Consider the following 57,671-nt stretch of genomic DNA (forward strand, 5'->3'; position numbering starts at 1 on the left):
GTCGGTTCCGCGGGACGGGTTGATCGTCGGTTCCGCGGGACGGGTCGCCGAGGGGCGTCCGCCGGGGGAGGTGCTGGCGGGCGCCCCTCGGGCACGGTCAGTGGGTGCCTTCGGCGAGGTCGTCGACGCCGAGCTCGGCCAGCAGACGGGAGCGCAGCGCGGCGAACGCCGGGTCGGCGCGCAGCCGCGGCGACGCGACGTCGACCGGCAGATCGAGCGACAGCCGGCCGTCGGTGAGGACCAGCACGCGGTCAGCCAGCAGGATCGCCTCGTCGACGTCGTGGGTGACGAACAGGACGGCGGGGCGGTGACGGCGGCACAGCTCCCGCAGCAGAGAGTGCATCCGGATGCGGGTCAGGGCGTCCAGCGCGCCGAACGGCTCGTCGAGCAGAACCAGGTCCGGCTCGCGCACCAGCGCCCTGGCGAGCGCGACCCGCTGTGCCTCGCCGCCGGACAGCGTCACCGGCCAGGCCTGTTCGCGACCCGCGAGGCCCACCTCGGCGAGCGCCGCCCGGCCGCGCGCCGCGACGTCCCTGCCGGGCAGGCCGAGGGTGACGTTGCCGAGCGCCCGGGTCCAGGGCAGCAGCCGCGCCTCCTGGAAGACCACGGAGCGCCGCGTCGCCGCGAGTACGTCGCCCTCGATGCCGGTGTCAAACCCGCCGAGGACGCGCAGCAGCGTGCTCTTGCCCGAGCCGCTGCGCCCGAGCAGGGCGACGAACTCGCCGGCGGCGACCGTCAGGTCCAGGCCGTCGAGCACGACGCGCTCGCCGAACGCCCGGCGCAGGCCGCGCACCCGCACCGCGGCGCCGCCGGAGCCTTCCGCGGCGACTCGGGCTGTCCCAGCTGTCCTGGCTGTCCCGGCCGCCCCAGCCGTCCCGGCGGCCCGGACGACGCCGGCGGTCTCCGCGGTCCGGGCGGTCCCGGGGGCCCGGGCGGCGTCCACGGCCTCGTCCCGCGTGCGGGTCAGCGTCGTTGTGTTCAGGTTCCGGTGAAGCCGCGTCGCCATGACAACAGGCTCCTTTCCAGTACGCGGACGATGCCGTCGCAGAGCAGGCCGAGAATGCCGTAGATCACCAGGCAGAGAATGATGATGTCGGTGCGGTTCCAGCCCTGGGCGCTGGTGAGGAGGTATCCGACTCCGCGGTCGGTGTTGACCTGCTCGGCGAAGACCAGCAGCAGCCAGGCGACGCCGAGGGACCAGCGCAGGCCGATGAGGAACCCAGGCAACGCGCCGGGAATGATGACCCGGCGGATCAGTCCCAGTCGGCCCAGCCCGAACGTCCGGCCGGCCTCCACGAGCTTGACGTCGACGCCGCGGATGCCCGCGAACGTGTTCATGTAGACCGGGAAGACTACGCCGGCCGCGATCAGGAAGATCTTGGCTGACTCGCCGATGCCGATCCAGACGATGATCAGCGGCAACAGGGCGATGATGGGAATGGTCCGCAGGAAGTTCATCGAGGAGTCGACGATGTGCTCGCCGGCGCGGAAGAAGCCGGCGAGGACCGCGAGGACCAGACCGACGGCGACCCCGAACAGCACGCCCCAGCCGACCCGGACGAGCGAGATCGAGAGGTTGTCCCACAGCTCCCCGTCGCCAGCCAGATCCCCGAAGACGCGGGCGACCGCGAGCGGCGAGGCGAGTACCCGGCCGCCGACGAGGCCGGTGCCGGTGATCGCCCACCACACCGCGAACAGCGCCGCCGGGCCCGTGAGCCGGCGGACCCAGCCGGGAACCGACAGCCGGCTGCCATGCGAACGCCGCCCGCCGGTCGGGTCCGCGAGCTGGAGGGTGGTCGCCGCGGCCGGACCGGCGTTCCCAGGGCTGGCGTCCACCAAGGTGACATCAGCCGGGCCCAGCTGGGTGGTTGTCATACCGTCAGCCCGGCGCCGGTGAACTTCCCGGCGAGTTCGGTGTTGAAGGCCGCGTCGATCTCGTCGCTGATCTTCAGGGTCTTCGGAAGCTGGCCGGCGCCGATCAGCAGGTCGGCCTGCTTCTGCTGGAACTGCGTGAAGTCGTCGGTGACCGGCGCGTACTGGGTGGCCGGCAGGCCGTCGAAGTACTTCCGGCTGGTGGTCGGGTCCTGCTTGAGCAGCTGGACGTAGTACGCCTGGACCCAGGCGTCCGGGTGCGCCTTCGGCCAGGTCGACGCGCGGGAGAGCCGGACGAGGAAGTCCTCGATCGCCGCCCGCCTCGTCGGGTCCTTCAGCGCGGACTTCGCGGCGAGGATGACGGAGTACTGCGGCAGTGGCGTCGTCCTGATCTCACCGGGCCCCGGTGCCGGTGAGCGCGCCGCCGTACTGAGTGACGTAGACGACGGCGTCCACCTGGCCGGAGGAGAACGTCGACACGAGGCTCGCGACGGGGACGTTCACCAGCGTGACGTCCTTCTCGGTGAGCCCGGCCGCGTCGAGCTGCTGGAGCAGGTAGCCGTGCAGCGACGTGCCGACGGTGACGGCGATCTTCTTGCCCCTGAGGTCGGCGGGCGCCTGGATGCCGGAGTCCTTGCGCGCGTAGATCGTCTGCGTGTTGGTTGGCGACTTGGCGATGGCCACCGCCGTGACGTCCGCGGAGGATGCGTTCGCGAACAGCGTGGGCGTGTCACCCATGAAACCGACGTCGAGCCGGTTCGCGCTGAACGCCGCGTTCATGTGTGGCCCGTCGGCGAAGGTGTTGAAACCGAGGCCGTACGGCGTTCCCTTGTTCTGCCCGGACAGGGTGAGCTGCAGTTCCAGGGTCTTTCCCTGGTCGCCGATCCGCAGCGTGGTCCTGTCGCCGGACGAAGAATCGGGCGAGGATTCCCCACCACCGCAGGCGGCGACGCCCACCGCCAGCAGGGCCGCGACGGCGGCGAGAGAGAACAGCCGTCCACGCGGCCGTCGGTGCTGCATCGGATTCTCCATCCAGAGAAGGACTGACGCCGTCGGGCGTCAGCGTCGGGCGTCAGCGGATCGGCGCGCGGCGGCACCGCGCGCGTCCGGGGCGTGGACGCGCGCGGCGCCGCCATGCTCCGGAACGGGCCACGGCCAGTTCCGGAGGCGCGGTTCGGGGAAGGTGCTACCGGGGTCGCTCAGCCGGCGAGGAACGGCTGGCCGGCGACGAGCTCGGACGGGCGGCCGTCGACGCCCACCGGGACGTCGCCCTCGAGCGTGACCCGGTAGAGCACCCGGTCGAACTCGGTGATGTCCACGTCGGACGGGCCGAGATGCGCGGTCGCCCGGTTGTCCCAGAACGCGATGTCGCCCGGGCTCCACCGGAACCGGACGGTGTACTCCGGCCGGGAGATCTGCTCGTAGAACAGGTCCAGGATCGCGCGGCTCTGGCGCGGCCCGAAGTCGATGATCTCGTTGTCGCGGCTGGTGAAGCTCGGGCTGACGAACAGCGCGCGCTCGCCCGTCTCGGGGTGCACCCGGACGACCGGGTGGATCGCCACCAGCGGGTTCGCCTTGACCTTCTTGCCGTACTCGCTGCCCTCGAAGATCGGCTGGCCGAAGCTGTGCTTCGCCCGCAGCCCGTCAGCCAGGCGCTGGAGCGGTTCCGGCAGCCCCTCGTAGGCGGCGACGAGGTTGGTCCACTGCGTGTCGCCACCGTAGGGTGGCACGATCTCGGCGCGCAGGATGGAGCCCGCCGGCGGGTTCACCAGCGCGGTGACGTCGGTGTGCCAGCCGTTGTCGTAGGTGACCTTGAACTTCTTCTTGAGGTCCTTGACCTCCGCCTGGCCGAACAGCCTGTTGTAGCGGCGGCTGTCGATCGGCAGGATCTCCGGGAATCCCTCCGGTGGTGCGTCCTCGTGCGGGTGCGCCGGCGTGAGCTTGCCGAACCGCCGGCCGAACGCGATCTGCTGGGCGTGGTCGATGTGCTGGTCGCGGAAGAAGACCACCTTCCAGCGGTGCAGCGCCGCCCGGATCTCGGCCACGGCGGCGTCGTCGAGCTCCTCGCGCAGGTCGACGCCGTGGATCTCGGCGCCGATGTTCCCGGCCACCGGCCGGACGTCGATGCCCAGGTCGGTGGGCGCGCTCGTTGTCGGGCTTGTCATGTTCGGGTGTATCCCTTCGGAGGATGGAGCGCCGCCGGATGGCGGCACCGAGGGCGGCCGGCGGGAGATCCCGCGGGCCGGAGGACTCCAGATGGGGCGGCTCACCGGTGGGAGGGCTTTTCGGTCATGGCGCATCGCCCATGCCTTTCGCCGGGCGCGCGGCCGCGCAGGGGGCCGGCTGGTGAAAGGACATCGGCTGGGTGAAAGGGCGTCGGCCCACGGGGGAACGGCCGCGAGAAGAATCCGCGCGCGAGCGCCGGGCCGGGAGGTCAGGGCCGGTGAGAAACGGCGGCGTTGTTCGCGGCAGGTCCCGGGCTCGGAGAGCCGGGCGCGTGTATGTCGCCGTCCCTCAGCGTGGCCGGCGGTTGCGGCCGCGCGCCACGGCCGGAAATGGCGTGGTGTTCCGGCCTGTGTCTCTCAGGCCGCGAACGTCCTGGGACGAAATCGCGAGGACCGCGCGGCGGGCCCACATGCCCGCGGCCTGGTCACCAGACGGTGGACCGATTCATCCCAAAGGCTGGCCATGATATCCACCGCCTTTCTTGAATTCCGTCCGGAGTGTCGTCGCCGTGGTGTCCGGCGGATTTATCGTCCCGCGCCCCGCGAGCGGGGTCAACGGTTTCCGACTTGATGGAAGTAATACCGCCGGCCCGTCCGTCGTGTTTGTCCGTCACCGGCCGGCCGCGGTCGCCGGCAGCGCGCCCCGCGACGGTCGGGGAGCGATGGCGCGGCCCGGGCCGGCGCCCGTGCCCTGGGCCGGAAGCGTTCGTGCCAGCGGCGCGCGGACGCTGCGCGGGCTGCGGTGCACCGCGGCGAGGATGCCGGCGGCGGCGGCGACGGCGAGCACGCCCGGCCCGAAGCTGCTCGGCCGCACCACCCGCTCCGGCGCCGAGCGGGCTCGTGAGTGTGCCGCGACCTCGGCCTGCACCTCGGTGATCAGCTCGGGCAGCTGGAGCGTCGCGAGCTCCGTGACGACGAGAACCTCCGGGTCGATCATGTCGATCAGCAGCGCCGCGAGCCGGCCGACGAGGCGCAGCCGGGCGCGCAGCAGCGCCACGGCGGCGGGCTCGCGCGCGGCGACGGCCGCGGCCAGCAGGCGGATGTCGGGCCGGGGGATCACGCCCTCGGCGACGGCCCTCGCCAGCCACACGCCCTCGGACAGCGTGGCCTGGGCGCATCCCGTGCCGCCGCACGCGCACTGTTCGGTGGCACCGGGGATGCGCAGGTGCGCCACCCCGCCCGCCGCCGATCGCTGGCCGCGCAGCACAGTGCCCTCCAGGGCGATCGCGGCGTCGACCACATGGCCCGCGAACAGGTGCACGAGGCCGCGGCGCGCCCGCGGGTCGCCGAAGAGGATCTCCGCCTGGGCGAGCGCGCGGGCGTGCCCCTCGACGTGCACCGGCAGGCCGGTCGCCGCCCGCAGCGGTGCCGCCACCGGCACGTCACGCCAGCCGAGCGGCGCGTGCTCGAGAATGATCCCACCGCGCGCGTCGACCAGGCCGCCGCTGACCACCCCCACCCCCAGCAGGCCGCCTTCCGGCAGCGTCGCGTCGCGGCCGCCGCCATCGCCGCCGTCGCCAAGGTGGCGGCCGAGGCTCAGCTGGGCGCGCTGGTGGCGGTGGACGAAGTCCGGCAGATGCCGGCCGATCAGCGCGAGCACCCGGGCCGGGTCGCCGTCGTGGTCGACCTCCTCCTGGGCCACGACCCGCCCGCGCAGGTCGACGAGGCCGAACGTCAGCATCGGCACCGCGATGTGCACGCCGCAGGCGAGGTGGCTCGCGGTGTCGACGTCGACGGGGACGTGTGGGCGTCCGGCCCTGGGGGCCGCCCGCTGGGCGTCGGGCAGCTCCCGGAGCAGGCCCAGCGAGATCAGGTCGGCGGTCTGCCGTGACACGGCGGCCGGGCTGAGCCCGGTCCACTGTCCGATGGCGGCGCGGGCGAGTGGGCCATGGTCGAGAGCGGCGCGCAGGACGGCCGCCGCCGAGCCGCCGGGGCGGGCCGGGTCAGCCTCGGCGAGGGCGGTGGCGTCCACCGCGGTGACCCGGACGGCCCGGCGGCCGAGATCGGGGGGATGCTGGCCCGCCACGAACGGGCGAGCCGGGGAATGCGTGGGCACGGGGGCCTCCTGTGCGGCGGGAGTCGCGGGTTCCGCGGTGGTCGCGCGATGTGGGCGGACCTCGGCCAGCGGAGGGGTGACACGGCGGGGTGCGGACGTGTCGAGGCGTTCTCGCCGTCGTGGCCGATGCGGGCTTGTCCGGAGAGGCGTCCGCGGGGTCGCGGCGCCAGGCGGTCAGCGGCCGGGCCGACACAGGGCGCTGGCGACGCGCCGGAGGTCGATGTGCGCGCGGCTCACCAGCAGCAGGAGGCGGGCACGCATGCAGGCGACGCTAAGGACCGCCACCAGTGATGTCAACTAAGCCGGTAGAGATAGGCGATTATTGTCGTGGCGTGACCTGGTAGCGACCTGGCCGTGACAGGGGAATGGCGTGGGTGTGGCTGTCGTCCCGAGCCCTTGCTCGTTCGGATTCCAGTGCACGGCTGGCGATCAAGGCCGGGCGTGGTGGTGCCGCCGGGCCAGCCGTCGCTGACGCGGTACTAGCCGGCGCTCGCCGCCGGGCCGGACGCGTCGAGGAGCTCGGTGCGCAGCTCGTGCGCGCCGTCGGGCCGGCTCGCCTCGTAGTAGATCCGGCTGGCGCCGCCGGGCAGGTCGACGACGCTGAGGTAGCGCAACGCGCCGTCGCCGTGGGGGGCGCTCGCGTGCGCCACCGTCCCGACCGCGTCGAACCGGGCGAAGCCGGCCTCCGCCGGGGCCGCGGTGGCGACGCCGGTGCGCTCACACCAGTTCTCGGCGGCGCTGGCGCGGCCGTCGTAGAGGGCGACCGGCGGGGTGTGGCCGGGGAGAACCGCGGTGATCCGCACGCCGCGGGCGTCCCAGTGACCGGACCGGGGCGCGAGGGCGACGCCGTGCCAGGTCCAGGTCACGCCGTCCGCGCTGGTCGCGTACCGGCTCTCCATCCGGTCGGTGGCGTCCGGGTCGTCGAGCAGGTGGCAGGAGGCCCACAGATGCCAGCGGCCGTCGTGCCAGAGCACCACCGGGTCCTTGACGGCGGTGTGCTCGTCGCCGGGCAGCACGGTACGCCGCTCCGCCGGGTCGAAGCTGGCCGGGTCGCCGGCCTCCAGCAGGTCGATCCACCAGTGCGGGCTGCCAGGGGTGGCGCAGCTGACGTAGAGGCGCCAGCGGCCCTCGGGCGTGTGGACGAGCGCGGGGCGCTCCAGCGACTCGGCGCCGAACGGCTCGCGGCCGATGCGCGCGATCTCGGTGAACCGCTCGCCGTCCGTCGACGAGGCGATCACGACGCCGAAGCCGCGACCCTCGCCCACCGGGCGACGCAGGCGGTAGGCCAGGTAGTAGGTRCCGTCCACGAGCAGCGCGCTGGGCGCGCCCACCCAGTTGCCCGGGCCGTCCCCCTCGGGGGCCACGACGGTGACCGCCGGCTCCCAGCGGGGAAGGGGGAGGAAGGACGTCTGATCGGGGACCGGTGAGGTGATCGGCACCCGTCGTACTCTACCGGCGCGCTACATCTTCATTACTTTCCCGGTCGGGAACGTGTATGGGTGGTTATTCTGCGGGTACACCGCATCTGTCCCGCCGGCAGCCGCCGCTCCGGTCCTGGGTGCGGCACACCGGTCGCCATCGCGTCCGCCGGCCGGGCTCTCCCATGACTGGCCGCCGCCCGGCCCCGCGTCAGGAGCGAGACCGACGATGCCTCTTCCCGACTTCCTCGTGATCGGCGTGCCCAAGGCCGGGACCACGGCGCTGCACGCGGCGCTGGCCCGGCACCCCGACCTGTTCCTGCCCGCGGTGAAGGAGCCGAAGTTCTTCCTCTCCGAGGGCCCGCCCCCGGCGCGCGGCGGGCCGGGGGACGCTCAGACCTACCAGGAGCACGTGTGGCGGCGCGCCGACTACGAGGCGCTGTTCGCCCCCGCGCCGGCGCACGCGCTGCTCGGCGAGGCGACGCCGTTCTACCTGTACGACCTGGACGCCCAGAACCGGATCAAGCGGCTGCTGCCGAAGGCTCGCCTGGTCGTGCTGCTGCGCAACCCGGTGGACCGGGCGCACTCGAACTGGACCCACCTGTGGGCCGCCGGCCTTGAGCCCGAACGCGACTTCGTCCGGGCCTGCGCGCTGGAGGAGCCCCGGCGCGAGGCCGGCTGGGCGCATTTCTGGCATTACGTCTCCCAGGGCCACTACGGCGCGCAGCTCGCCCACCTGTTCGGCCTGTTCTCCCGCGACCAGATCCTGCTGCTGCGCTACCGCGACCTGCGCGAGGACCCGGTCCCCACGCTGGACCGGGTCTGCGAGTTCCTCGGGGTACGGCCCGGCCTGCTCGACGTGGTGCCGTCGCAGAACGTCACCCCGTTCGTCGCCGACACCCAGGTGAACGCCGCGCTGCGAGCGGCGCTGCGCACCGGTGGACGGATCGGCCACCATTTCCCCGTGCCGGTCCGGCAGGTGTTCCGCGGCCCGCTGCTCACCGCGCTGCAACGGCGCAAGGGTGGGCGCCGACCGCTCAGCCCCGCCGAGCGCAAGGCGGTGCTGCCGTACTTCGTCGACGACATCGCGCTGCTCGAGGAGGTCACCGGGCTCTCCTACGACGACTGGCGCACCGCCGGCCTCGAACCGGACGTCATCGACGACGGCGGCTGACCGCCGCCCGCCGTCTACCGCCGCGGTGGAGCAGACTGGACAGGTGGACGTGGAGGACGGCACAGGTGTCCTGTCGGTCGAGCGGTTCGGGCCGGTGTGGAACCCGGGTCCGTTCGAGCTGGGTACCGACGGGCCGGGCACGGTCGTGGTCGGCGTCGACGGGTCGCGCACCGCGCTGCGGGCCGCCTCGTACGCGGCCGGGGTCGCCCGCCGCCAGCGGGCACGGCTGATCGTCGTCTACGTGACCATGGCACCCGGGTGGGAGTCGATGGCGCCGATGGCGGCCGGCGCCGTCCAGCAGGCCGCCGCCGACGTGGCCGCCGAGATCCGGGACGTCGTCGCCCACCGCGCGCAGGAGCTGGGGCTGTCGACCACCCTCGTCGTCCGCCTCGGTGATCCGCTCGACGCGCTGCGCCGCACCGCCGACGAGGTACACGCCGACATGGTCGTCGTCGGCGCCTCCGAAGGCGCCGGCCACCGCATCATCGGCTCCCTCGCCACCCGCCTCGTCCGCACCGGCCGCTGGCCGGTGACCGTCGTCCCCTGATCCGTAGTGATCAACCGGCGATGGCGTCGAACACGCTGCCGACCCTGGTGGTGCGGTCGGTGATGTCAGTTCCTCCCACCGGTGCTCCGGCTGGCGTTCCGTCCAAGGCGCAGCGCGGAGACGAGGAAGAAGACGCCGCCGAGCAGAGCGTAGCCGGCCAGGTTTTTGAGCGAGGCGTCCGAGGTGGCGGCCTGCGCGAAGAACGAGATCCCGGCGAGCGTGGAGATGGTGCCGCTGGCGATCATCGCCCACTGGCCTCCGAGCTTGCGTCGCCGCAGAGCGACGATGAGCTGGACCAGGCCCGCCACGACGGCCCAGACCCCCCATACCCGCAGGACCGCCGGAATGCCGGAGACGGCCGCGAAGACCAGTCCAACGGCTGCGATCGCACTGATCGCGATGTTGACGTGAAGGCCCCGTGCGGACCGGCTCGCTCGGGAGGAGCGGGCGTCGACGATGGCTGCGCCCGCGTCGAACAGGGGGTAGAGCACGAGCAGGGTCGCGCTCACCGGCCCGATGCTCGACGCGGTCGAGAAAAGCGCGACAGCCCAGATCAGAGCGAATCCGAAACGAACGAAGTAGAGCCGACGAAGCGTGGGCGCGACAGTGGCAGCGACAGGGGCGGTAGTCGTGGTCATGGCAGTTCCATTCCAAAGAAGGCCGTTGAATCTGGATCCCCCGGCGTTCGGCGAGTCCAGGCTGGCGGCTGCCTCGCCGTGCGGCGGGCCGTTCCCGCCGCCGGTTGGTCGTGTCTCGGCTCGGCACGCCGCCTCCAGGTAGAAAGACCGTTCTCTCTCTTGCGACAGCGCCGAGCCTGGCACACGGGGCCGACGGTTGCAAGACCGACCGTTCTTTCTGTTACCGTTGGCTCATGGCAGCGCCGACTCGCTCCGCGCCCGGCGGCCCGAACGGCGGCCCGGGGGGGCACGGGCGGTCCGAGGCCCGGGAACGACTGCTGGCCACGGCCAGCAAGCTGTTCTACGGCGAGGGAATCCGGGCGGTCGGGGTCGAGCGGATCCTCGCCGAGGCCCCGGCCACGCGAGCGACGTTCTACCGGCACTTCCCCTCGAAGGAAGACCTCGTGCTCGCCTACCTGCGCGGCGTCGACACCCAGATCCGCGCCGCCGTCGAAGCGGCCATCGAGACCGCGCCATCGCCGGCCGACGCGCTGCGCGCGGTCGGCACCGCCGTCGCCGACGACCTGGCCAGGCCGGAGTTCCGTGGGTGTGCTTTCCTCAAGGCCGCCGCCGAGTACCCCGACCCGGACGACCCGGTGCGCAAGGTGGTCCTCGATCACCGAGCCTGGTATGTGACCATGCTCGCCGAGCTGTTCACCCAGGTCTTCGAGACCTCACCGCGGCGCCCCGATCCACAGCACGCCGCACGGCACTTCGTCATGATGCGCGACGGCGCGATGACCGGCGCCCACCTCGACGGCGTCGACAGTGTCGGTGCCGCTTTCCACCGCGGCGTCGAGGGCCTGCTCACCGTCCTGCACTGAACGTCCGCACAGCATGCATCTCGGCAGAGTCGGCGTTACCGCGGCGGTCGTCAGCGACGGGGCACCCCGTCCATCCGCCCGCCGACGCGCTGCCAGGGGATCTGGCCGAGGCAGAGGTGGGTCACCACCGCGCGGGCGTCGTGGCGGACGCCGTCGAGGAAATGCGAGTTGCGCCGGGCGAGGAACGGCAGGCCGACGACGTAGAGGCCCGGCCGGGGCGTGACTCCGCCGCGCTGGCGGATACGCCCCGCGGCGTCGCGCACCTCCGGGACCTGGAGCCACGGGTAGGGGTGGCGGTAGCCGGTCGCCCAGACGACGGTGCCGATGCCGGCCGCGTTCAGGTCGAGGCCCGTCGGCGCCGGCGGCGTGACGACGGGACGGAACGGCTCCGGGGCGGTGAGCTCGGTGGTGAGGCCGGTGCCGCGCACGTTCCTCTCGATCTGCTCGAGGATCCCGCGCATCCGCGCGTCGGCGGCGCCGGTCGTGTCCGCGAGGTCGTCGGCGAACTCGACGCGGTGACCGCTCGCGGCGCGCAGCCGCCCGACCAGGCGCACGCCGGCGTCGGCGAGCAGGGCCAGGTCGAGGTCGCGGCCGGCGACGAGCTGCGACGACGGCTCACGGCGGGCCGCCTCCGTGTCCGGCAGGTCCTCGACGCTCCGGTCGAGGGTGCCGAGCCGGTCCAGCCACCACCAGATGTCCATGCCCCGGTAGGCACGGGGCAGCCGGCGGTGCTCGCCGACGCTGATCGTGACCTGCCGGCCGGCCCGGGCAGCGTCCTCGGCGACCTGCAGTCCGGACGACGACGCGCCCACGACGAGCACCCCGCCGGCGGGCAGGCCGCTCGCGCCTCGGTAGTCGGCGGCGTGCAGCTGGTGGACGCCGCCGAGGGCGCCGGCGAGCCGCTCCGGTACCGCGGGCTCGTCGCACGCCCCCGCCGCGACGACGATGCTGCGGGCGTGGAAGCCGCCCCGGTCGGTGGAAACCACGAACCGGGCGGTGGGCCCGCGCCGCGCCGCGGCGGCGCCGCCCGCCCGGCGAGCGCCGGTCGTGCCTGCCAGGCCCGCCGGGAAGCCGGCCGCGCAGCGGGCGCCCGCGCCGGGCGCGAGGGTGACGGACTCGACGGTCGTGCCCGGCCGGACGGGCGCGTCGAAGGACGCCGCGTAGTCCTCGAGGTAGCCGACGAGCTCCGGGAAGGCGCGGAACCCGTCGGGGTCGTCGCCCCGGTAGGACCAGAACGGCAGCCGGCTCATCCAGTTCGGGGTGAGCAGCCGCTGCGCCTGCCAGCGTTCCCGCCAGCGCTGCCCGACCGCGCCCCGGTCGAGCACGACATGCTCCCGCCCGGCGGAGGCCAGGCAGCGGCTCACCGCGAGGCCGGCCTGCCCGGCGCCGATCACCACCGTGTCGATGGTCTCCATGGGGCTCATGTCCTCTCTCCACCTCCGCGGCCCGGCGCCGCCGTCGGGGCGGCGCCGGCCAGGCCCCCGTCGGGGAGCGGCATGGTGCGGGGGCCTGGCCGGCGCCAGGACGGCCGTGCCGCCGGGGGAGGGCGGCACGGCCGGGTCTGGGGAGCGGCCGATGTGGTGGTCGGTCCGGCCGGGCTGGCAGGGCCTGACCGGTGTGCTCGTGCTGACGAGGGAAAAGCTAGGAACCCCGCCTTCCCCGAACCTTCCACCGCCGCGTCGCCCACCTGACATCGCGCCGTGTCCGCCGGCCGCGCGGCGGGCTTTCGGCTGCGCGCCGGATGGGGGGTCTGGTAGGCACGGTCACGCGGGCGTCCCGGGCGGCCGCCGCGCTTGGGCGCGGCCGGCACGGGGCGGACCGGTGACCGGCGAGGGTGCCGGAGGAGGGCGGGCGGCGTGGGGGTACTGGACGGCAGGGTCGCGATCGTCACGGGGGCGGCGCGAGGGCAGGGACTCGCGGAGGCGGAACGGTTCGTCGCCGAGGGGGCGAGCGTCGTGCTCGTTGACCGGCTCGGCGAGCAGGGGAAGGCGGCGGCGGACGGGCTCGGTACCGCCGCCCGGTTCGTGGGCGGCGACGTCGCCGCCGAGCAGACCTGGGCACAGGCCGTGGACGTCGCGACCGCCGAGTTCGGCGGCCTCGACATCCTGGTGAACAACGCGGGGATCATGGTCAGCCGCGGCCTGGTCGACACCGACGAGGCGACCTTCCGTGACGTGCTGGACACGAACCTCGTCGGCGCGTTCCTCGGGATCCGCGCCGTCGTCCCGGCGATGCGGGCCCGCGGCGGCGGCGCGATCGTGAACACGTCGTCCGCGGCGGGGATCAAGGCGATCCCGATGGGCTCGGCGTACGTCGCCTCCAAGTTCGGTCTGCGTGGCCTGTCCAGGGCGGCGGCGCTGGAGCTCGGGCGGGACCGGATCCGGGTCAACTGCGTCTGCCCCGGCCTGGTCCGCACCGAGATGGCCGCCGACCTGCTGCGCTACCACGAACGGGAGGCGCTCTCCCGCATCCCGCTCGGCTTCGCCGCCGAGGCGACGGACGTGGCCGACCTCGTCCTTTTCCTGGTCAGCGACGCCTCCCGTGCCATCACCGGAGGCGAGTACCTCATCGACGGCGGCGCGATCGCCTGAGCGCCGCGGCTCCGCCGGCCGCCGCGCCCGGCCCTGGCCTCGGGACCCCGGGCTCGCTGCCCCGGCTATTCGGCGTGGTCGGCCTGGATCTGGTCGCGGCGTTGGGCCATGCGGTCGCGGACGCTGTCGGCGCCGTCGCCGGTGAGGAGGGCCAGGTAGCGGGCCGACTCGCCGGTGATGTAGTCGCCCAGGGGGAGGCGCTCCGCCTCGACGAGATTGCGCTTCATCTCGCGGATCGCCTCGGGGCGCCGGCCCGCGAGCTGGGTGACGAGGCCGTCCAGCTCCCGCTGGAACGACTCCGCCGGCCACACGCGGCTGACGAAGCCGTACTCGCGGGCCTGCTCCGCGTCGATCTTGGGAGCGAGGAACAGCAGCTCCCGGGCGCGCGTCGCGCCGACGCTGCGCGGCAGCGTCCAGGCCAGGCCCAGCTCGCCGGGCAGCCCGACCGGGAGGAACGCCGTGGCGAAGCGGGCGGACGCGGCGGCGACCCGCACGTCGCACGCCGCCGCCCAGGCGAACCCGGCGCCCGCGCAGGCACCGTTGATCGCCGCGACGGTCAGTGCCGGCATCTCGTGCAGCAGGCGGGCCGACTGGTACGTCTCCGGGTCGGGCAGCCGCCGCGCCGCCTGGCCGTCCTCGGCGGCGGCGCGCAGGTCCGCGCCAGGGCAGAACGCGTCCCCGTTGCCGGTCAGCACCAGCACGCTGACCGTGTCCAGCGCCGCGAGCTCCGACAGCGCCCCGTACATCTCGACCGCCATCTCGGTGGTGACGCTGTTGCGCTGCCGCGGCCGGTTGAACCGCACCCAGGCGACAGGCCCGTCGACCGAGACGTCCAGGGTCTCCCACCGCGTCACGCCACCCACAGAGAACCACCTCAGCCGCGTCGCCGACATCCGCCCAGCGAGAACGTGCTTACCAGACAGCCGGCCGGAGGTGCGGTGTGGCGCGGTGACGTGAGGCCGGGTCAGGGGTGCCGGAAGGAGATCGCGTCCTTGCGGACGGCGCCGGTGACCGGGAAGCCACCAAGGACCAGGGTGCTCCTGGCTCGTTCGGCGAGCTCAGAGTCGACCAGCAGGTCGTAGCTGTCCGCGCGGTAGACGTGGCTGTGCATCACCCGCTGGCGGCGCCCACCGGCGAACACCCACGTCAGCAGACCGGCGAACAGGCCGAGCAGGGCGCCGAAGAACAGACCCCACAGCGCGAGCGAGAAGGCCGCCCGCAGCGGCGTCACCCAGTCCAGCAGCCCGAAGACCAGGCCGACCACCGCGCCGGCCACCGCCCAGCCCCCGACAAGGCGCAGCGTCGAGTCCCGCCAGGACATCCGCCCGATCGTCTCCACACTGGTCAGGCCGCGGCCGACGATGGCCGTCCGCTCGACCGGGAAACGCGCGTCAGCCAGGTGGTCGACCGCCCGTTCGGCCTGGTCGTGGGTCTGGTAGGACGCGACCACCTGCTGCGGCGGGAACCGCCAGCTCAGCTCCTGGCCCGGCGCCGTCCCGGGCGCGGTCCGTGCCCGGTCCGCCCCGGCCCCGGCCTCGGCCCCGGTCTCGGTCTCGGTCTCGGTCTCGACCGGGGCGTTCCCGCCGACGGCTAACCGCGCCTGACCACCGTCCTCCCGGCCGACGTCGCGGGCGGACCGCGCGTCGCGGCGCTCCGCCGGGCCCTGACTGGAGGCGGAGCGGGTCTCCCGGCGCTTGCCGGCCGGCTTGGCGCCAGGAGCGGGGCGGGCCGGGCGCGCGGCGGGGCCGGCGGGCCGGTTCGCCTCGGCGCGGGCCGCCTCGTCGCGCCTGGCCTCGGCCGCCAGGAACTCCTGGTAGCGGTCCCGATCGAACGCGAGCCGCTCGCCGCGTTCCCGCCCCAGGCCGCTGGCCCGGCCGGCGAACGCCTCCTCGTCGGCGGACCACTGGCCGTCCGCCTGCTCGGTGCCCGCGGCGTCGTCGGTGCTCTCAACATCACCGAAGCTCCGGGCGTCACCGAAGTCTCTGGCGTCGCCGAAGCGCTCGACGTCACCGAGGTGCTCGACGGGAGCCTCGAACACCTCGAAACCAGCCGCGGGCCGCTGCCCGGCCGGCGGGGCCGGCGCGGGCAGGAACGACTCGACGTCCGCGGCCGACCCCACCCGCTCCTCGGCTGTTCGGGCCGGCTCGCCCGGGACGTACCGCGCGCCGGCCGCCCGGCCGATGCGCTCGCCGGCCGGTGGCGACGGCTTCCGCCAGAAGGCTCCGGTGCCAGCCGCCTGGGCCGCGCGGTCCGCGGCGGGAGCGGACGGCCCGTCACTCTGACCCGTGCTCGTGGGCTGTACGCGGCTCGTGACGGCCGGCCGGGCCTCGTTCAGCGAGCCGTGGCTCGTCGGGGTGAGGTCCGGGGACTCGTCGACGTCGCCGGACCGGAAGACGCGATCGCCCCGGTCGATGCCTCCAGGTGACACCGAACCTCCGTGCGACAGCGAATCTCCGTGCGACAGCGAATCTCCGTGCGACAGCGAATCTCCGTGCGACAGCGAATCTCCGGGCGGCACCATGCTCGCCGCCCCGGCCCGGTGATCCTCGCGACGCCCTCGCTCGTCGGGAACGCCGCGGTCCTCCGGATGCCGGAACTCGGCCGGATAGTCCAGCTCGTCCTGGTACCCGCGTTCGAGGTATGCGCGTTCGTCCTGGTGCTCGCCGTCCTCGGCGCGGACCCCGCGCTCCTGACGACCGCCTTCGTGCCCATGGGCGGGTTCCTCCCGCACGATCCGGTCCTCGAGGTAGCCGCGGTCGTCAGGGGACTGGTCTCGCCCGCGGTCGTCCTGGTCGTAGTCCTGTTCGTGCCCGCGCCGTGGCTCACGCAGTCCCAGGAACTCGCGCCAACCCATCGCCACCACCTCTCCTCGGGCCGCTTCTGCCGCCTCGCCGGGGGCGGGYCGGCCCGCCGCTCCGGTGGGCGAGGTCACTCGGTGGCCTCCCCCGGACACCCACAGTCAACCAGTCGGTGGGGAAGGAGGCGTTCCGGCGAGGCGCGGTCCTCAAAGCCCTGGAAGTCGCCTCCCGTTGATCGGACCCGGCGGCCCCGAGGGTGTATACGGCATGTCCGCCTATGAACCCGTGAGCAGCCGCCGGGTCCGGTCACCGCGGGGGCGGGGAGATTGGCGTGGTCTCGCTGCCACCGGAGTGCTGGATTGTCGGTGTCGCTACCTACGCTTGGATCGCGCGTGTTCGCGGGCTCGGTCACGGCCGTCCGAGCCGGGCGCGCGGTCGCAGGGGCGGTGGAGGGGGAATCGCGGTGTTGTCCTACCGGGACCGGGTGAGGGGCTGCCTGCTTGGCGGCGCGGTGGGCGACGCGCTCGGCGCCGGCATCGAGTTCCTGTCGCTCGACGAGATCCGGCGCGCGCACGGGCCCGCCGGGGTCACCGGCCTGACCGAGGCCTACGGCGTGTTCGCGCCCATCACCGACGACACCCAGATGACGCTGTTCACCGCGGAGGGGCTCATCCGCGCGTCGGTGCGCGGGCGCTCCCGCGGGATCTGCCATCCGCCGACCGTGCTGTGGCAGGCCTACCAGCGCTGGCTGGTGACGCAGCGGATGAACAAGCCGCCGGCGGAGGTGAGCGGCTGGCTCGCGGCGCAGCCGGTGCTCTACGCCAGCCGCGCGCCCGGCAACGCCTGCCTGTCCGGCCTGTCCGCGCCGAAGATGGGCACCCCCGAGAGCCCGGCCAACCCGGACAGCAAGGGCTGCGGCACCGTGATGCGCTCGGCGCCGTTCGGCCTGCTGCGCCGCGAGCCGGAGGACGCCTGGTCGCTCGCCGTCGAGTGCGCGGTGCTCACCCATGGCCACCCGTCCGGCTACCTCGCCGCCGGTGCCTTCGCCTGGATCGTCGCCGAGGTGCTGGAGGGTGCCTCGGTGCTCGCCGCCGCGACGTCGGCGCTGCGCCGGGTCGAGGACGAGCCGGTGGGCCATGAGGTCGCGCGGGCGCTGCGGGCGGCGCTCGGCGCGGCCGGGGAGATCGCGGCCGACGGCGCGGGCTCGGCGGGGCGGCCCGCCGAGCCCGCGGTCATGGCCGGGCGGGTGGAGACGCTCGGCGCGGGCTGGGTCGCGGAGGAGGCGCTGGCCATCGCCGTCTTCTGTGCCGTCACCGCGGCGGACGACCCGCGTGCCGCGCTCCTCGCCGCCGTCAACCACTCGGGCGACAGCGACTCCACCGGCGCGATCTGCGGCAACCTCGTCGGCGCGGCCCTCGGCGAGTACGCGCTGCCGGTCGACTGGCTCGACGAGCTCGAAGGCCACGACCTGGTCCGCGAGGTCGCCGACGACCTGGTCCGTGAGGTCACCGGCAGTGCCGAGGTCGCCGATCCCTGGGGAGGCGCGACCACGGAGTGGGCCGCCCGCTACCCCGGCGGCTGAGGCGACGGACGGTCGAGGCCCTCACCGTCGAGATGACTCGTCATGCCGGCCCGTCAACTACTGTCCGCCACCGCGTTCCACCCGACTTCTTCTCCTGGCATCCGGGTATTCCTGACGGTGACCTCCGCGGGTGCCTGCTTCTTTCTCTTTCCCGCTGACACTGGGTCTCCTTGACGCTGAAAGCGGTCTCGGCGCGGCGACACCGCGGCCGGGGAGGAGATGCGGCCATGAGCGGGGACGAGGCCGGAGAGCGGCTGGTGCGTGGTTCGGGCGTGGACGCGGCGTGGTGGGCCCAGCAGTGCCGGGACCTGCCCTGGGGCTGGCGCGTCCGGGAGTCCGAGTGGGGGCGGCGCGACATCCCGGACCCGCTGCTGCCGTGGCGTGACGAGGTCCGCGCCGTGCGCGCGCCGGACGCGCTCATGCGGGCACTCCTGTTCGGCGGGGCGTCGAACGCCGCCGCCGATCCGGTCCTGTTCGTGCCCGGCTGGTCGTCGACGCCCTACAGCTGGCGCAAGACCCTGCCGGCGCTCGCGGCGCGCCACCGCACCTGGTACGTCGAGACCCGGGAGAAGGCGTCGTCCCGGCTGCGCCCCGGTGACCAGCTGACGGTCGCCGACATGGCGGCGGACGTCGCCGAGCTCGCCCGCCAGACGGTCGCCCCGACCGGTCGTTACGGCGTCATCGCCGCCTCGACCGGCGCGGTCCTGGCGTTGCACGCGCACCCGCTGCTCGATCCGCCGCCCGCCTGGATCATCCTGCTGCTGCCGCACGTCGCCGCGCCGGTCCCGTCCGCGGCGCGGGTGCTCTGGCCCTGCCCGCCGTCGGTGCTGGAGATCCTGCGCTGGGTGATGCTGCCGGGGGCGAGGTATGTGCACCGCCGCCGCAGGGCGAACGGGCTGGGTGGGTTCTACCGGGTCCTGCGGACCGCCGACCCGGGCAAACTGCGGCAGTCGCTGCTCACCTGGCAGGCCTACCCGGGGCTCGACCTGGACGTGCTCGCGGCGGTTCGCTGTCCCTGCCTGGTGATCGGGGCGTCCCGCGACCGGCTGCACCCGGCCGCCGCCGCGCGGCTCATCGCCGACCGGCTGCCGCGAGGGGTCTTCGTCGACGGCCGGACGACCGCCTGGGGACACGGCCTCGAGATGGTCGCCACGGCGATGTCGTGGATCGGGGCGACCGGTCGCGGCGCGGGTCGGTAGTACCTGCCGACGGCTCTGCCCGCGGCTCGGCTCGGGCCTTTCCAGGATGCGGGCCTGACCGATATGTCGGGCCTTGGCCGGGTCGTGCACATCAGGGCGATGCGGTACCGTCGCACGGAAATGACCATGCGTCGCGACGGACGCCTGGCCCGCCGGCCAGTAGCAGGGAGACGAGCTGATGGCCGACGTGCCCGCGAACACGCCCTTCGACCCGGACGAGACGATCGTCCGGCCTGGGCCTGGGCCTGGGCCAGGGCCAGGGCCTGGGGCGGCGGCCCCGTTCGGCGCGCACGAGGAGCCGGCGGCCGACCCGGACGCGACGATCGTGCAGCGCGCGCCGGAGGCGCACCCGGCGTCGTCCGAGGAAGCGACCATCAGCCCGGACGGGCCGATCGCCCAGCCCCAGCCCCAGCCTGGGCCTGGGCCTGGGGTGACGGGCGCGTTCGCGGCACATGAGGAGCCGGCGACCGGCCTGGCGCCGGACCGCTCGTGGACCACGCCGTATGACCTCGCCGCCGGCTGGCCGCCGGCGGCGTCACCGCCGACACCGACGCCCACCCCACCGCCGGTTCCGAACCCTCCGCCCGCGCGGCCGGCGCCGCCCTACGGCTGGGCAGGCGGAGGTCCCGAGCCCTGGCGGAACCAAGCCGCGCCCGCCGGGTACCCGCCGCGGGGCTATCCCGCGGCGCCGGGCTATCCGACGGCTCCCGGATACCCCCTGGCGCCGGGGGAGCCCGCGGCGCGACCGTTTAGGGCACGGTTCGGCCGGTGGGGGTTCGTCCTGCTCGTCCTCGCCGTGTGCGTCCTGCTCGGCGCCGCCGCGACCGGCATCACCATCCTCGCCAGCCGCGACAAGAAGGGACCGACGACCGCGCAGGCGCTCATCGTCGCCCCGCCGGCCCTGGTCGCGCAGCTTCCCGCCGACCCGGACAGGGCCAGGACGGTGTACGGGCTGGCGTTCTCCTCCGACGGCAGGCGCCTCGCCGTCGCCGATGGCGGGACGAGAATCGACTACGCCGGCCAGGCGGCCCTGCGCCAGTGGCGGGTGAAGGGCGGCGCCGCCCCGGTCCAGATCGGCCGGTCGACGATCGCCCGCCCCGACTGGTGGGGCATCGCCTTCGCCCCCGACCTGAAGACGGCGACGGTGGGCGGCTCCGACGCCGTCCTGCTGGACATCCGCGATCCCGCGCGGATGACCGCCCTCAGCGAGCCGTTCGGCCAGCATGCCGGCCTGGGCCACCTCGCCGGCTTCTCGCCCGACGGCGACACCCTCGCGATCGCGAACCCGGACGGCACCCTGCGGCTGTGGGACGTCAGCGACGACACCGCCCCGAAGCCCATCGGGGGACCGTTCGGCGGTGACGGCGACGCGGAGATGCTGGGTCTCGACTTCTCGCCCGACGGGCGCACCCTCGCGGTGTCCGACTCGGACAGCCTGGTCCACCTGTGGGACATCTCCGACCGCGCCCACCCGGTGGCTCTCGGCCAGCCGTTGACCGGCCATGTGAGCGGGGTGTGGGGCGTCGCGTTCGCTCCCGACGGGAAGACCCTCGCGACCGCCGGCGGGGACCGGACCATCCGCCTCTGGGATGTCACCGACCTCGCCAGCCCGCGGCCGCTCGGCCCGCCGCTCACCGGCCACGCCGACGGCGTGCTGGCCGTCGGCTTCTCGCCCGACGGCACGGTGCTCGCCAGTCATGGGTCGGACAACGTCGTCCACCTCTGGAACGTCGCGGATCCAGCCCACCCGTCGGCGCTCGGCCAGCCCCTGAAGGACCAGTGGGGCGCGAGGTTCTCGCCGGACGGGAACCTCCTCGCCACGGTCGGGACCGACCAGTCCGTCCGCCTCTGGCGGCTGCGCTGACCCCTGAGCCGCCTGTCGCCCCCGTCCGGGGGTGCCGGTGGTCACCAACGGGATCCGGCGGGTCCCGCCCGATCTGGCGGACGGCGCGTCCAGGTGTCGAATCTGGTCGCGGCACCTCAGGCCGGGCGCACCGTTCCGCGGGATTCCGCCAGGAGTCGCCTGGCCGGCGTTCTGACCGGACGCGCCGGCCAGCGCGCTGACGCCTATGTGACACCGCGGGTACAGGGGCCGTACTGGTCGCGGGCCGTCGGCTGGCCGGAGTCTTGAACTCGGACGGCGGGCGGCGGACGGCGGGCGGGCGGCGGGCGCGAAAGCCGGCGGGCGACCCGCGTCGAGGCGGAGGACGGGCGATGGCGACGACAGGCACGAACCCGCGTGGCCCGGGCCTGGCGGCCGGGGAAGGGACGCATCCCGGGCGGGCCGTCGAGATCCAGCTGCTCGGGGAGTTCGGTGTCCTGGTGGCCGCGGCGCCCGTCGCCGAGCGGTCGAAGGGGGCCTCCGCGCCGGGCGTCACCGCCCACGAGACCGCCCGGCGGCACCGCCTCGTGCCCGTGCCGGAGACCGCCTGGTGCCGGCGGCACGCGACGTCGCTGGTGAAGCTGCTGGCGCTCGCGCCGACGCGGCGGCTGCACCGGGAGGTGGTCCTCGACGCCCTGTGGCCCGACCTGTCACTGGCCGAGGCGGTGCCGCGGCTGCACAAGTGCGCCCACTATGCCCGCCGGGCGCTCGGCGGCGCCGACGCCGTCGTGCTGCGAGGCAACGTCGTCGCCCTGTGCCCCGGCTGGGACGTGACCGTGGATGCCGAGGTGTTCCGACGGGCCGGCATGCGCGCGCTCGCCGGCCTCACCCGCCCCGGTCCCGGCGTCGGCGGCACCGGTCCCGGTGTGGGCGGCACCGGCGAGATCGCCAACGGCGGCGGAGACGCGGACTGGGCGGTCAGCCTGTCCGGCCGCGTCGTCAGCCTCGACCGCTGGGTCGACAAGGCGTCCGCCGGGCGCGCGGCCGACGCCTACCGGGGGCCGCTGCTGCCCGAGGACGCCCACGAACCGTGGACCGAACCGGACCGCGACCAGCTGCGGCAGCTCTACCTGCGCATGCTGCGGGCGGCCGGGCGCTGGGAGCGGCTGCTGCTCGAGGACCCGGCCGACGAACGTGCCCACCTGGCGATCATGCGCCGGCACGCGGCCCGCGGCGAGCGCGTCGAGGTGCTGCGCCAGTTCGACCGGCTGGCCGCGGTGCTGCACCGCGAGTTCGGCGCCACTCCCTGCGAGGACGCGCTGATCCTACGAGCCGCCGTCCTCTGCGCGTCCGCCTGAGCGGACCGGCGAGAAGGCCGAGCGGCCAGACCGAGGCTCGACAGACTCGGCAGAAGGCCAGACCGAGGCTCGACAGAACCGAGGCTCGACAGAACCGAGGCTCGACAGAAAGGACGGGAACGTGGACAGCGCCTGGTGCGGCCGGGAGGCCCGCGCCGAGGCCGGAGCCGGCGCGCGCGCGATGCTGCCGTGGCTGGCCGGCATCGGGCCGTTCGGATTCGTCATCGGCGTGAGTGCGGCCCGCGCCGGCATCCCGCCGCTCGCGGCCTGGCTCACCGGGCCGCTCATCTTCGCCGGCAGTGCCCAGGTGGCCGCGCTGGCGCTGCTCGGCGCCGGGGCCGCCGGCGCGGTCGTCGTCGTGACCGTGCTCGCGATCAACGCGCGGCTGGTGCTCTACTCGGCGGCGATGGCCCCGTACTGGCGCGGCTCGCCGCGGTGGTGGCGGGCGTTGGCCGCCTACCTCATCGTCGAGCCGTCGCTCGCGGTCGGGCTCGACCGCTACCGCCGCTCGTCGCAGGACGACCGACAGCCCGCCCACCTCTATTACCTGGGCGGCGGGCTGGTTCTCTGGGCCGGCTGGCTCGCGACGATCGCCCTGGGGCAGGTCGTCGGCACGCGGGTACCAGCCGGGCTGCACCTGGAGTTCGTCGTCCCGCTGTTCCTCGTCGGGGACCTGGTGCCGCGGCTGTCGGCGCGAGCCGCGGGCTGGGCGGCGGTCGCGGCGGCGGCCGTCGCGCTCGCCGCCCGGCCGGCACCGGCGCAGACCGGCATCATGCTCGCGATCCTCGTCGGCGTCACGGTCGGCCTGCGTGCCTCCGGCGACGCCGACCTGGTTCCCGTTTCTGACACCGTTCCCACGCCGGTTTCCGAGTCCGTTCCCGAGTCCGTTCCCGAGTCGCTTCCTGACCTCGTTTCCGACCCGGTTCCCGCGCCGGCAGGCGCCCGGTCACGGGATGCACGATGACCGTCTGGCTTGTCATCGTGGCMGCCGGTCTCGGCAGCTACCTGCTGCGGATCAGCATGGTCGTCCTCCTCGGCCGGGTCGGGACCCCGGCGGTGCTGGAGCGCTCCAAAACATTCGTCGTACCCGCCGCGTTCGCGGCGCTCGCCGCGACGAGCCTCGCCGGTCAGGCCGAGGCGAACCTCGCGGGCCTGCTCCCGCCGCTCGCCGCCATCGCCGCCGCGGCCCTGGCCGCCCACCGCACCGGCCGCCCCTACACCGCGATTCTCGCCGGCATGCCCGTGTTCTGGGCGCTCACCGCCCTCCTCGCCTAACACCTCTCCGTGGATCTTGTCGAGGGAGCGGCTCCCACTGATCCACCAGACGCGATACCCAGCGCGCGATCACCCGTCCTCGACGGGCGAGGCTCGACACATGGTCGCAAGGTGGGTACCGGAGGCGGCGCACCAGATCCCCTTTGTCCGATTACGCGCACCCGGCTCGAGAACAAGATGCGGTCCGCCTCCCGGACCGGTCGGAGACCACCAGTGGGGTGCGCCGATCGAACGTCGACACCCAGCCAACGAAGATCCACCGGAAGCGGTCCAGCACACCACCAGCCGAGGGCGCTCCAGCGCCCGACGGCGTTCCGCGGGGCGGGTGATCTCGGCGTTCCGCGGGGCGGGTGATCTCGGCGTTCCGCGGGGCGGGTGATCTCGGCGTTCCGCGGGGCGGGTGATCTCGGCGTTCCGCGGGGCGGGTGATCTCGGCGTTCCGCGGGGCGGGTGATCTCGGCGTTCCGCGGGGCGGGTGATCTCGGCGTTCCGCGGGGCGGGTGATCTCGGCGTTCCGCGGGGCGGGTGATCTCGGCGTTCCGCGGGGCGGGTCCTAGAAGCCGTCGGGCCATCCGCCGCGGTGCAGGACCATGGGATGCCAGGGCAGCTCCGAGGCCGGGTCCACGAGCAGGCGTCGGGTCCGCGCGAGGTAGGGCCTCTCGCCGCGCCAACAGCCTTCGGGCGGGACGAGTCCTTCGGCCAGCGCGTCGCGTCGCGACACGACCGCGTCCAGGGCCGCGCGCAGTGGCTGATCCAGGCTTTGGGCGGTGCGCGCGTGGTAGTCGTCGAGCGCGCCACGACCGTCGGGCGTCAGCGCGATCGAGCCTTCGGGGCGCTGCTCCGTCAGCCCCGCCCGGGTCAGGTAGCGAGTGGCCATCGCGATCGCTTCTTTCGACACGCCGGATGCCGCTGGCAGGTCGCGGACGCGCGCGGTGCCGTCGCCGACGACGCGGAGCACGTTGGCCGCGATCGGCAGGGACGCAGCGGAGCCGCGTTCGTGCTCGAGCGTGCGGCCGCCGATGTTGCACGCGGCGTGCGCCCTGGACCGGAGGACGCCCACGGCGACGCCTCGTCGTCGACGCACCTCAGCCCGTTCGCCCACATCGCGAGGGAGATCCGGAACAGGCGGCCGACCCGCTCGGCACCGGCCGCCTCGACGGTGTTGTCGACCTCCATCGCGAACGCGATCCACGCCCACGACAGCAACGTTGTCAGTGGTGCCTGCTCGGCCATGTCACCAGCATCCCGTGCCGTCCCGCCCGGCCAACCCGACACTGTCAGGAGCCTCTCCCTGAGGATCTACCACCAGGGGTCCGCACCTCTCGCCCGGTCCGCCGTCCTGAGACCCCGCCGACGCCAGCCCTGGGTTGTTGCGTCGTCACCCACGAGCGCCGTGACGACGTGGCACGACATGGCACGACGCGACGCAGCACGGCACGACGCGGCACGACGCGGGAGGTCAGGTCGCCGGTTCGGCGGCGAGYGCGGCCTGGCGGGCCCAGGTGTAGTCGGCCTTGCCGGTGGGGTGGCGGCCGATGCGGTCGCAGAGCAGGACGGCGCGCGGGGCCTTGAAACGGGCGACGGAGCGGGCGGTGTGCTCGCGGACCTCGCCGGGGGAGAGGACGACGCCGGGGCGGAGCTGGACGAGCGCGACCACCTCCTCGCCGAACCGCTCGCTCGGCCGGCCGACGACCAGGGCGTCGAGGATGCCGGGATGGAGGCGCAGCGCCTCCTCCACCTCCTCGACGAACACCTTCTCGCCGCCGGTGTTGACGACCATCGCGTCGCGGCCGAGCATGACGATCCGGCCGGATCCGTCCGGTTCGTAGTGCGCCCGGTCGCCGGGGACGGTGACGCGGACGCCGTCGATGACGGGGAACGTCTCCTCGGTCCTGGCCGGGTCGCCCAGGTAGCCGAGCGGGACCCGGCCGATCCGGGCCGTCCACCCGACCTCCGGATCGTCGGGCCTGAGGAACCGCGTCCTGTCCGCCGACAGGACCGCGCCGCCGGCGGACAGGGTGAACTGGCGGGTCCCGGTGTCCTTCGCCGAGCTGCCGAAGGCCATCCCGCCGGTCTCGGACGCGCCGTAGCCGTCGACGATGGTGAGATGCGGGACCAGGTCGAGCAACGTCTGCTTGAGCGCGGCGCTGGTCGTCGCGCCGCCGGTGGCCAGGCGCACGAACGCCGACAGGTCGTACGGCCGGGCGCGCAGCTCGTCGACGAGCGGCCGGGCGTAGGCGTCGCCGACGATCGACATCAGGTTCACCTGTTCGCGCTCGGCGACGGTGAGGATCGCCCGGGCGTCGAACGGGACGCTGTCGTCGTGCAGGACCAGCGTCGCGCCGAGGGCGAGCGCGGCGAACGCGGTCCACTGCGCGGCGCCGTGCATCAGCGGCGGCGCCGCGAACCAGACGCCGCCCCGGCCGGACGCGGCGATGGCCGAGATCCGTCCGGCGGTGGCCCCCTCGAGACCGCCCATCGCGGCGACGTAGACGTCGGCCTGCCGCCAGAGGACGCCCTTGGGCCGCCCGGTGGTGCCGCCGGTGCAGACGAGGTAGAGGTCGTCGGGCGACGGGACGGGCAACCGGTCGAGGTCGGCGTCGGCCGCCTCCATGACGGCCGCCTCGAACGGGATGGACCCGGGCAGCGGCGCGACCCCCGAGCCGTCGTCCACGTCGACGAGCAGCCGGCCCCCCGGAGCCCCGCCGCCGCCCTTGCCGCGACGGTCGCCGTCCGGGCTCTGGCCGGTGCCGTCCTGGACGTCCGTGCCACCGGGGCCACCAAGGCCACCGGCGAGACCGGCGGCGGCGAGCAGCGGGGCGAGCCGGCGGTGGTAGACGACCGCCTCGGCGCCGACCTGGTCCAGCAGCGCGGCGACCTCGCGGGCGTTGTAGTGATGGTTGACGTTGAACGGCACGGCCCGCGCCCGGTACGCCCCGATCATCGCCTCGAGATACTCGGGGCAGTTGGACAGCAGGACCCCGACCGGGCTCTGACCTCGCTCCCACCGTCGCAGCTCGGACCGCTCGCGCGCCGCGCCGAGGCCGCGCCGCTGGAAGAAGGCGGCCAGCCCCCGGGTGCGGTCGCGCGCCTCGGCGTAGGTGCGCCTGACGTCGTTCCAGACCAGCATCTCCCGGTCGGGCGCCGCGCCGGTGACCACGTCGAGCACCGCCGGTATGGACCACTCGCTGTCGGTCATGCCCCGCCGCACCTCCGCCGCCACCGACCGCCGGCCTGACCCCGTGACGGTCGTCGTCGGAGCAAAGATATCTAGATGAATCCACATCCGCTACCGGTCTGACCGGCGGTGGCGCGGCCTCGGCGCCCGGCGGAGCATGGCGCCGGGTCCGCGCCGTGGCCGGGGGAGCGGCCCGTCGCCGGGCCGGGGCGGATGGCCTGCCCGCGGGCCGTATCGTGCCGGTCATGGAGTACGTCCACGGCTATTCGGACCAGGAGCGCGCGCGGCTGGCCGACCAGGCCGCGACGTTGACCGACCTGCTGCACGCGGACACGCGCTACCCGGCGGGAAGCCGGGTGCTGGAGGCCGGGTGCGGGGTGGGGGCCCAGACGGTCATCCTCGCGGCGAACAGCCCGGACGCCGACGTCACCTGCGTCGACATCTCGGCGGCGTCGGTCACCGCCGCCCGCGAGCGGGCCACGCGGGCCGGGCTGGCCAACGTGCGCTTCCTGCGCGCCGACCTGTTCGACGCCCCGTTCCCGCGAGCGTCGTTCGACCACGTCTTCGTCTGCTTCGTGCTGGAGCACCTGGCGGACCCGGTCGCGGCGCTCGCGGCGCTGCGCGGGCTGCTGCGCCCGGGCGGCTCGATCACGGTGATCGAGGGCGACCACGGCTCGGCCTACTTCCACCCCGACAGCGAGGCGGCACGCCGGGCGATCGGCTGCCTGGTCGACCTGCAGGCACGCGCCGGCGGTGACGCGCTGATCGGGCGGCGCCTCTACCCGCTACTGGTCCAGGCCGGCTACCGCGACGTCGCCGTCTCACCCCGGGTCGTCTACGCCGACGCCAGCCGCCCGCACCTGGTCGACGGCTTCACCCGGCGCACGTTCACCGCCATGGTCGAGGGCGTCGGCGAGCAGGCCGTCGGCGAGGCGCTGCTCGACGCGCCTACCTGGGCCGCCGGCGTCCGCGCCCTGCACCGCACCACCGAGCCCGACGGCACCTTCAGCTACACCTTCTTCAAGGCCACCGCGACCAGCCCGCCGGCCTGATGGCCTAACGCCCCGCCTGCCTAACGCCCCGCCTGCCTAACGCCCCGCCGGCCCCGGGGCGCCGGGGACGCGGGCGCCCGAGACGAGGGTGCGGTCGAGGTCCGCCACGGTCGCGGCGCCGAGCAGCGCCATCGCCCGGTCGAGCTCCTCGCGCAGCAGCTCGATCATCCGTACGACTCCGGCCTCGCCACCCGCGGCGAGGCCGTACAGGTACGGCCGGCCCACGAACACGCCGGCGGCGCCGAGCGCGAGCGCCTTCGCCGCGTCGTTGCCGCGCCGGACACCCCCGTCGAGGAACACCGTGAGCCGGCCGGCCGCCGCGTCGACCACCTCCGGCAGGACGTCGATCGTCGCGGGGACGCCGTCCAGCTGCCGGCCGCCGTGGTTCGAGACGACGACGCCGTCGACGCCCATCTCGACGAGCCGGTCGCACTCGTCGCCGCGCATCAGGCCCTTGATGATGAGCGGGCCCGTCCACAGCGCCCGGACCCGCTCGACGTCCTCCCAGGTGACGCAGTCCGACGCCGCCATGATCGTGTCACGGGTCTGGTCGAGGCTCAGCTGGGACGGGGCGTCGGGAGGGGCGGTACCGAGCCGGCCGCGCAGGTAGTCGGCCTTGCCGCGCAGGAAGTCGGTCGCCCAGGCGGGCTTGCCGGCCCCCTGCAGCACGATCCTGGGGCGTGGCGGCCGGCTCATGAGCCGGTTGCGGGTGTCCCGCTCGCGGTTGCCGAGGATCGACGTGTCGATGGTGATGGCCAGGGCCCGGTATCCCGCCGCCGCGATCCGCCGCAGGAGGTCCCCGAGCCCGGCGCGGTCCGGGGGCAGGTAGAGCTGGTACCAGAGGGAACCGGTCGAGCTCGCGGCGACGTCCTCGAGCGGGAAGGCCGCGACGGTGCTCTGCATGTACACGACGTCGGCGCGCGCCGCGGCCCGGGCGACGGCGATCTCCGCGGCCGACCGGGCGAGGCGGCTCGCGCCCGTCGGCGCCAGCATGATCGGCATCGACAGCCGCTCACCGAACACGGTCGTGGACAGGTCCCGCTTGGCGACGTCGGCGAGCGGCCGGGGGCGAAACTCGATGCGGTCGAACGCGGCTCGGTTGCGCCGCAGGGAGACCTCGTCGCCGGCCCCGCCCTCCAGGGCGTCGAACACCGCCCGGGGAAGCCTGCGGCGCGCCAGCCGCCGGAAGTCCTCGACGTTGACGGCGTCCTGCATCCTCACTCGCCCTGATCCCTTCCCTGGCGCCGCGCTGTAGCTTGCGTTTCAGGCTCGGTGGTGAGCCAGGTCCGTGATGTTGGCGTGGTTCGGGGGTTGGCCTGCCGGCGTCGGCCCGGGCCCTGATCCCTTCCCTGGCGCCGCGCTGTGGCTTGCGTTTCAGGCTCCATGGCCGGTCACGCCTCGCCGGAGGTGGCGAGGCCCGCGAGGACGGCCCGGATGTCGGCCGCGACCTCGCTCACGACGGGCTCGCGCAGCACGGTGTCGTGGTCGCCGCCGACGGTGCGGAACGTCGCCTCGCCGGTCAGCATCGGCCGCCAGGCCTCGGCGCGGCGCGGCGGCGAGGCGGCCGCCGTGTAGACGAGCGTCCGTCCGTTCCAGGGCTTGGGCCGGTACAACCTCGTCAGCACCCGCGACTGGTTGTAGAAGACGTCGTACTGCTTCATGCCCTTGAACTGGACGACGCCGGCCAGGGGGAGCTGGGCGGCCCGCTTGGCCTGGCCGAACAGGAACCGGGCCATGGCCGCGGCCTGCGACGGGCCGCCCGTCGCCAGACCGTCCGCCTGGTCCGGAGCGGCGATCGGATACTGGCCAGAGGTCGGGCCGCCCGGAAGCTGGGAGGGCAGCACCGCGCCGGCGAAGACGCCCGCGGACGTGTCGGGCAGGAAGCTGTCGATGAGGACGAGCAGGGCGACCTGCTGGCCGGCCTCGGTGAGCAGCCTCGCGGTCTCGAACGCGACGAGGCCGCCGAACGAGTGGCCCGAGAGGATGTACGGGCCGGTGGGCTGGACCAGGCGCACGGTGCGGGCGTGGCGGAGGGCCGCGGCGTGGATCGACCAGTCGGGCACGCCGCGGTGCTCGAGCCCGTGGGCCTGGACGCCGTAGACGGGGCGGTCGCCGTCGAAGTGGCGGGCGAACCCGAGCACGCCGACGGCGAGGCCGCCGGCGCCGCAGAAGAAGAACAGCGGCCGGCCGCCGCCGGTGGTGCGCAGCGGGACGACGGTGGGGTGGCGCAGGACGTCGGTGCTGGCGTTTCGGAGCCGGGCGGTGAACTCGGCGACGGTCGGGGCGTCGGCGATGGTCGAGGTGGGGAGCCGGACGCCCAGTTCGTCGGCCACCCTGGCGAGGAGCGCCTCGGCGATGAGCGAGTCGCCGCCGAGCTCGACGAAGTCGTCGTGGATGCCGACGTCGTCGAGGTGCAGGGCGACGGCCCACACGGTGGTGACGGCCTCCTCCCACTGGTCGCGGGGCGGGTCCTGGCCGGGTCTCGGTCCGTCGGGCGCGGGGGGCAGGTTCAGCCGGTCGACCTTGCCGCGGCTGGTCCTCGGCAGCGTCGCGACCAGCATGACGGTGGCCGGCACCATGTAGGAGGGCAGCTTGGCCCGCAACAGGCGCCTGATCGACGCCGGCGAGACCCGGGCACCGACCGCGGGGACGACGTAGGCGACCAGGCGCGTCCGCTCCGGGGTGGCGTCGGCCACGACGACGGCCTCGAGCACGTCCGGGCTCGCCAGCAGGGCGGACTCGATCTCGATCGGTTCGACGAGGTAGCCGCGGATCTTCACGGCCGCGTCGTTGCGGCCGACGACGGTCAGCTGGCCGTCGGCGTCGACGCGCCCCAGGTCTCCGGTGCGGTAGGTCGGCGTGCCGTCCGGCTCGGTACTGAAGCGCGACGCGATCGCTTCTGGCGCGCGCCAATAGCGGCCGGTGATGAAGTGGCCGGTCACGACGATCTCGCCCGTCTGGCCCGGGGGCATCTCGACCCCGTCCGGCGAGACCACGCGGACCTGGAGGTCGACCACCGGCCGCCCGGCCGGCATCACGCCGTCGGGGAGGGCCTCGCCCGGCCAGATCGGGTCGCAGGTCGTCGTGCCGAGCTCCGAGGCGCCGTAGGAGACCAGGAACGGCGCGGTCGTCGGCAGGTGGCGGTGGGCCAGCTCGATGTCGCGGGCGTAGATCGGCTCGCCGACCGACATGACGAACCGGAGGCTGTCGAGCACCTCGTCCGGGTCGAGGCAGCCGAACACGGCCCGGATCAGCACCGGCGTGGCGACGAGGCCGTCGGGCCGGATCGCGCGCAGCCAGTCGGCCAGGTCGCGGACACCGCGGACCCGGGGGTCGTACATCTCGATGGTGGCGCCGAAGACGAGGGGGCCGACCGTCCGGTTCAGGCCCGAGATGAAGGAGTAGGGCAGGAAGAGCGGCAGGCGGTCGCCCGGAACCGGCTGCATCACGCCCTTCGCCTGGATGGCGTAGTGCTGACCCAGCAGGGCGCGGTGGTGCCACACGACGCCCTTCGGCACTCCGGTCGACCCGGAGGTGAAGATGAGCACCGCCGGATCGGTGTCGGCCCGGCGCGGCGCACTCGACGCCACCCGGCCGGCAAGCACCGCGGACCAGCTGGCGGCGGGCCTGTCACCGACGTCGACCGTGGCCACGATGCCCGTCAGCGCGGCGGCGGTGTCCGCCTCGGCGGAGCCAGCCGGCCCGGTGACGCACACCGAGGCCCCCGCCAGCCCCACGATCTGGGCGAGGCGGTCGGGCGGATACATCCGGTCGAGGGGCACGCAGGGCCGGCCGCTCGCGATGACGCCAAGGACGGCGGCGATCCCGCTCGCGTCGTGGGGCAGCAGCACCGCGACGGGGGCGTCCGGGGCGGCCGCGGCGGGTTCGCGTAGGACGCGGTCGGCGACGGCGTCCGCCCAGGCGACGAGCTGGGCGTAGGTGACGGCGCGGTGTTCATCGCGAACGGCGACGAGGTCGGGGCAGACCGCGGCGACGGCGCGGATCCGGTCCACGACGTTGCCGAACCGGTCGTCGGGGYGCAGCGGCGGCACCGGCGTGGCCCGGGCGGCCTGGCCTTCCCCCACCTCAGTCCGGTCTGTGAACCCAGGAACGGTCGGGGTTGCCATGACGCCTCCTGGGCCGGCTTCGGTATGAGACCCGTCACCACCTGCTCAGGTCTGTCCGGAATTTAACACGAAAGGCTTTATCACCTGCCACACCTTTGTCAATGTCGGGTCATTGGACCGTGTACGGACGCTTGAGTGCCCAGGTGGGCGTATCGCCAGTTAAGGCTGACGTAAGTGTCTGGTCGCGCCGACCAGTGAAGGCAACGCGGCCTGCGACGTTGATCTCGTTGTGTCTCCGTTTGCCATGGATCCACGTAGGCCAACGCAGTAGTCGGTGCATTTGGCTTTACGTGGGGTGAATCTCTTCGTCGGCCGCAGGCGAAGCATTCGTCTCGTCCGCGTGGCTGGCGGCGGCACCGCGGCTCATCGCGAGGACGGCGTCGCGGCGGGGCAGCGCGCCGAAGGGCGAACCGCCGGTCGGTTCCGGGGCACCGAAGATCCAGGTGGGCCCGTCGGTGAGGTGGTCGAGCGCCTGGCGGGCGACGTCGGCGGGGTCGGCGAGGTCGCCGTATGGCTCGCCCTTGGCGTCGAACACGCGGCGCATGGAGGGGGTGTCGGTCTTGCCGAGTACGAGGCTCAGGACGTCGACCCCCTTGGGACGCCATTCGGCCCACAGAGCTTCGGCGAGGATGAGGTCGAAGGCCTTGGTGGCTCCGTAGGTGGCGAGGGTGGCGCCGCCGGCCCAGGCCGCGCCCGAGGTCACGAGGATGACGCCGCCGCGGCCGCGGGTGACCATGGGTCCGCCGAAGCGGTAGGCGGCTTCGAGGACGCTGTCGCAGTTGCGGTGGATCAGTTTCAGATGGGTGTCGAGGTCCTTGTCGAGGAAGGGGAGGCTGAAGTCGTCGCCGCCGGCGTTGTAGACGAACAGGCCTACCTCGACGTCGGAGGTCGCGTTCGCGAGCTGTGCCAGCGCGCCCGGGGCGCTGAGATCGAGCGCGATGGTGCGGACCTCGACGCCGTGCTTGGCCCGGATCTCGTCGGCGAACGCCTCCAGGACCGGAATCCGCCGCGCCACCAGGACGACGTTCAGTCCCCTGCCGGCCATCTCGTGAGCGAACGCGGYCCCGATTCCGTCGGACCCGCCGGCCACGATGCCCCACGGCCCGTACCTGTTGTTCGTCGCGGCTTCCGTCATGCTGGTCTCCTCGCTTCTGGGGCCTCGGCGTGATGTCCTTGCCAACCGTCAGGTCGGTGGGCGCAGCACCTTCTTCTCGACGGCGTCCGAGGACAGGACCGTTCCGATGATCCCGAGGTCCGCGCCGGCATTGCGGGCGACCTCGCGGACCACGGTGATGTCCTTGAGCATCAGGTCGCCGATCCGGCCGGGAACGGCGTCGACGGAGCCGCCGCTGGCGACGACGCCGAGGCCGCGGCTGGCACCGCTGCCGTGCTGCAGGGCCGCGAGGATCGCCCTCTCCTCGATGCCGAGTGAGCCCGCCAGGCGTACCGCGTCGATCGCGAGCCCGACCTGTGCCACGAACAGCGCGTTGTTCACGAGCTTGACCCGCTGACCGTCGCCGAGCTGCCCGACGAACAGGACGGGCGACGCGTACGTCGCGAACACCGGGCGCATCCGGTCCAGCAGGGCCTCGTCCCCGCCGACCCACAGGGTCAGCCTGCCGGCGGCGATGTCGTGCGGCCCGCCCGAGAGCGCGGCGTCGAGCACCCCGACGCCGTTTCCGGCCCCGGCCTCGCCGAGCAGCCGGGCGGTCGCGGGGTCGGACGTCGTGTGCTGGACGAGCGTCGTACCCGGCTTCATGGCCGCGACTGCACCTTCGGGGCCGAGGCACACCGAACGGACCTGGTCGTCCTTCAGCACGACGACGAACACCGCGTCGGCGCCGCGGACCGTCGCCGGCACCGTCGCGGCCCAGGTCAGCCCGTCCGTGTCGGCCGCCGCCCTGGCCTCGGGGCGGCGCACCAGGACGGTGACGTCGTGGCCGGCGGCCCTCAGCCGGTCGAGTATCGGCCGGCCCATGCGGCCCGGCCCGATGAAACCGATCTTCATTGATCCTCCAGGCGTCGTGCTGTCCGCACCGGGGTGGCCGCGGCTCACGCCGACGCGCGGCCAGCGGCGGCGGCGGGCGAGGCCGCCGCTGCCGCTGCCGCTGCCGGTTGTGGTGGCGGTGGCGGTGGGGCCAGCATCTCGCGGTGTTCGGGGGTGCCGTCGAGGTTGGCGTTGACCCGTTCGCTGATACGCCAGCCCTCGGCGGTGCGTACCCAGCGCCAGGTGTTCGCGGAGACCCGGGCGACCCAGAACCGGTCGGCGTCGGCGTCCCAGCGGATGTTGAGCGCGTAGCTGCGGCCGGTCGCCTCGTCGCCGTCGACCGCGATGTGCGGCACCGTCAGGACATGGCCGCAGCCATTGCGGATCAGGCTCTGGTGGCCGCCGTTGACCATGTCGACGATGTCGCCCCGGCCCCGCATCCGCAGCTGCGGTACGGCGTCGAACGTGCCGTCCTCGGTCCAGAGCGCCGCCGTGGCCTGTGCCGAGCCGCTGTCGACAGCGGGCCCGTACTGGGCGACGAGCTGCATGATCTCGACCTGGTCCTCGAGGGCGTGGACCCTGGCCGCCAGCTTCTCGACCACGGCACGAAGCTCGTCGATCTCACTCATCCGCGGTAGCCCTCTCTGAACGGGGTGTTGGACGCGGGACGACCACCGGGTCAGGGGACGACGATGATGYGGACCGGGCCGTTGGCGTCGCGCGACGCGGTGAGCGCCTCGGCGACCCCGTCGAGCCCGACGGTCCGGCCGAGCATCGGCGTGACGTCGAGGCTGCCCGAGCACACCGCCTCGAAGGCCTCGTCCCAGTGGTGCGTCAACGGGCCGCCGCCGAACTGGATGTTCAGGCCCTTCCGCTTGGCGGTCAGGGTGTGCAGGTGATCGCCCTCCGGCGGCCCGCCGACGGAGAAGATCCGGGTGCCGCGCTCGCAGCCCTTGATGATCGAGTCGAGGACGCCGGGAACGCCGACGCACTCGAACACGACGCAGCCCGGCAGGCTGGCCAGCGCGAGCATCTCCCGCGTCGACTCGGGCGAGCCGTAGGCGACGTCCCGCCACGCCTGGAACGGCGAGATCTCGGCGGGGTCGACGACCACGTCGGCCCCCATCGCCAGCGCGGTCTCGCGCCGCGACGCCACGAAGTCGACCGCGACGATCGGGCCGACACCCAGCCGCTTCAGCCGCGCGATCGCCGACAGGGCGACCGCGCCGCAGCCGATGACCAGCGGGACTTCCTTCGTCGTCACCGCGGCGCGGGACGCGGCCGACCAGCCGACCGAGATCGCGTCGGCGACGCACACGATCTCGCTCGGGAGGTCCGACACCGCGACCCGGGTGATCGCCTCGTCCAGCAGGAGGTACTCCCCGAACCCGCCGGGCGTCTCGGGATTCTGCCCGATGATCTTCCGGCCGGTCGCGGTGGAGAGCACGGGCAGCGAGCTCACCCGCGCCCCGACGGGGATCCGCCGCTCGGTGCCGGGGCCGTAGTCGACGACCTCGGCGCAGTACTCGTGGCCCATGACGATGTCGGCGTCCGGGTCGTAGGTCGACATCCCGCTGTCGTCGTCGGCCCCCGCCTCCAGGTGATCCATGTAGTGGATGTCCGACGCGCAGACGCCGCACGCCAGCGACCGGACCAACAGCTGCCCTGGCACCGGCACCGGGTCCTCGATGACGCGCGCCTCGACCGTCCCACCCCGCAGCACCGCAGCCCGCATCGGCCTTCCCCTCGCGCTCGCGACCGGGACACATCCCCGTCACGGGACTGTAGCGGCGACCCGCGAGTTACAGAAGCCGCTGTCCTAAAACCTTATAGAAGATCTTGTCCTGAAACCGGCGGCGCTGGTGCCGGGTTTCGCCTGCACCCCTTACGATCGCGGGCATGGCTGACGCTGATCCGGCAGAGCCTCCTCGCCGCCGCCCAGGGCGCCCGCGCGACACGAGCATCGACGAGCGGGCTCTCGAGGCGACGCGCGAACTGCTCGTGCGGCGCGGCTTCGACGCGACGACGATCCATGCGGTCGCCGCCCATTCCGGTGTCCACGCCTCCGCCCTCTACCGCCGCTGGGGGTCGCGGATCGAGCTCATCGAGGAGGCCACCTTCCCCGGCCTCAACCCGCTCAGCGTCCAGCCCACGGGGGACCTGCGCCGCGACCTGCGCCGCTTCGTGCGCGCCTATGTGGCCGCCTTCGACGCGCCCGCGTCCCGCGCCGCCGCGGCCGGCCTGCTCGCCCACCACCAGACCGCCAGCCGGCAGCGCCCACCGGAGTTCTACCTGCGGGTCTCGGCACGGCCGCAGTTCCAGGACATCCTGCGCGCCGCGCCGCCCGGGAGCGTCGACCCCGCGGTGAACCCGGACGACGTCTTCGACATGCTTCTCGGCGCCATCCTCACGCGCACCCTGCTGGCCACCGCCACCGCCCGGCGCCGCCCCATCGAGCGCACCGTCGAGATGATCCTCCGACTGTTGCATCCCCTTGCCAGTCACAGCAGCCTCGAACCCGACGGCCAGCCTGCCTGACGCCGACGGGCCGTCGAGTCCCGCCGGGACGCAGCTGCCGCGCGTCGCGTCGTGTCGGGCGCGCCGCGCGTGTCGTGTCGTGTCGCGTCGCGCGTGTCGCGTCGTTTCGGCATGAGAAGCGCTCGACGTTGACCCGGCGTCATCGCGCCGACGTCCGAACCAGGGGAGTCCGATGAGCAGCACCGCAGCTACCCGCGTCGTCCTGGTGGGAGGCACCAGCGGTATCGGCCTCGCCACCGCCAAGGCCGTGGCGGCCACCGGCGCGTCCGTACCCCAGAAATACGTTGGCCATTACCTTTCGGGCGGAGACAGGGCCTCGACCCTGGCCCATCGACGGAAAGCGTCTCGCAGCCCGTCCGGGCTCAGACGGCGCGCCGCCCGGGCGGCCGAGCGGCCGTGTGCTCATCCTGTCCGACGTCAGAGTCACCACCAGCGCCGTTTCACGCCCCAGACGTCTGACACAACGCCCGAGATCCCGGGGGGGCTGGCACGGCGCGGGAGAGAGGCACCGGGCCGCCGCCTTGCTCTGACCGTCCGTGCATTCATGGGTTGTGGCGGGCGGGAAGCCGGGATCCGCCCCACAAGCCATGACCGGATCCGACGAAAGACCTGAGTAGTTAGGTTGCCTCGCTCTGGTGCCGACGATCCCGCCGGATCACCCGCGGGTTCGGGTCGGCCCGGCCGGGCCCCGGCGACTTTCAGCCTCCGCGCGACCGGCGCGGCGCGGCGCGGCGGAAATGCATTCGCCAGGCCTGCCCTGGGCGGCCACCATGAGGACCATGTTCCGGCACGACGCCTTCTCGCCCGCCCTGGTCGCGGGTGCTGTCGTGCTGCCCTTCTCGGCGCTGGTCGCCGACGTGTTGCCCGGCGGCGCCCGACGCTGACCCTTCCCGGATCGTCCGGAGCCCCGCAGGGGGAGGGTCGGCAGGCCCAGGGGCTCAGAGGCGTCGAGTACCGAGGAAGAGCAATGGCCAAGCAGGCCTACGTCCGCACCAAACCGCATCTCAACATCGGCACGATGGGTCACGTCGACCACGGGAAGACGACGCTGACCGCCGCGATCACCAAGGTTCTCGCCGACACCGGCTCCGGCTCGTTCGTCCCGTTCGACCGGATCGACCGTGCCCCGGAGGAGATCGCCCGCGGTATCACCATCAACATCGCGCACGTCGAGTACGAGACCGCCAGCCGGCACTACGCCCACGTCGACATGCCGGGCCACGCCGACTACGTGAAGAACATGATCACGGGTGCGGCTCAGCTCGACGGGGCGATCCTGGTGGTGTCGGCCCAGGACGGCGTGATGCCGCAGACGGCCGAGCATGTGCTGCTGGCCCGGCACGTCGGGGTCCGGCATGTCGTGGTCGCGCTGAACAAGGCGGACGCCGCCGACCCGGAGATCACGGACCTGGTGGAGCTGGAGATCCGCGAACTGCTGGCGGCGAACGGCTACCCGGGCGACGAGATACCGGTGGTCCGCGTCTCCGGGCTGCGCGCCCTGGCGGGCGACCCGGCGTGGACGGCCTCGATCCGGGCGCTGCTGGATGTCGTCGACAGATACGTGCCTGTTCCCGACCGCTACACCACGGCGCCGTTCCTGTTGCCGGTGGAGAACGTCCTGACCATCACCGGCCGCGGGACGGTGGTGACCGGGGCGATCGAGCGGGGCGCCGTCCGCGTGGGCGACCGGGCCGAGGTGTGTGGCCTCGGTACGCGACTGACGACGGTGGTCACGGGGCTGGAGACCTTCGGCAAGCCGATGGATTCCGCGCTCGCCGGTGACAACGTCGCGCTGCTGCTGCGCGGCGTGCACCGCACGCAGATTCGGCGCGGCAACATCCTCGCGGCGCCGGGGAGCGTGACGGTGCACGAGCGGTTCACGGCCCGGGTCCACCTGCTCGCGCCGGACGCCGGTGGTCGGCGCACCGGTATCGCGTCCGGCTACCGCCCGCAGTTCTACCTGCGGACGACGGACGTCGTCGGTGAGGTCGACCTGGGTGACGTCGGCATCGCGCTGCCGGGAGACACCGCCGAGATGACGGTGCGGCTCGGCAAGCCGGTACCGCTGGAGAACGGGCTCGGCTTCGCCATCCGCGAGGGCGGCCGAACGGTCGGCGCCGGCACGGTCGTCGCCGTTCTCGACTGAGAACGGGCGACCAGCCAGCGCCGGGTCGACCTCAGCCGAGCCGAGCCCAGCGCCGCCGCTGCCGCCGCTGCCGCCGGGTGAGCGCGTCCACCGACGCGTCCACCCGGACGGCTGCCCGGCGGCGCCCGCCGTGACGGGGAGCCTGGTTACCGGAGAGGGACGGCCCCGCCGCCGTTCGGTGGGCTCGGTCCGATCAACTCGGGGGCGTGAGCAGCCCGGCCACGTCGGCCGCCCGCGGGGTCCGAAGGCGGACCTCCACTGTGCCGGACCTGGCCGGATTGAACTTCCCGGCGTCATAGGCGAAGCGCACCCGGTCCGGGGGTTCGACGCCGATGTCGATCGCGGTCAGGTACGCGCCGGCGCGCGGGATGTCGATGTGCTTGCCGCGCCCGGCCCAGACGACGAGACGTCTGCCGCTCACCGCGATCGCGCCGGAGACCGCCTCCTTGCGCCAGCTGGAACGCTGCCCGGGCGCCCGGTAGTTGCGGTAGGTGATCGAGCCGGTGAGACCTTCCTCAAGCAGGGCCAGGCCTTCCGCTTCGAGCGCCGCGCGCAGATCGGCGGGTAGCTCACCCGCGCCGAACAGCATTCGACCCACGGGGTTCATGGCCGAAATCATAGGCGGTGGTTCCCGGGCCGTCGGACCGTTCCGGAGCACTATCGCCACGCCGGGCGGCGCGGGATGCGAATTCAACGCCCAAGGGCACTCGTTCCGTAGTTACGGCGGTCTTTGGGATGATCGCGGAGACGACCGGGCATGACCGCACAGGCCCTGTCCGGGTCGGATGGGACCTGACCGACCGGACAGAGGAAAACGTGAGTCTCAGCCTCGGTGTCTTCGACATCTTCGCCTACTCCCTTCCAGGCTCGCTGTATCTCGCGCTGCTGCTGTATGTACTGGACCGCGCGTCGTGGATCGACCTCGCGCAGGTCGAGGACCTCAACTCCACGCTGCTGATCGCGGGCAGCATCGTCTCCAGCTACCTCCTCGGTCAGCTGACCTACGCCCCGCGCCGGTTCCTGGGACGGCGGATGCCGCGGTGGCTGCGTCCAGGACGCAGCGCCAGGCGGGAGTTCCTCGACCGCTTCCCCGCCGCCCAGTCGATGACGTTCGTCCAGGTCGACCAGGCGGTCGTCTTCGCGGCGATCGAGGTCAAGGCACCCGACTCGGCGGTGGAGATAAGCCGGCTGCGGGCCAGCGGAATAGCGGTGCGCAACGCCGGGATTGCCTTTCTTCTGGCGGCCGTCGTCGCCGCCGTCGAGCTGGTCGTGGGTCACGAACGGGGTTTCGCGGCGTTCTGCGTGGGCGCCTTCCTCGCGAGTTTCGTCGGTGCGACGCGCGGCGGGCACGAGCTGTCCAGGTGGTCGGCCCTCAAGACCTTCGAGGTGGCGTTCTGGCTGCCCGACGTCGAGGCCACCCTGGCCGCGAGTCCGCCGACTCCTTCACCGCAGCCGCAGCCCGCGCCACCCGCGCCACCCGCGCCACCAGGAGCGACCTAGCGCCCTTTCAGGGGCGAGGAACGGACTGGATGCGGATCCACAGGGAGGTCGAGGCGGCGAGCAGCTGGCCGTCGACGGTGTAGAGCGCGGAGGAGGCGCGCAGTTTGCGGCCCTCGGCGGCGTCGGCGCGGGCGACGACGACGTAGGTCTCGCCGGGCGTGACGGTGCCCGCCGCGGCGACGGTCTGCCGGGCCAACAGGGCGGCCAGGTCCTCGGTGGGCATCGTCGCCTGATGCGCCCAGAACGACGGGCAGTCCAGCGCCGACCAGAGCAGGTGTCGGCCGACCGTGCCGTCGGCCCCGGCGAGGGAGTGGTCGACGGTCCAGGTCGTGGCGACGAGACCGGACGGGCCGCCGGCGACGGGACCGGGGAGGATCCGCAGGCCGTCGCTTCGTCCCGTCCCGCAGCCGAAGCACTCGGGGAACGGATGCGTCGACGTCGCGGCGAGGGCAGCCGCCGCGTGCCTGGCCTCGTCAAGCTCGACGAACGGCGGTGGATCGCCGAGATCGGCGGACTTCGCGGCGTGTGCCTCGACGAGCAGCGTCCCGCCGTGGACAAGGCGCACTCCGCCCTCGTCCGCGGGTTCCACCGCCAGCGGCACCTCCAGCGGTGTCGGCGCGCGCAGCACCGCCTCCGCCGCCCAGCCGGGGCCGCCGCCCGTGCCCGTGCCGTCGAGGTATCCGGCGAGCGTTCCGGAGATCCACCCGCCGTTCGCGCTCCCGGGCGGACCATTGAACCGGGCCGGCACGACGACCGTGCCGGCGGCGCCGCCGACGGCGGCGTTGGCCGTCGTCGAGATTGGATCGGTACTGGGGCGATGAGCCGTCGCATCCACCTGTCCGACGCTACGGCCTGTCCCCTGGACCTCGGAGTGGGACCGGACGCGAGTCACTCGGCCGGGTCAGACCTGGCGGCCAGCCGACCTGGGTCGAACAGGGGCTCCTGATCGGTGCGGTCGCGCAGCGCCTCCACCCAGGTGAGGGCGACGGTCGCGACCTGGATCAGCTCCTCGCGCAGGTGGCGGGTGCCGGCGCCCTCCAGCATGGCCCTGGCGACCTCGCCGACCTCCTCGACCAGCACGGGCAGCCGCACCACGTCCGGCATCGCCGGATTCAGGATCGACCGCTCCCCGTGCCTGCGGTGCGCCCGCAGCACCTCGGCCTCCACCGCCGCCACCGTGTCGGCACCGATCATGGGACTTTCGCCTGACATCACGGTGGCCAGTGTCATCGGTCCACCGACCGGGCGGCCCGGCGGGGCCCCACGACGGACCGCACCAGCTGCCTGGCCGGCGGGGAAGCGGCCACCGGAGCGACGGGTCCGCGGGCCTGCGGGCGACGGGCGACGGGGCGCGTCAGAGCAGCAGGGCGCCGGCGCGGACGGTGACGGGACGCCCGACCCATTCCTCGTGTGTCATCGCGGCGATGACGTCGGGATCGGCACTGGTCGCGACCGTGCGGGTGACGCGACCGTGGCCGGCCCCGTCACCTCCGCCGCCACCACCGGTGCCACCGTCGCCTCCTCCTTCGCCCCCTTCGGCCCGGGCTGAGGTAGCGCCGTCGAAGGTGATGACGGCGAGGGACTGGACCGGGGTGCCCCGCTCGCAGGCGACGGTGAACCCGGCGACCACACCGGCGCCAACGCCGTGTGGCGGCTCGTCGACGAGGGGGAGCGGGATCTCGGCCGCGCGGACGTCGGCCGAGACGTCCTCGGCGCGCCAGCCCGAAGGCGGCGGGCTCGCGCTCCACAGCAGGCCGGCCTGCTTCGTGACCATCCCGGAGACGCAGGTGACAAGCCCGTGCGCACCCGGCTCGGCGGCGCGCAGCACCCGGGCCATGGCCGTCGTCGACTGGAGAACGTAGTTGTTCAGCGGGCCGCCCGCGAACGTCATGCCACCGGTCACGGTCAGGTCGGCGCGCCCGGCCAGGCCCAGCTCCCGGACCTGGACGCGGACCGCCGCCGGGAAACAGCTGTACAGGTCCAGGTGGTCGGCGTCGRCCGGGGCGACGCCGGAGACGGCGGCCAGGCGTTCTCCCACGGCGCGGAAACCGGGCGAGCGCGCGAGGTCGGGGCGGGCGGCGAGCGGCGTCATGACGTTGGACTCGGCGGCGGCCACCGGGAAGACCCACCGGTCCGGCGGCACGCCGAAGCGCCGCGCGGCGGCCGCGGAGCAGATCAGCAGCGCCGCCCCCTGGTCCACGCCGGCCCGGGAACAGTGCGACCGTGTGTACGGCCAGGACATCATCGGGTTGCGCTCCGACGGCGCCAGGCCGGCCGGGGTGACCGGTTCCCGTGCCCATGCGTCCTCGTTGCCGGCCGCCACCTGGGAGAACCCGGCCCACAGCGCCGCGACCTCGGCGGCATGCGCGGCGACGCCGAGCCCGCTCGCCGCCCGCAGCGCCGACTCGAGGACCGCGTACTGCCGCACCGGCAGGTACAGCCGGCGGCTGATCTCCAGCGGCGCCAGAATGTCCGCGTCCGGGGCGAGGATCTCGTCGGGACCGCTCCCGGGCCAGCCGCCCGCCCCCGCGTCGCCGCCCGCCCCCGCGTCGCCGCCCGCCCCCGCGTCGCCGCCCGCCCCCGCGTCGCCGTCGGCCCCGTCTGGACCGCTCATCGGGTCCGGTCCGCGCGTAGCCGTGTCCCGTCCTGGAGGTCCGGTCTCGCTGCCCACCCCGCCCGCATCGCCCGCGCCGCCCAGACCGGCGTGGCGGCGTGCGGCGGGACGGCCGGGGGTCAGCCGGGCCCGCCCCCGGTACGCCGCCTCGGCGCCGAGGACGAGCACGACGCCCGCCCGGCCGGCGGCGACGTCGAGACAGGCGCGGGTGATGAGGCTCTGCTGCAGGACGCCCAGCTCGGCGACGACCGTGCGGGCGTCCCGGGCGCCGAACCGGCCGGCGACCTGACGGCCCGGATCGGCGCAGTCCCAGGTGCCGCGGGCGACGTACACCCGGTCGACGGCGGCGAGCAGGCCCGGCGCCCCGGCGTCCGCGGCCGCCGCCTCCGTGGCGGCGGCCATCAGCTCGACGGCGTCCGGCAGCCGGGCCGCGGCCGCGGCGCCGACCAGGACGGGCGTGGCGGGCGGCACGGTCACGCGGGCCTCCGCGCTCGCCGCGTGACCGGCTCTGCTCCCGGCGCGTTCGGCGCGTTCGGCGCGTCGGAGACGTCCGGCGCGTCCCGCGTTCGCCGGGTCACCGGTTGGTACCGGGTTCCCGCCGTGCCCTCAGTTCTCGGCATGCTCGGCGTCCTGGGCGCCGGCTGCGTTCCCGGCGGTCGCCGCGTCCTCGGCGGCCGTGGCGGCGACCTGGCGGGCCCAGGCGAGGTCGGCCTTGCCGCTGGGGGTGCGCACGACGGCCCGGACGAGGGTCAGCACCCGGGGCACCTTGTAGCCGGCGAGGTGGGTGCGGCAGTGCAGCTGCAGGTCGGCGAGCGTGGGGACGGCGCCGGGCCGGGGCGCGACGACGGCGGCGACGGTCTCGCCCCAGCGTTCGTGCGGGACGCCGACGACGAGGACGTCGTAGACGCCCGGATGGGTCTTCAGCACGCCTTCGACCTCCTCGGGGAAGATCTTCTCGCCGCCCGAGTTGATGGTGGCCGAGCCGCGGCCGAGCAGGGTGATGGTACCGTCCTCCTCCAGCCGGGCGAAGTCGCCGGGGATGGAGTACCGCAGGCCGTCGGGGCCGGTGCGGAAGACCTGGGCCGTCTTGGCCGGGTCGCCGAGGTAGCCGATCGGGATGTTGCCCCTGCGGGCGAGCCGGCCGATCTCGCCTACGCCGAGCGGGGTGAGGTCCTCGTCGACGACGAGCGCGTCGTCGATCGGCCGGATGCGCACGCCGGCGTCGGCGCGGACCCGGCTCTTGTCCGCGATGCCGACGCCGTGCGAGCCGGCCTCCGACGCGCCGACGCCGTCCGTGATGATGACGCCCAGGCGCTGCATGAACGATTCCTTGAGGACGGGGGAGAACAGCGCGGCGCTCGACGAGAGCGCGTAGAGCGACGACAGTTCCGGGCGGCTGCCCGCGCCTTCCAGCGCGTCGAGGGTGTCGAGTAGCGGGCGCGCCATGGCGTCACCTGTGATCATGACCATGTTGACCCGCTCGGTCTCGACCAGCCGCCAGATCTCGTCGGGCTCGAACGAGTCGACAAGGACGGTGCGCTGGCCCTTGCTCAGGTTGGTCAGCAGGCACCACTGGGTGGCACCGTGCATCAGCGGCGCGATCGGCAGCGCGGTGAGGACGCCGGCCGCGCCCTTCTCGGTGAGGTCCTCCGGCCAGCCGGCCCGTTCGCCCGTCATCAGGTCCAGGCCGCCGCCGAGGGCGAAGATGACGTCCTCCTGCCGCCACAGCACGCCCTTCGGCATGCCGGTGGTGCCGCCGGTGTAGAGCAGGTACCGGTCGTCGCCGGAACGTGTCTCGAAGTCCCGGTCCGGCCGGGACRCCGCCAGCGCCTCCTCGTAGGGCGTGGCGCCCAGCGCATCGACGCCGCTCTTGCCGGTGCCGGTGCCGGTGCTGGCGTCGGCACCGGCGTCGGGGATCGTGCCATCCTCGATCACGACGAGGTGGCGCAGGCTCGCGACCTTCGGCGCGACCTCGGCCACCCGGTCGGCGAACTGCCGCTGGAAGACGAGCGCGACCGGCGTGGCGTTGCCGAGCAGGTAGGCCAGCTCCTCGGCGACATACCGGAAGTTGACGTTCACGCACACCGCGCGGATCTTGTAGGCCGCGAGCATGGTCTCGACCCACTCGATCACGTTGTAGGCATAGATCGCGACGTGGTCGCCGGGTCCCACCCCGGCGCCGGATAAGTGATGCGCCATGCGGTTGGCGCGTTCCTCCAGCTCGGTGTAGGTCCGCCGGGCGGGGCCGGCGATGACGGCCTCCCGGTCGGGGTAGCGGTCGACGGCGTGCTCGAACAGGTCCGCGAGGTTGAACTCCATGACGTCTCCCGCTGGGCGACTGCGTCGGGGCGGCGCGGCCCCGCGCGCACGCGGAGCTCGGCCTGGGGTCTCAGCGTCCGGTGAACCGGGGGGTCTGCTTGGCCGCGAACGCGCGCGGGCCGATCTTCGCGTCGTCGCTGAGGTACACCCGCATGCCGAGGTCGGACTCGACACGGAACGCCTCGTCTTCCGGCAGCGACTCGGTCTCGCGCAGGACGCGCAGCACGGCCTGCACGGCCACCGGCCCGTTCGCGGCGATCGCGCGGGCGATCTCCATGGCCCGCTCCAGGGCCGTCCCGTCCGGGACGACGTGGTTGACCAGGCCGATCTCCTTGGCCTCGGCCGCCCCGAGGTGCCGGCCGGTGAGCAGCAGGTCCGCGGCCACCGCGTAGGGGACCTGGCGGCGCAGCCGGACCGCGGACCCGCCCAGCGGGAACAGGCCCCAGCGGACCTCCGAGACGCCGAACCTCGCCGACTCGCCCGCGACCCGGATGTCGGTCGCCTGCAGGATCTCGGTGCCACCGGCGATCGCCGGCCCCTCGACGGCCGCGATGAGCGGCTTGGTGAGGACGAACCGCTTCATGATCCATTTCATGACGGACAGGTCCATGGCGAGGCGGGTGCCGTCGCCGCCGCCGCGGAACGCCTCGCCGGGCGGGCGCGCGGACATCTGCTTGAGGTCGGCCCCGGAGCTGAACGCGCCGCCGGCGCCGGTGAGCACGGCGACCCGGATCTCCGGGTCCGCGTTGACCTCGTCCCAGGCCTTCTCCAGGATGCCGATCATCTCGGGGGTGATCGCGTTGCGGGCGTGCGGCCGGTTCATCGTGACGACCAGGACGTGACCGTCGCGCCTGACGAGCGCATCCGGCTCCGACTCACTCAGGACGTGACCGTCGCGCCCAACGAGCGCATCCGGCTCCGACTCACTCAGGACGTGACCGTCGCGCCCAACGAGCGCATCCGGCTCCGACTCACTCACGCGTGCTCTCCTAGGACGCGCGAACCGTGTCAGATGATGGTGTCCATAGACACCCCCATCTGACACAGTCCGAAACGGGGTTGGCGAAGTGTGGTGGATGGGCGTGTCCATGGACGCGCTGATCTGACACGGTTCGGTGTTCGCGTCGGCGCGGCGGGGCGGCGGCATTCCTGAAGCGGGGGGACACGCCCTGCGCGCCACCGCGGGCACGCCCGAACGGGACTCCAGGCGCCCGCTCGGCCGTGTCAATCCGGCTACCAAGAGTGATTGGCGGTCGAGGTGGCGCCGGCGGAGGTGGTCTCACCTCGGCGGGCGTGGCATGCCGAGGCCGAGCATCGCGATCATGTCGCGCTGGATCTCGTTGGTGCCGCCGCCGAAGGTGAGCATGAGGATCTGCCGGTAGGCGCGCTCGAGCCGGCCGGCGAGCACCGCGCCCGGTGAGCCCGTCACGAGCACCGCCTCGTCCTCGAGGCATTCCATCAGCAGCCGGTAGGCCTCGACGGCGAACTCGGTGCCGAAGATCTTCGTCGCGCTGGCCTGGGCCGGCCCGAGCTGGGCGCCGTGGTCGACGCCCCAGGCGATCTTCCAGTTGATCAGCTTGAGGAACTCGACCTTGGCGTGGACCATGCCCAGGTTGCGCCGGACCAGCGCGCGGTCGATGACCCGGCAGCCCTCCGGGGCCTCGGTCGTCTCGGCCCACCGCCGGGTCCACAGCAGCAGCTGCTGGATGCCGGCGGCCGAGCACAGCGCGACCCGTTCGTGGTTGAGCTGGCCGGTGATCAGCTTCCAGCCGCCGTTCACCTCGCCGACCAGCGCCTCGGCCGGCACGTGGACGTCGGTGTAGAAGGTCTGGCTGGTGATGCCGCCGGAGATGGTCGGCACCGGTGTCCACGAGAAGCCCGGCGTGTCGACGGGGACGCAGAACACCGACAGGCCGCGGTGGCGCGGCAGGTCGGGGTCGGTGCGGGCGGCGAGCCACACGTAGTCGGCCACCTGGATGACCGACGTCCACATCTTCTGGCCGTTGATCACCCAGCCGTCGCCGTCGCGGTCGGCGCGGGTGCGCAGGCTCGCGAGGTCGGTGCCGGCGCCCGGCTCCGAGTAACCGATCGAGAAGTGCAGCTCGCCGGCGAGGATCCTGGGCAGGAAGAAGTCCTTCTGCTCGCTCGTGCCGTACTCCATGATCGCTGGGCCGACGCTGTTCAGCGTCAGCAGCGGGATCGGCACCCCGGCCAGCGTCGCCTCGTCGCCGAAGACCAGCTGTTCCAGCATCGACCGGTCCTGGCCGCCGTACTGGGTCGGCCAGCCGATGCCCAGCCAGCCGTCCTTGCCCATCTGGCGGATGGCCCGGCAGTAGGCGCCGTCCTTGCCCTTCAGGGTCGACTCGCCGCCGGCGAGCTCGGCGCCGAGCTCGGGTGTGACCATGGCGGCGAAGTACTCGCGCAGCTCGCGGCGCAGGTCCTCCTGTGCCGCGGTGTAGGCGACTCGCATCGGCGCTCTCCTGTCGCGGCCGGCCGTCACGGCGTATCCCGTGAGGCTGGCGTACCCGACGGGACCTGACGGGGCATCAGGTCGCGGTTGACCCGATGCTAGCGCGGTACTAGAACAAGTTCTCGTTATTGGTTACTCGCCCGCCGGCGGACTGTCGGGTCCTCGCCGGGCGCCCCGCCCACGAGCAAGCCTTCTCGCGAGGAGCCGCGGCATGGACTTCGCCCAGACCGAGGAACAGCGCGACCTGGCGGCCCTGGCCAGGCGGATCCTCACGGAACGGGTCACCCCGGATCGCCTGGCGGCGCTGGAGGCGGGCGTCCTCGCCGGCACCGGCGAGCCGAGGTTCGACCGCGAGCTGTGGGCGGAGCTCGCGAAGGCGAACCTGCTCGGCGTCGGTGTGCCGGCCGAGTACGGCGGCCTGGGCTACGGGGTCCTCGAGGAGTGCCTGGTGCTGGAGGAGGCCGGGCGGGTGCTCGCGCCGGTGCCGCTGTGGGCCTCGGCGACCGTCGCCGCCGGCGCGATCGCCGCCTACGGCACCGAGGCCCAGCGGCGCGACTGGCTGCCCGGCCTCGTCGGCGGCGAGAAGATCGTCACGGTCGCGCTCGCCGAGCCGCGGGGCGCCGACGCCGCCGCCCCGGCCACGACCGCGACCAGACTGGCCGGAGCCGGCTTCGGGCCTGACGGCGGTGTCGGCCCTGACGGCGGTGTCGGCCCGGGCGGCGGCTGGCGGCTGGACGGGATCAGGACGGCCGTGCCGTTCGCGACGGTCGCGGACGCGGTCCTCGTCCCGGCGCGCGCCGGGACGGGCGTGGGTCTGTTTCTCGTCGACCCGGCCGCCGCCGGGGTCACCATCGAGCCGCAGGTCACGACGGCCCGCGAGGTCGCCGGCCTGCTACGGCTGGACGGCGTCGTGGTCGGCGACGACGCCCTCCTCGGCGGGCCGGCCTCGACGCCCGAGGGCGACGCGGCGGCGGTGGCGGTGCGGGACCGGGCGACGCTTGGCCTGTGCGCCCTGCAGCTCGGCGTCACCGAGCGCGCGACGCGCGCCGCCGCCGAGTACACGAGCAACCGCCAGCAGTTCGGCCGCCCGATCGGCTCGTTCCAGGCGGTCGGGCACCGGCTGGCGGACTGCTACATCGACGTCGAGGCGATCCGCCTGACGATGTGGCAGGCCGCCTGGCAGCTCGCCGAGGGATGGGACGCCTCGGCGGCGGTCGCCACCGCGAAGTTCTGGGCGGCCGACGGCGGCCACCGGGTCGCGAGCGCCGTCGTCCACGTGCACGGCGGGATGGGCATCGCCGAGGAGTACTTCGTCCACCGGTACTTCCTGCACGCCAAGCAGCTCGAGTTCACCCTCGGCGGCGCCGGCGAGCAGGCCCGCCGCCTCGGCGACCTGATGGCCGCCACCCCAGCTCCCGACCACGTCGTCTGACCGCCGGGAGCCGCGATGTGGCGCGCGGGCACCGCGCGGAGCCGCGGATCCTCAGAGACGGACGTGGCCCGCCGGCAAGGCCGGCGGGCCACGAACCAGACCAGGTGACCAGGGCTCAGTGGGCGTCGCCCGTGAGCGCCCGGCGGTAGCGGCCGAGGGCCATGACCGGCCAGACCAGCCGGTACAGGTTGTAGTTGATGTAGAAGTAGCCGGCGAAGCCGGTGCCGGTGTAGTAGTCCTCGTCCCAGCTGCCCTCGTCGGTCTGGGTGGCGGCGAGCCACGCGACGCCGCGGGCGGCGGCCTCGCCCTTCGCCCCGTCTCCCACCCGGTCGGCGGCGATCAGGGCGAGCAGCGCCCACGCCGTCTGTGAGGCCGTGGAGACGCCCATGCCGGCCGTCGACATGTCGTTGTAGGAGTAGCAGTCCTCGCCCCAGCCGCCGTCGGGGTTCTGCCGGGAGACCAGCCAGTCGGCGGCACGCTGGATCGCCGGGTGCGAGGCGGGCAGGCCGACGGCGCGCAGCGCGGGGACGACGCCGCCGGTGCCGTAGATGTGGTTGACGCCCCAGCGGCCGTACCAGGAGCCGTCGACCTCCTGGGAGTGCAGCAACCACTCGACCCCGCGCTTCGTGCGGGGGTCGTCGCCCAGGCCCAGCTCGCCGAGCAGCTCGACGACGTGGGCGGTCACGTCCGCCGACGGCGGGTCGGTGAGCATGCCGAAGTCCGCGAACGGGATCTTGTAGACGAGGTGGCCGGCGTTGTCGACGTCGAACGCGCCCCAGCCGCCGTCGGCGCACTGCATGCCGAACACCCACTGCAGGCCCCGGTAGGTCGCGGCCATGACCTTCTCCGGCCGGGGGTGGGAGACCCGCATCAGCGCCAGCATCACCTCGGCCGAGTCGTCGACGTCCGGGTAGGTGTCGTTCTCGAACTCGAAGGCCCAGCCGCCGACCGGCACGTCGGGGATGGGGACCGACCAGTCGCCACGCCGGGCGGTCACCTCCTGGCCGACCAGCCAGTCGGCGGCGCTGACCAGCGCCGGGTCGTTCGAGGCGAGGCCCGCGTCGGCGAGGGCGATCGTCGCCAGGCAGGTGTCCCAGACCGGAGACTGGCAGGACTCCTGCATCCGGGAGCCGTCCGGGCGGATGACGCTGTACAGGTCGAGGGAGCGCAGCGCCGCGGTGATGACCGGATGGTCCATCGGGTAGCCGAGCACGCGCAGCGCGATGATCGAGTAGGCGGTCGGCGGCTGGATCCCGCCGAAGCAGCCGTCGGCCTCCTGCCGGACGATGATCCACCGCTCGGCGATCCCGAGCGCGAGCGCGCGCAGCGGCCTGACCGGGTGGCGGTGGTAGACGTGCAGCGCCTGGTCGATCCGGTGGAACATCCAGTCCCAGGGGAGGTGCTCGAACGCCGCGGACTGGAGCCCGCGGGCGGCGCGGGCGGCGACCCTGCGCAGGAGTCCGCTCGGCAGCGGAACGCCAGGCCCGCCGCCGTCCTTGGCCCGGCCGGCCACGTCCGGTGGCTCCGGCGCGGCGTCCCGGCCGCGGCGGCGCCTGCGCGCGTCGACCGGCGTCGCCGGGGGAGCGAGGCGGGCCGCGGGAGCGCCGCTCACCGGCGGACGCGCCGCCGTCGAGCCGTCGCCGTCCGCGCCGCCGTCGCCGACGTGGAGGAGGCCGTCGATGGTCGTGTCCACCCAGGCACCCGCGGCGCGGGCGCGCCGACGGGACTTCGTGGCCGGGGCCGGGGCGGGGAAGAGCTCGTCGATCGGGAACGGCGGGGTCCCCGTCGGCCGGTGGGCCATGAGCACGGTGATCGCGACGATCGTCTGCCGGCCCCACGAGGCGAACTTGTAGATCGACAGCGGCACCTTCGCCGGCAGGAGCATCAGCTCCGGCGGCAGCACCGGCAGGTCCTCCCAGCGCCACCAGCCGAACAGCGCCAGCCAGATCCGGGTGAAGATCCGGGACGCCGGCACGCCGCCGTGGGCGCGCGTCCACGCGGCGGCGGCACGCATGTGCGGCGCGTCCGGGCTGTCGCCGACGAGGCGCAGCGCGACGTAGGACTCCACCGTCGGCGCGAGGTCGCCCGGCCCGCCGTGGTAGATGGGCCAGGACCCGTCGGCGTTCTGCCGGGACCGGATGAACCGTGCGGTGAGCTCGGCCTGCTCCTGGTTCCAGACGCCGAGCCACTTGCGCAGCATCAGGTCCTCGGCGTCGATCGAGGTGTTGCTCTCCAGGTCGCCCTTCCACCAGCCGGCGTCGTCCTGCAGCGAGCGCAGGTGCGTCACGGCGCGGTCCAGCATGTCGTCGAGCACGTCGCCATGGCCCTCGGCGCCGGCCGGGGCGATGGTGGGCACGACCAGGGCGGACGCGGCGGGCCGGGCCACGGGCGCGGCCCGGGGCGTCGTCCCGGCGGGGGCCGGGACGGCCGTGAGGGTGGGCGCGGCCGTGGTGGGCGCGGCCGTGGTGGGCGCGGCCGTGGTGGGCGCGGTGATCGCCGGGACGCCGGTGGGCGGGCGGAGGCGGGCGGGCGCGGTGCGAGCCCGGGGCGCGGCCGTGGTGGTGGCCGGCATGGCGGTGGTGGCCGAGACGGTCGCGGTGGCCGCCGAGACGCCGCCGGCGGTCAGGCTGGTGGCGAGGTCGTCGTCCGCCGCGCCGCGTGGCGCGGGGGCGAACGCGGTGGTCGGCGACCCGGCGGCAAGCGTCGTCTCGTCAGTGGTGGTCACGAGAATGCCCTTTCTCCGCTCAGGCGCGGCATGGCCAAGGCGCCTGGCGGCTACGTGACATAACGGGAATAAAGGACGGCAGCGGGCAGAATCGGGCCGCGCTGGCCGCTACTCGACCGCCTGGCGGCCGGGCATGCTGTGGGGCCGCAGGGGCGCGGGGCGCAACGGTGGTGACGGACGCGGCGGCCCGGCCGGCCTAGCCTTCGGCGGGATCGCCACTGGCCGGGCCGCCGACGCGCAGACCGGCTGGTGGGCCGGTGGGCTGCGCGGCCGTGGGCACCGAGGTCGGGCCGCAGGCCACGCCGGCCGGAGCGGGCCGGACCGGCTCCGGTCTCTCGGGCGTGGGATGGGTGGAGTCGGCAGGGACGAGCTGGTCGATGCAGTACTCGACCATGGCGAGCATCTCGTCGAGATCGTGGCCGCCGCGGGTGAACCAGCCACGTACGCCGACCTGCACGGCGGCCAGGAACGCCGCGGCCGTCAGCTGGGGGCGCAGGTCGATGCCGCGGCCCGGCGCGCGGCCGGTCTGCGGCGGGAAGCGGGGGGTGATCGCCGCGGCGAGCCGGTCGCCGAGGCGCATCATCCGCTGCAGCATCGCGGCGCTCACCGCGGGCGCCGCGTCGGCGATGAGCAGGTGCTCGACGTAGCCGCGGAACGCCGCCGGGTGCGGCGCCATCGTGGCCCAGGCGTCCAGGGAGGCCGAGCGCAGCGCCGCGAGCGGTGGCTCGTGGGCCGGGCGGCGCGCGAGCGCCGCGAGCGCGAGCTCGCCGACCTCGTCGAGCGGGGCGAGTGCGACCTCTTCCTTGGTGGCGAAGTACCGGAAGAAGGTGCGCACCGAGACCTCGGCGCTGACCGCGATCGCCTCGATCGTGGTCGCGTCGTAGCCGTACTGGGCGAACAGCGCGTGCGCGGTGTCGACGATCGTGCGGCGGGTGCGCAGCTTCTTGCGCTCCCGCAGCCCGGCCGGGACGCCCTCGTCCAGGTCCCCGGCCTCGCCGGGGCCGCCCGGCCCGCCGGGGGGAGCCGTGTCGCCCGCGGGCTGTCCCCGCTCGGCGGGCGTCGCCGTGGTGTGCCGCCCGACCGGGCGGATCACCGGGGTGCCCGCGGCCGGGGCGGTCAGGCCGGCCAGCAGGCGACGTGCCGCGGTGCCCTTCGAGGTGCCCGTCGCCATGCGTCCTCCCCCAGGAGGGTGGCTCGCCGCTGGACGGCCGCCACCTTGTCTGAGGAGATCGTATGACAGGAAATGGCAGATGGCACCAACTGCCACTTTTTTGACAGTCCCTGCGCGCGAGGCGAATCCTCCAACGTCACCATTGCTACCTCATGCTTCTGTGGTAAAGCGCACGGTAGCGAGTTGGGTGGGTATGGGCACCTTCGTCGCTTTCTGTGCGTGGATCACGTGTGAGTGCCACGGCACCGCGGCGTGACGGTCGGCTCGCGGGAAGGCCCCCTCCCGACAGGGAGGGGGCGTGGGCCGGCGGATGCCTGCCCTGGGCGGAGCCGCGCCGGCCGGGCGACCGGCGCCGGCCGGGTCACTTCGCCGTGAGCTCGGTGATCCCGTTGGACGCGTTGTCCTTGATCGTGCCACCCGCGAGGTACGCCTTGTCGCCGGTGGCGGCCGCGGCCGCGTTCTCGACGCCCTCCGGCAGGTCACCCGCGTCGGTGACGGAGTTGTCGCTCGGGTCGAACTTGTAGATCTTCGGGGACGCCTGGCCGTTCGACTGGCCGCCGGCCAGGTAGGTGGTGCCGTTTAGGGTGAACGCCGAGGCGTCCTTGAGGTCCTGGGGCAGCTTGCCGATCGTCGAGGCCTTGCCGGTCGCAGGGTCGAACTGCTGGATCGCGTCCGTCGGGCCGTTGTCGGCCTCGCCACCGAAGATGGTGACCTTCTGGTCGGAGCCGGAGCCTGTGGCCGCGACGGCCGGGTTGCGCACCGGGGTCTCCAGCTTGCCGACGTTCTGGAACGTCTTGCCGTCGTCGGTGGCCAGGATGTCGCCCTGGGTCTTGCTGCCGTCGTCGCCGCCGACCAGATAGGTCTTGCCGTTCGCCATCGCGGCCCCGTGGTTCTCCCGCGGCGCCGGCAGCTTGCCGACCTCCTGGCTGGTGCCGTTCGAGAACGTCTGGACGACGTCGGTGGCGCCGCTGCCGCCCGAGCCGTTGGTGTTGCCGCCGAAGACGGTCGGCGTGCCGTTCACGACCGTGGCGCTGGCGTTCGTCACCGGCTTGGACAGCGTGCCGGCGGAGGTCGCCGTGCCCGCGCCCGGGTCGACGGACGTCACCTGGTTGGTGGCCCGGCCGCCGGAGTCCTCGCCGCCCAGCACGAGCAGCTTGCCGTCGTCCGCGACGGCGGCGGCGTCCGTGACCCCGTTCGGCAGGGTGAACGAGGCCTTCGTGGCGGTCAGGGCGCCGGGGCCCGGGCTCGCCGTGCCGGTGGGGCTCGCCGTGCCGGTGGGTGAGCCGGTGCCGGTAGGCGTACTGGTGTCGGTGGGGGAGGCCGTCTCCGTCCCGGTGGGGAAAAGGGTCGTCGTTGTGCCCGGGCCGCCCGTGTCGAACGCCTGCGCGGAGGCACCCGGTTGGCTGTCGCCACATCCGGACACCAGTGCGGCCGTCAGCACGCAGCTGGCGACGCCCGCGGCGGCGGTCGTCGCACGGGTCGCCGGCCCGCGTCGGGGCCGGCGGGACGATGATCCGTTACGTCTGTTCACGTCGGCATCCTCACTCAGGGTGACGACGCAGACGAGTCGACCATGACCCAGCGGAGGAGGCCACGAGCCGCGACTCGCGCGCCGCGCCGCTGGCGGCTGGCCGCCGGCGGTGGCGGTGGCGGTGGCGACGGACCTGATCGGTGCGACTGGCGGCCGGGACGGAGCGAACGCCCGGCCTCCGTCGGCGCGGCCGAACCGTTCCCGCGGCGTTGTCCACGCCGTTGACGACTCCCGTCGATAGCCATGATCATCATTGGTGGCGTCCGGCTACCGACACCGATCAGCGGGCGCCGCCCGAAAGGTCCATGATGGTGGCGTTCAATGCCCGATTCGTTCCCTGGCCCGGCGCCCGCGCTGCCTTCTTCTCCTGCCGCGGCCGTCCGGGCTTCGGAGCGCTGCAGGAAGGACGGCGATGCGGCCGTTGGGGCTGGTGGCGCGGACCGTCACCGGGGTGCTCGTCGGCATGCTGGCGCTGGCGGTCGCCGGCTGCTCGCCGAGCCTGAAGGACGACATCCCACCGCGGATGACCGCGAGCCCGGCGTCGGCGCCGCCTCCCTCGGCGGGCACGACAGGCACCGCGGCCCCGCAGCCGACGGCGAGCGCCTCGCTGCCCCCCGGTGACAAGGCATACCTGGCCCAGCTCGGCCGGACGCTGCCCGACCTCGACGCCGAGGAGCAGTGGAAGATCGACCAGGCGACCTGGACCTGCACGCTGCTCGACGCCGGGATGACACTGCGCGGGGCCGCGACCACGTCGGCGCAGGTCTCCGACGACAGGCTGACCGTCGGCGACGCGGCGATCCTCGCCAGGGCCGCGGTGCCGAACTACTGCCCCAACCACACCGCCGAGCTGGCCACCGACGGYAACGCGCCGCTCGACCGGACCCTCGACGCCTACGCCCAGGGCGCCTGCTTCTGGCTCGACTACGCCCGCGAGCTCAACGACGGCGGCAAGCAGGTCGGCGACATCAACCTCGCGTACGCGGTGTACATCGCGGGCGTCGAGGCCAAGCGGTCGATGCCGCTGGACTTCCGCAGCGCCTGGCTCGCCATGACCAGCGACATCAGCACCGCGCAGGGCCTGTCCGAGCGGCGCACCCTGTGCGAGCAGCACGGCTGGGGCGGCGCCGGTCAGCCCGCCTAGGTGGGCTGACCGGGGCTAGTCCAGGGGCGACGCGGAGAGGTCGTTCTCCGTGGCGTGGAAGATCGGGGTGGCGGACGCCGCGCGGACGGTCCGGCCGGTCGGGCCGGTGGCGATGGTGGGCAGGCCGGGGTCGTAGGCGGCGAACCGCCGGGGCCAGCCGTCGGCGGTGACCGTCATCAGCAGCCGACGGGTGGCCGGCCGGTTCCACAGCGCCGCGACGGCGTCCCCGAGCTCCTCGTGGCCCTCGCGCCGCCAGGCCTCCTCCAGGAGGACGGCGAACGACGAGTACAGCATCGCCTGGCGGATCTCGGCCGCCGCGATCTCGGGCGGCACGCCGTCGTGGCCGCGGACGCCGGCGCTCGCCGCGACCTTCTCCGCGTTCCCCGGGTCGGTCAGCGCGAGCCGGCGGGCCTCGTCGACATAGGCCGGGACCGCGCCCAGCGAGGTGCTCACCCAGCGGTAGCGCCCGACGACGGACCACTCCAGCCCGCTCGCCAGGTCGTACTCGGGCGACGCGGCGAGCCAGCCGCGGATCAGCTCGGCGCGCCGGCCGAGCGAGCGGTTGAGGTTGTCGTGCGGGCTGTACTCGCGCAGCTGGCGGGTGATGCCGGCGAGCTCGTGGAACAGCTCCGCGTCGGTCGGGGCCGGCTCGGTCAGGTAGCGCAGCCGGCCCATCATGGTCAGCAGCGCCTCGGCGTCGGCGGTGTCCGACGAGCCGCGCCGGGCCTCCCGCCAGGCCTCCGTCACCCGCCGGTGCATCGCGGTGACCATGCCCGGGCTCGCGAGTGGCGGCATCGGGGCGCGCAGGTCGCGGTCGCGCCGGCGCCACTCGTCGAGGTCGATCCGGCCGTCATAGGCGGCGCGTGACAGGCCGCCGATCTCGTCGATCAGGGGGACGGGCCATCCGAACAAATAGGCCGGCGGGGCCTTGATGAGTTCGCGAATGTCATCATCCACGCGTCTCAGGATGAACCGTCCTCTTGTCGCACCCGACGCCGGGGTGATCGAGATGCTCTCCGGCAGCCAGCCCGCGCTCGGCTGGTCACCCACGGGTGGTGACCAGGGGCGGGACAGTCGTTCCTGACCGACCAGGTGGCCACGGCGGTGGGTCGATCGGGGCCTGGTCCGCCCCGGCCTGCGCGCAGGCCCGAAACCACCTCGGACGGGCACCTCGCCATACGATTCGTCCCGCCGGCCGTTCCACCTGGGGTCTCGTCACCGCCAGCCGTGGACGGCGCCTCCGTGAGCTGAGGAGCCAGACGTGCTCGCCGTCGTAAGACCTGACCGCCCGTCAGTCGTCCCGCCCGTCGCGTCGCCCGCCGCCAGCGCCGCCGTCACGGCCGCCGTCCCCGGGCGGGCCGCGTGATCGCGGCGGCGGGAGCGCGCCCGCTGGAGGGGCTGCACGTCGTCGAGTGCGCGAGCTTCGTCGCCGGGCCGACCGGCGGGATGACGCTCGCCCAGCTCGGCGCCGACGTGATCCGCATCGACCCCGTCGGGGGCGGCAGCGACTACCGGCGCTGGCCGGTGGCGCCGACGGGGGAGAGCTACTACTGGCACTCACTGAACAAGGGCAAGCGCTCCGTCGCGCTGGACATGCGCTCGGCCGAGGGCCGCGAGCTCGTCACCGCGCTGATCACCGCGCCGGGGCCGGACCGCGGCATCCTCATCGACAACGTCGTCGGCCGCCGGTGGATGGCGAGCGACCTGCTCACCGCCCGCCGGCCGGACCTGATCCACCTGCGTGTCCAGGGCTACCCGGACGGCAAGCCGGCCGTCGACTACACCGTCAACGCCGAGGTCGGCCTGCCCGGCATCACCGGCACCGAGGAGGGCGGGGCGCCGGTGAACCACGTGCTGCCCGCCTGGGACCTCGTCACCGGCCTGTCCGTGTCGACCGGGGTGCTCGCGGCGCTGCACGCCCGGGCCCGCACCGGCGAGGGCGCCTACATCGAGCTGGCCCTCTCGGACGTCGCGCTCGCCGGCGTGGCCAACATGGGCTGGCTGTCGGAGGCCGCGGCCAGCGGCCACGAGCGGCCCCGCCACGGCAACCACGTCTACGGCAGCTTCGGCGTCGACTTCGCCTGCCGTGACGGTCAGCGGGTCATGGTCGTGGCGCTGACCGAGGGGCAGTGGGCGGCGCTGTGCTCCGTCACCGGCACCGGCGCGGTGTTCGCCGCGCTGGAGACGGCCCTCGACGCCGACCTGACGCTGGAGGACGAGCGCTACCGGCTGCGCGAGACGATCGCCGCCGTCCTGCGGCCCTGGTTCGCCACCCGGGACTCCAAGCAGGTCGCCGACGAGCTCGACGCGGCCCGGGTG

Annotated in this window: 48 protein-coding genes (1 of these 48 running past the window's edge); 18 read left to right on the forward strand and 30 right to left on the reverse strand. The window is 73.9% G+C overall.

The annotated features are described in order from the left end of the window. Positions 1–97: 97 nt before the first annotated feature. Together BL253_RS22875 and BL253_RS22880 are read right to left on the reverse strand one after the other, a co-directional pair. Positions 98–1,006, reverse strand: a complete 909-nt coding sequence (locus BL253_RS22875) for an ABC transporter ATP-binding protein (RefSeq protein WP_076819187.1) — start codon at positions 1,004–1,006, stop codon at positions 98–100. After that, positions 979–1,875, reverse strand: coding sequence for an ABC transporter permease (locus tag BL253_RS22880; protein WP_076819188.1), 897 nt, complete (start codon positions 1,873–1,875; stop codon positions 979–981). Before BL253_RS22880 ends, BL253_RS22875 begins: the two co-directional genes overlap by 28 nt. A gap of 39 nt (positions 1,876–1,914) precedes the next feature. Here BL253_RS22880 and BL253_RS43955 point away from each other — a divergent pair, with 39 nt between their 5' ends. After that, entirely contained in the window at positions 1,915–2,106 is a 192-nt protein-coding gene (locus tag BL253_RS43955; protein WP_241835030.1) for a hypothetical protein, read from the forward strand. A 159-nt stretch (positions 2,107–2,265) separates the two neighbouring features. On the opposite strand, the gene BL253_RS43960 is transcribed toward BL253_RS43955, so the two are convergent. The 5 genes from BL253_RS43960 to BL253_RS22900 form a co-directional block, all read right to left on the reverse strand. After that, a complete protein-coding gene (locus BL253_RS43960) occupies positions 2,266–2,892 on the reverse strand; it encodes an ABC transporter substrate-binding protein (RefSeq protein WP_241835031.1) in 627 nt (208 codons plus the stop codon). A 179-nt stretch (positions 2,893–3,071) separates the two neighbouring features. After that, a complete protein-coding gene (locus tag BL253_RS22890; RefSeq protein WP_076819189.1) occupies positions 3,072–4,037 on the reverse strand; it encodes a TauD/TfdA dioxygenase family protein in 966 nt (321 codons plus the stop codon). Positions 4,038–4,707: 670 nt separating this feature from the next. Next, positions 4,708–6,153 carry an ROK family protein gene (locus BL253_RS22895; RefSeq protein ID WP_076819190.1) on the reverse strand — a complete coding sequence of 482 codons (1,446 nt, stop codon included), beginning with the start codon at positions 6,151–6,153 and terminating at the stop codon, positions 4,708–4,710. 174 nt (positions 6,154–6,327) lie between these two features. After that, entirely contained in the window at positions 6,328–6,414 is an 87-nt protein-coding gene (locus BL253_RS45485; RefSeq protein WP_420801706.1) for a putative leader peptide, read from the reverse strand. Positions 6,415–6,632: 218 nt separating this feature from the next. Continuing rightward, positions 6,633–7,592: a glycoside hydrolase family protein gene (locus BL253_RS22900; protein ID WP_076819191.1), complete on the reverse strand. Its 960-nt coding sequence runs from the start codon at positions 7,590–7,592 to the stop codon at positions 6,633–6,635. Between the two features lie 208 nt (positions 7,593–7,800). Between BL253_RS22900 and BL253_RS22905 the strand changes: the two genes are divergently transcribed. Continuing rightward, entirely contained in the window at positions 7,801–8,745 is a 945-nt protein-coding gene (locus BL253_RS22905; RefSeq protein WP_076819192.1) for a sulfotransferase family protein, read from the forward strand. A 43-nt stretch (positions 8,746–8,788) separates the two neighbouring features. Next, positions 8,789–9,292 (forward strand): universal stress protein, encoded by a 504-nt coding sequence (locus BL253_RS22910; RefSeq protein WP_081438591.1) that lies wholly within the window; start codon positions 8,789–8,791, stop codon positions 9,290–9,292. A gap of 65 nt (positions 9,293–9,357) precedes the next feature. Here BL253_RS22910 and BL253_RS22915 read toward each other — a convergent pair whose 3' ends face one another. Further along, complete coding sequence (locus BL253_RS22915) at positions 9,358–9,930, reverse strand: DUF308 domain-containing protein (protein ID WP_076819193.1); 573 nt, start codon at positions 9,928–9,930, stop codon at positions 9,358–9,360. Between the two features lie 233 nt (positions 9,931–10,163). Between BL253_RS22915 and BL253_RS22920 the strand changes: the two genes are divergently transcribed. Beyond that, positions 10,164–10,793, forward strand: coding sequence for a TetR/AcrR family transcriptional regulator (locus BL253_RS22920; protein ID WP_076819194.1), 630 nt, complete (start codon positions 10,164–10,166; stop codon positions 10,791–10,793). Between the two features lie 50 nt (positions 10,794–10,843). On the opposite strand, the gene BL253_RS22925 is transcribed toward BL253_RS22920, so the two are convergent. Continuing rightward, a complete protein-coding gene (locus BL253_RS22925) occupies positions 10,844–12,217 on the reverse strand; it encodes a flavin-containing monooxygenase (protein ID WP_198946368.1) in 1,374 nt (457 codons plus the stop codon). 432 nt (positions 12,218–12,649) lie between these two features. Here BL253_RS22925 and BL253_RS22930 point away from each other — a divergent pair, with 432 nt between their 5' ends. Continuing rightward, entirely contained in the window at positions 12,650–13,384 is a 735-nt protein-coding gene (locus tag BL253_RS22930; protein WP_076819196.1) for an SDR family NAD(P)-dependent oxidoreductase, read from the forward strand. Between the two features lie 65 nt (positions 13,385–13,449). Here the strand turns inward: BL253_RS22930 and BL253_RS22935 are convergent, their stop codons facing one another. Continuing rightward, entirely contained in the window at positions 13,450–14,247 is a 798-nt protein-coding gene (locus BL253_RS22935) for an enoyl-CoA hydratase/isomerase family protein (RefSeq protein ID WP_241835032.1), read from the reverse strand. Positions 14,248–14,348: 101 nt separating this feature from the next. Further along, positions 14,349–16,238, reverse strand: coding sequence for a general stress protein (locus BL253_RS39495; protein WP_131831551.1), 1,890 nt, complete (start codon positions 16,236–16,238; stop codon positions 14,349–14,351). 407 nt (positions 16,239–16,645) lie between these two features. Between BL253_RS39495 and BL253_RS22945 the strand changes: the two genes are divergently transcribed. The 6 genes from BL253_RS22945 to BL253_RS22970 all read left to right on the forward strand — a co-directional run bounded on the left by BL253_RS22945 (position 16,646) and on the right by BL253_RS22970 (position 23,418). Continuing rightward, a complete protein-coding gene (locus BL253_RS22945) occupies positions 16,646–17,764 on the forward strand; it encodes an ADP-ribosylglycohydrolase family protein (RefSeq protein ID WP_076819198.1) in 1,119 nt (372 codons plus the stop codon). Between the two features lie 227 nt (positions 17,765–17,991). Continuing rightward, complete coding sequence (locus BL253_RS42395) at positions 17,992–18,963, forward strand: alpha/beta fold hydrolase (RefSeq protein ID WP_076819199.1); 972 nt, start codon at positions 17,992–17,994, stop codon at positions 18,961–18,963. Between the two features lie 178 nt (positions 18,964–19,141). Continuing rightward, entirely contained in the window at positions 19,142–20,827 is a 1,686-nt protein-coding gene (locus BL253_RS22955; protein ID WP_076819200.1) for a WD40 repeat domain-containing protein, read from the forward strand. 350 nt (positions 20,828–21,177) lie between these two features. Then, positions 21,178–22,143 carry an AfsR/SARP family transcriptional regulator gene (locus BL253_RS43965; protein WP_076819201.1) on the forward strand — a complete coding sequence of 322 codons (966 nt, stop codon included), beginning with the start codon at positions 21,178–21,180 and terminating at the stop codon, positions 22,141–22,143. A 121-nt stretch (positions 22,144–22,264) separates the two neighbouring features. Beyond that, on the forward strand, positions 22,265–23,107 hold the full coding sequence (locus BL253_RS22965) for an AzlC family ABC transporter permease (protein ID WP_076819202.1): 843 nt from the start codon (positions 22,265–22,267) through the stop codon (positions 23,105–23,107). Next, entirely contained in the window at positions 23,104–23,418 is a 315-nt protein-coding gene (locus BL253_RS22970) for an AzlD domain-containing protein (RefSeq protein WP_076819203.1), read from the forward strand. The genes BL253_RS22965 and BL253_RS22970 overlap by 4 nt, the downstream gene beginning before the upstream one ends. A 553-nt stretch (positions 23,419–23,971) precedes the next feature. On the opposite strand, the gene BL253_RS22975 is transcribed toward BL253_RS22970, so the two are convergent. Then, complete coding sequence (locus BL253_RS22975) at positions 23,972–24,478, reverse strand: hypothetical protein (protein WP_076819204.1); 507 nt, start codon at positions 24,476–24,478, stop codon at positions 23,972–23,974. A 399-nt stretch (positions 24,479–24,877) separates the two neighbouring features. Beyond that, a complete protein-coding gene (locus BL253_RS22980) occupies positions 24,878–26,617 on the reverse strand; it encodes an AMP-binding protein (RefSeq protein WP_076819267.1) in 1,740 nt (579 codons plus the stop codon). A gap of 155 nt (positions 26,618–26,772) precedes the next feature. Here BL253_RS22980 and BL253_RS22985 point away from each other — a divergent pair, with 155 nt between their 5' ends. After that, positions 26,773–27,648 carry a methyltransferase domain-containing protein gene (locus tag BL253_RS22985; RefSeq protein WP_241835033.1) on the forward strand — a complete coding sequence of 292 codons (876 nt, stop codon included), beginning with the start codon at positions 26,773–26,775 and terminating at the stop codon, positions 27,646–27,648. 36 nt (positions 27,649–27,684) lie between these two features. On the opposite strand, the gene BL253_RS22990 is transcribed toward BL253_RS22985, so the two are convergent. From BL253_RS22990 to BL253_RS23015, 6 genes are all read right to left on the reverse strand, one after another. Next, the gene (locus tag BL253_RS22990; protein ID WP_241835040.1) at positions 27,685–28,863 is read right to left on the reverse strand and encodes an alpha-hydroxy acid oxidase; all 1,179 of its coding nucleotides are present in this window, start codon (positions 28,861–28,863) and stop codon (positions 27,685–27,687) included. A gap of 176 nt (positions 28,864–29,039) precedes the next feature. Further along, the gene (locus tag BL253_RS22995; RefSeq protein ID WP_081438593.1) at positions 29,040–31,775 is read right to left on the reverse strand and encodes an AMP-binding protein; all 2,736 of its coding nucleotides are present in this window, start codon (positions 31,773–31,775) and stop codon (positions 29,040–29,042) included. Between the two features lie 286 nt (positions 31,776–32,061). After that, positions 32,062–32,910 carry an SDR family NAD(P)-dependent oxidoreductase gene (locus tag BL253_RS23000; RefSeq protein ID WP_076819208.1) on the reverse strand — a complete coding sequence of 283 codons (849 nt, stop codon included), beginning with the start codon at positions 32,908–32,910 and terminating at the stop codon, positions 32,062–32,064. Between the two features lie 48 nt (positions 32,911–32,958). Beyond that, complete coding sequence (locus BL253_RS23005; RefSeq protein ID WP_076819209.1) at positions 32,959–33,783, reverse strand: NAD(P)-dependent oxidoreductase; 825 nt, start codon at positions 33,781–33,783, stop codon at positions 32,959–32,961. A 44-nt stretch (positions 33,784–33,827) separates the two neighbouring features. Next, positions 33,828–34,391, reverse strand: coding sequence for a nuclear transport factor 2 family protein (locus BL253_RS23010; RefSeq protein WP_076819210.1), 564 nt, complete (start codon positions 34,389–34,391; stop codon positions 33,828–33,830). A 50-nt stretch (positions 34,392–34,441) separates the two neighbouring features. Then, positions 34,442–35,497 (reverse strand): zinc-binding dehydrogenase, encoded by a 1,056-nt coding sequence (locus BL253_RS23015; RefSeq protein WP_076819211.1) that lies wholly within the window; start codon positions 35,495–35,497, stop codon positions 34,442–34,444. Positions 35,498–35,661: 164 nt separating this feature from the next. On the opposite strand from BL253_RS23015, the gene BL253_RS23020 reads away from it, so the two are divergent. Both BL253_RS23020 and tuf read left to right on the forward strand, forming a co-directional pair. Then, positions 35,662–36,300 (forward strand): TetR/AcrR family transcriptional regulator, encoded by a 639-nt coding sequence (locus BL253_RS23020; RefSeq protein WP_076819212.1) that lies wholly within the window; start codon positions 35,662–35,664, stop codon positions 36,298–36,300. Positions 36,301–37,267: 967 nt separating this feature from the next. Further along, the gene (gene tuf / locus BL253_RS23025) at positions 37,268–38,446 is read left to right on the forward strand and encodes an elongation factor Tu (RefSeq protein ID WP_076819213.1); all 1,179 of its coding nucleotides are present in this window, start codon (positions 37,268–37,270) and stop codon (positions 38,444–38,446) included. A 193-nt stretch (positions 38,447–38,639) separates the two neighbouring features. Here tuf and BL253_RS23030 read toward each other — a convergent pair whose 3' ends face one another. Beyond that, positions 38,640–39,053 (reverse strand): hypothetical protein, encoded by a 414-nt coding sequence (locus BL253_RS23030; RefSeq protein ID WP_241835034.1) that lies wholly within the window; start codon positions 39,051–39,053, stop codon positions 38,640–38,642. 209 nt (positions 39,054–39,262) lie between these two features. Between BL253_RS23030 and BL253_RS23035 the strand changes: the two genes are divergently transcribed. Continuing rightward, on the forward strand, positions 39,263–39,946 hold the full coding sequence (locus BL253_RS23035; RefSeq protein ID WP_076819268.1) for a hypothetical protein: 684 nt from the start codon (positions 39,263–39,265) through the stop codon (positions 39,944–39,946). 7 nt (positions 39,947–39,953) lie between these two features. On the opposite strand, the gene BL253_RS23040 is transcribed toward BL253_RS23035, so the two are convergent. The 6 genes from BL253_RS23040 to BL253_RS23065 all read right to left on the reverse strand — a co-directional run bounded on the left by BL253_RS23040 (position 39,954) and on the right by BL253_RS23065 (position 47,349). Next, complete coding sequence (locus tag BL253_RS23040) at positions 39,954–40,781, reverse strand: hypothetical protein (RefSeq protein WP_081438594.1); 828 nt, start codon at positions 40,779–40,781, stop codon at positions 39,954–39,956. A 53-nt stretch (positions 40,782–40,834) separates the two neighbouring features. Further along, positions 40,835–41,140: a nucleoside triphosphate pyrophosphohydrolase family protein gene (locus BL253_RS23045; protein WP_076819215.1), complete on the reverse strand. Its 306-nt coding sequence runs from the start codon at positions 41,138–41,140 to the stop codon at positions 40,835–40,837. A gap of 160 nt (positions 41,141–41,300) precedes the next feature. After that, positions 41,301–43,037, reverse strand: coding sequence for an acetyl-CoA acetyltransferase (locus tag BL253_RS23050; RefSeq protein ID WP_076819216.1), 1,737 nt, complete (start codon positions 43,035–43,037; stop codon positions 41,301–41,303). Positions 43,038–43,166: 129 nt separating this feature from the next. Beyond that, entirely contained in the window at positions 43,167–44,879 is a 1,713-nt protein-coding gene (locus BL253_RS23055) for an acyl-CoA synthetase (RefSeq protein ID WP_076819217.1), read from the reverse strand. A gap of 70 nt (positions 44,880–44,949) precedes the next feature. Next, positions 44,950–45,858, reverse strand: a complete 909-nt coding sequence (locus tag BL253_RS23060; protein ID WP_241835035.1) for a crotonase/enoyl-CoA hydratase family protein — start codon at positions 45,856–45,858, stop codon at positions 44,950–44,952. Positions 45,859–46,158: 300 nt separating this feature from the next. Further along, on the reverse strand, positions 46,159–47,349 hold the full coding sequence (locus BL253_RS23065) for an acyl-CoA dehydrogenase family protein (protein ID WP_076819218.1): 1,191 nt from the start codon (positions 47,347–47,349) through the stop codon (positions 46,159–46,161). Between the two features lie 211 nt (positions 47,350–47,560). On the opposite strand from BL253_RS23065, the gene BL253_RS23070 reads away from it, so the two are divergent. Beyond that, positions 47,561–48,781 (forward strand): acyl-CoA dehydrogenase family protein, encoded by a 1,221-nt coding sequence (locus tag BL253_RS23070; protein ID WP_076819219.1) that lies wholly within the window; start codon positions 47,561–47,563, stop codon positions 48,779–48,781. Between the two features lie 115 nt (positions 48,782–48,896). Here BL253_RS23070 and shc read toward each other — a convergent pair whose 3' ends face one another. From shc to BL253_RS23085, 3 genes are all read right to left on the reverse strand, one after another. After that, positions 48,897–51,083 (reverse strand): squalene--hopene cyclase, encoded by a 2,187-nt coding sequence (gene shc / locus BL253_RS23075; protein ID WP_476644120.1) that lies wholly within the window; start codon positions 51,081–51,083, stop codon positions 48,897–48,899. A gap of 619 nt (positions 51,084–51,702) precedes the next feature. Further along, complete coding sequence (locus tag BL253_RS23080; RefSeq protein ID WP_076819221.1) at positions 51,703–52,677, reverse strand: TetR/AcrR family transcriptional regulator; 975 nt, start codon at positions 52,675–52,677, stop codon at positions 51,703–51,705. 361 nt (positions 52,678–53,038) lie between these two features. Further along, positions 53,039–54,208, reverse strand: coding sequence for a Kelch repeat-containing protein (locus BL253_RS23085; RefSeq protein ID WP_076819222.1), 1,170 nt, complete (start codon positions 54,206–54,208; stop codon positions 53,039–53,041). 412 nt (positions 54,209–54,620) lie between these two features. Between BL253_RS23085 and BL253_RS23090 the strand changes: the two genes are divergently transcribed. Continuing rightward, entirely contained in the window at positions 54,621–55,352 is a 732-nt protein-coding gene (locus BL253_RS23090) for a DUF732 domain-containing protein (protein ID WP_076819223.1), read from the forward strand. 15 nt (positions 55,353–55,367) lie between these two features. Here BL253_RS23090 and BL253_RS23095 read toward each other — a convergent pair whose 3' ends face one another. Next, positions 55,368–56,309 carry a hypothetical protein gene (locus tag BL253_RS23095; protein ID WP_241835036.1) on the reverse strand — a complete coding sequence of 314 codons (942 nt, stop codon included), beginning with the start codon at positions 56,307–56,309 and terminating at the stop codon, positions 55,368–55,370. A gap of 405 nt (positions 56,310–56,714) precedes the next feature. Here BL253_RS23095 and BL253_RS23100 point away from each other — a divergent pair, with 405 nt between their 5' ends. Further along, a protein-coding gene (locus BL253_RS23100) for a CoA transferase (protein WP_076819224.1) crosses the window boundary here: on the forward strand, positions 56,715–57,671 show its 5' portion. It continues 324 nt past the right edge of the window; 957 of the gene's 1,281 nt are visible here — the first part of the coding sequence; it begins with the start codon at positions 56,715–56,717; its stop codon lies beyond the right edge, outside the window.

The sequence above is a fragment of the Pseudofrankia asymbiotica genome, from assembly GCF_001983105.1.
GTDB classification, from domain to species: domain Bacteria; phylum Actinomycetota; class Actinomycetes; order Frankiales; family Frankiaceae; genus Pseudofrankia; species Pseudofrankia asymbiotica.

Coding starts and splice junctions, on each gene's coding strand:
- BL253_RS22915 (WP_076819193.1), bottom strand. CDS start 9,930: ATGACCACGACTACCGCCCCTGTCGCTGCCACTGTCGCGCCCACGCTT.
- BL253_RS23010 (WP_076819210.1), bottom strand. CDS start 34,391: ATGAGTGAGATCGACGAGCTTCGTGCCGTGGTCGAGAAGCTGGCGGCC.
- BL253_RS45485 (WP_420801706.1), bottom strand. CDS start 6,414: ATGCGTGCCCGCCTCCTGCTGCTGGTGAGCCGCGCGCACATCGACCTC.
- BL253_RS22890 (WP_076819189.1), bottom strand. CDS start 4,037: ATGACAAGCCCGACAACGAGCGCGCCCACCGACCTGGGCATCGACGTC.
- BL253_RS42395 (WP_076819199.1), top strand. CDS start 17,992: ATGAGCGGGGACGAGGCCGGAGAGCGGCTGGTGCGTGGTTCGGGCGTG.
- BL253_RS22990 (WP_241835040.1), bottom strand. CDS start 28,863: ATGCAGGACGCCGTCAACGTCGAGGACTTCCGGCGGCTGGCGCGCCGC.
- BL253_RS23070 (WP_076819219.1), top strand. CDS start 47,561: ATGGACTTCGCCCAGACCGAGGAACAGCGCGACCTGGCGGCCCTGGCC.
- BL253_RS23020 (WP_076819212.1), top strand. CDS start 35,662: ATGGCTGACGCTGATCCGGCAGAGCCTCCTCGCCGCCGCCCAGGGCGC.
- BL253_RS22925 (WP_198946368.1), bottom strand. CDS start 12,217: ATGAGCCCCATGGAGACCATCGACACGGTGGTGATCGGCGCCGGGCAG.
- BL253_RS22880 (WP_076819188.1), bottom strand. CDS start 1,875: ATGACAACCACCCAGCTGGGCCCGGCTGATGTCACCTTGGTGGACGCC.
- tuf (WP_076819213.1), top strand. CDS start 37,268: ATGGCCAAGCAGGCCTACGTCCGCACCAAACCGCATCTCAACATCGGC.
- BL253_RS22955 (WP_076819200.1), top strand. CDS start 19,142: ATGGCCGACGTGCCCGCGAACACGCCCTTCGACCCGGACGAGACGATC.
- shc (WP_476644120.1), bottom strand. CDS start 51,083: ATGCTGGACCGCGCCGTGACGCACCTGCGCTCGCTGCAGGACGACGCC.
- BL253_RS23065 (WP_076819218.1), bottom strand. CDS start 47,349: ATGCGAGTCGCCTACACCGCGGCACAGGAGGACCTGCGCCGCGAGCTG.
- BL253_RS23045 (WP_076819215.1), bottom strand. CDS start 41,140: ATGATCGGTGCCGACACGGTGGCGGCGGTGGAGGCCGAGGTGCTGCGG.
- BL253_RS23080 (WP_076819221.1), bottom strand. CDS start 52,677: ATGGCGACGGGCACCTCGAAGGGCACCGCGGCACGTCGCCTGCTGGCC.
- BL253_RS22905 (WP_076819192.1), top strand. CDS start 7,801: ATGCCTCTTCCCGACTTCCTCGTGATCGGCGTGCCCAAGGCCGGGACC.
- BL253_RS43965 (WP_076819201.1), top strand. CDS start 21,178: ATGGCGACGACAGGCACGAACCCGCGTGGCCCGGGCCTGGCGGCCGGG.
- BL253_RS23005 (WP_076819209.1), bottom strand. CDS start 33,783: ATGAAGATCGGTTTCATCGGGCCGGGCCGCATGGGCCGGCCGATACTC.
- BL253_RS23030 (WP_241835034.1), bottom strand. CDS start 39,053: ATGAACCCCGTGGGTCGAATGCTGTTCGGCGCGGGTGAGCTACCCGCC.
- BL253_RS43960 (WP_241835031.1), bottom strand. CDS start 2,892: ATGCAGCACCGACGGCCGCGTGGACGGCTGTTCTCTCTCGCCGCCGTC.
- BL253_RS22875 (WP_076819187.1), bottom strand. CDS start 1,006: ATGGCGACGCGGCTTCACCGGAACCTGAACACAACGACGCTGACCCGC.
- BL253_RS39495 (WP_131831551.1), bottom strand. CDS start 16,238: ATGGGTTGGCGCGAGTTCCTGGGACTGCGTGAGCCACGGCGCGGGCAC.
- BL253_RS22920 (WP_076819194.1), top strand. CDS start 10,164: ATGGCAGCGCCGACTCGCTCCGCGCCCGGCGGCCCGAACGGCGGCCCG.